53 protein-coding genes, 1 tRNA gene and 1 pseudogene (2 of these 55 cut by a window edge) are annotated in these 55,634 nt (G+C 69.3%); 24 read left to right on the forward strand and 31 right to left on the reverse strand.

The features are described from left to right. The 3 genes in view from MVG78_RS05895 to MVG78_RS05905 are tightly spaced (at most 13 nt apart) and all read left to right on the forward strand, a layout consistent with a single transcriptional unit that may run on beyond the window. A protein-coding gene (locus tag MVG78_RS05895; protein WP_247559032.1) for an HpcH/HpaI aldolase family protein crosses the window boundary here: on the forward strand, positions 1–799 show its 3' portion. It extends 62 nt beyond the left edge of the window; 799 of the gene's 861 nt are visible here — the last part of the coding sequence; its start codon lies off the left edge, out of view; its stop codon occupies positions 797–799. Further along, positions 799–2,346, forward strand: coding sequence for an acetolactate synthase large subunit (locus MVG78_RS05900; RefSeq protein ID WP_247559034.1), 1,548 nt, complete (start codon positions 799–801; stop codon positions 2,344–2,346). Before MVG78_RS05895 ends, MVG78_RS05900 begins: the two co-directional genes overlap by 1 nt. Positions 2,347–2,359: 13 nt before the next feature. Continuing rightward, positions 2,360–3,253, forward strand: coding sequence for a substrate-binding domain-containing protein (locus MVG78_RS05905; RefSeq protein WP_247559036.1), 894 nt, complete (start codon positions 2,360–2,362; stop codon positions 3,251–3,253). 91 nt (positions 3,254–3,344) lie between these two features. Here the strand turns inward: MVG78_RS05905 and MVG78_RS05910 are convergent, their stop codons facing one another. From MVG78_RS05910 to MVG78_RS05945, 9 genes are all read right to left on the reverse strand, one after another. Beyond that, positions 3,345–4,238 (reverse strand): LysR family transcriptional regulator, encoded by an 894-nt coding sequence (locus tag MVG78_RS05910; RefSeq protein ID WP_247559038.1) that lies wholly within the window; start codon positions 4,236–4,238, stop codon positions 3,345–3,347. Positions 4,239–4,458: 220 nt separating this feature from the next. After that, entirely contained in the window at positions 4,459–5,454 is a 996-nt protein-coding gene (locus tag MVG78_RS05915) for an aldo/keto reductase (protein WP_247559040.1), read from the reverse strand. A gap of 200 nt (positions 5,455–5,654) precedes the next feature. Then, entirely contained in the window at positions 5,655–6,842 is a 1,188-nt protein-coding gene (gene lldD, locus MVG78_RS05920) for an FMN-dependent L-lactate dehydrogenase LldD (protein WP_247559042.1), read from the reverse strand. Next, positions 6,839–7,702 (reverse strand): FCD domain-containing protein, encoded by an 864-nt coding sequence (locus tag MVG78_RS05925; protein ID WP_282615055.1) that lies wholly within the window; start codon positions 7,700–7,702, stop codon positions 6,839–6,841. Before MVG78_RS05925 ends, lldD begins: the two co-directional genes overlap by 4 nt. Then, a complete protein-coding gene (locus MVG78_RS21700) occupies positions 7,702–8,424 on the reverse strand; it encodes an L-lactate permease (RefSeq protein ID WP_345892861.1) in 723 nt (240 codons plus the stop codon). The genes MVG78_RS05925 and MVG78_RS21700 overlap by 1 nt, the downstream gene beginning before the upstream one ends. A gap of 11 nt (positions 8,425–8,435) precedes the next feature. Then, positions 8,436–9,407 carry a lactate permease LctP family transporter gene (locus MVG78_RS21705; RefSeq protein WP_345892862.1) on the reverse strand — a complete coding sequence of 324 codons (972 nt, stop codon included), beginning with the start codon at positions 9,405–9,407 and terminating at the stop codon, positions 8,436–8,438. 356 nt (positions 9,408–9,763) lie between these two features. Further along, positions 9,764–10,615, reverse strand: a complete 852-nt coding sequence (locus MVG78_RS05935; protein ID WP_247559043.1) for an amidohydrolase family protein — start codon at positions 10,613–10,615, stop codon at positions 9,764–9,766. 121 nt (positions 10,616–10,736) lie between these two features. Further along, positions 10,737–11,759, reverse strand: a complete 1,023-nt coding sequence (locus MVG78_RS05940; protein WP_247559045.1) for an amidohydrolase family protein — start codon at positions 11,757–11,759, stop codon at positions 10,737–10,739. Positions 11,760–11,809: 50 nt separating this feature from the next. Continuing rightward, positions 11,810–12,796 (reverse strand): ABC transporter substrate-binding protein, encoded by a 987-nt coding sequence (locus MVG78_RS05945; RefSeq protein WP_247559047.1) that lies wholly within the window; start codon positions 12,794–12,796, stop codon positions 11,810–11,812. 455 nt (positions 12,797–13,251) lie between these two features. Between MVG78_RS05945 and MVG78_RS05950 the strand changes: the two genes are divergently transcribed. The 3 genes from MVG78_RS05950 to MVG78_RS05960 all read left to right on the forward strand — a co-directional run bounded on the left by MVG78_RS05950 (position 13,252) and on the right by MVG78_RS05960 (position 16,901). After that, the gene (locus MVG78_RS05950; RefSeq protein ID WP_247559049.1) at positions 13,252–14,490 is read left to right on the forward strand and encodes a LysR family transcriptional regulator; all 1,239 of its coding nucleotides are present in this window, start codon (positions 13,252–13,254) and stop codon (positions 14,488–14,490) included. A 224-nt stretch (positions 14,491–14,714) separates the two neighbouring features. Next, positions 14,715–15,704 carry a VOC family protein gene (locus MVG78_RS05955; protein ID WP_247559051.1) on the forward strand — a complete coding sequence of 330 codons (990 nt, stop codon included), beginning with the start codon at positions 14,715–14,717 and terminating at the stop codon, positions 15,702–15,704. Between the two features lie 30 nt (positions 15,705–15,734). After that, entirely contained in the window at positions 15,735–16,901 is a 1,167-nt protein-coding gene (locus tag MVG78_RS05960; protein ID WP_247559053.1) for a lactonase family protein, read from the forward strand. 12 nt (positions 16,902–16,913) lie between these two features. Here MVG78_RS05960 and MVG78_RS05965 read toward each other — a convergent pair whose 3' ends face one another. The 4 genes from MVG78_RS05965 to pobA all read right to left on the reverse strand — a co-directional run bounded on the left by MVG78_RS05965 (position 16,914) and on the right by pobA (position 21,174). Further along, positions 16,914–17,540, reverse strand: a complete 627-nt coding sequence (locus MVG78_RS05965) for a non-canonical purine NTP pyrophosphatase (protein WP_247559055.1) — start codon at positions 17,538–17,540, stop codon at positions 16,914–16,916. Beyond that, positions 17,537–18,280, reverse strand: a complete 744-nt coding sequence (gene rph, locus MVG78_RS05970; RefSeq protein ID WP_247559057.1) for a ribonuclease PH — start codon at positions 18,278–18,280, stop codon at positions 17,537–17,539. The genes MVG78_RS05965 and rph overlap by 4 nt, the downstream gene beginning before the upstream one ends. Positions 18,281–18,458: 178 nt before the next feature. Continuing rightward, the gene (locus MVG78_RS05975; RefSeq protein ID WP_247559059.1) at positions 18,459–19,544 is read right to left on the reverse strand and encodes an MFS transporter; all 1,086 of its coding nucleotides are present in this window, start codon (positions 19,542–19,544) and stop codon (positions 18,459–18,461) included. Positions 19,545–19,962: 418 nt separating this feature from the next. Further along, positions 19,963–21,174, reverse strand: a complete 1,212-nt coding sequence (pobA, locus tag MVG78_RS05980; RefSeq protein WP_247559061.1) for a 4-hydroxybenzoate 3-monooxygenase — start codon at positions 21,172–21,174, stop codon at positions 19,963–19,965. Between the two features lie 117 nt (positions 21,175–21,291). Between pobA and MVG78_RS05985 the strand changes: the two genes are divergently transcribed. The 3 genes from MVG78_RS05985 (at position 21,292) to MVG78_RS05995 (ending at position 23,317) form a co-directional block, all read left to right on the forward strand. Further along, on the forward strand, positions 21,292–22,212 hold the full coding sequence (locus MVG78_RS05985; RefSeq protein WP_247559063.1) for a helix-turn-helix domain-containing protein: 921 nt from the start codon (positions 21,292–21,294) through the stop codon (positions 22,210–22,212). 133 nt (positions 22,213–22,345) lie between these two features. After that, entirely contained in the window at positions 22,346–22,708 is a 363-nt protein-coding gene (locus MVG78_RS05990) for a hypothetical protein (protein WP_247559065.1), read from the forward strand. Positions 22,709–22,879: 171 nt separating this feature from the next. Further along, a complete protein-coding gene (locus MVG78_RS05995) occupies positions 22,880–23,317 on the forward strand; it encodes an HNH endonuclease (protein WP_247559067.1) in 438 nt (145 codons plus the stop codon). 131 nt (positions 23,318–23,448) lie between these two features. On the opposite strand, the gene MVG78_RS06000 is transcribed toward MVG78_RS05995, so the two are convergent. The 8 genes from MVG78_RS06000 to MVG78_RS06030 form a co-directional block, all read right to left on the reverse strand. Then, the gene (locus tag MVG78_RS06000; protein ID WP_247559069.1) at positions 23,449–24,810 is read right to left on the reverse strand and encodes an FAD/NAD(P)-binding protein; all 1,362 of its coding nucleotides are present in this window, start codon (positions 24,808–24,810) and stop codon (positions 23,449–23,451) included. 128 nt (positions 24,811–24,938) lie between these two features. Then, positions 24,939–25,640, reverse strand: coding sequence for an ABC transporter ATP-binding protein (locus tag MVG78_RS06005; RefSeq protein WP_247559071.1), 702 nt, complete (start codon positions 25,638–25,640; stop codon positions 24,939–24,941). Further along, positions 25,640–26,158, reverse strand: coding sequence for an ABC transporter ATP-binding protein (locus MVG78_RS06010; RefSeq protein ID WP_428480759.1), 519 nt, complete (start codon positions 26,156–26,158; stop codon positions 25,640–25,642). Before MVG78_RS06010 ends, MVG78_RS06005 begins: the two co-directional genes overlap by 1 nt. Then, positions 26,116–26,394: an ATP-binding cassette domain-containing protein gene (locus tag MVG78_RS21945; protein WP_428480760.1), complete on the reverse strand. Its 279-nt coding sequence runs from the start codon at positions 26,392–26,394 to the stop codon at positions 26,116–26,118. Before MVG78_RS21945 ends, MVG78_RS06010 begins: the two co-directional genes overlap by 43 nt. Positions 26,395–26,740: 346 nt before the next feature. Beyond that, positions 26,741–28,585 (reverse strand): ABC transporter permease, encoded by a 1,845-nt coding sequence (locus MVG78_RS06015; RefSeq protein WP_247559073.1) that lies wholly within the window; start codon positions 28,583–28,585, stop codon positions 26,741–26,743. A gap of 205 nt (positions 28,586–28,790) precedes the next feature. Beyond that, entirely contained in the window at positions 28,791–29,633 is an 843-nt protein-coding gene (locus tag MVG78_RS06020) for an IclR family transcriptional regulator (RefSeq protein ID WP_247559075.1), read from the reverse strand. Positions 29,634–29,716: 83 nt separating this feature from the next. After that, positions 29,717–30,775, reverse strand: coding sequence for a Bug family tripartite tricarboxylate transporter substrate binding protein (locus MVG78_RS06025; protein WP_247559076.1), 1,059 nt, complete (start codon positions 30,773–30,775; stop codon positions 29,717–29,719). A 133-nt stretch (positions 30,776–30,908) separates the two neighbouring features. Then, complete coding sequence (locus MVG78_RS06030) at positions 30,909–31,823, reverse strand: dihydrodipicolinate synthase family protein (protein WP_247559078.1); 915 nt, start codon at positions 31,821–31,823, stop codon at positions 30,909–30,911. 204 nt (positions 31,824–32,027) lie between these two features. Between MVG78_RS06030 and MVG78_RS06035 the strand changes: the two are divergent. The 9 genes and pseudogenes from MVG78_RS06035 (at position 32,028) to MVG78_RS06075 (ending at position 40,786) form a co-directional block, all read left to right on the forward strand. Next, positions 32,028–33,439: pseudogene (locus MVG78_RS06035) on the forward strand (FAD-binding oxidoreductase). Positions 33,440–33,464: 25 nt separating this feature from the next. Further along, entirely contained in the window at positions 33,465–35,153 is a 1,689-nt protein-coding gene (locus MVG78_RS06040) for a dihydroxyacetone kinase family protein (protein ID WP_247559080.1), read from the forward strand. Positions 35,154–35,341: 188 nt separating this feature from the next. Further along, positions 35,342–35,758, forward strand: a complete 417-nt coding sequence (locus tag MVG78_RS06045) for a type II toxin-antitoxin system HigB family toxin (RefSeq protein ID WP_247559082.1) — start codon at positions 35,342–35,344, stop codon at positions 35,756–35,758. Between the two features lie 385 nt (positions 35,759–36,143). Next, complete coding sequence (locus tag MVG78_RS06050) at positions 36,144–37,757, forward strand: HsdM family class I SAM-dependent methyltransferase (RefSeq protein ID WP_247559083.1); 1,614 nt, start codon at positions 36,144–36,146, stop codon at positions 37,755–37,757. Next, positions 37,754–38,077 carry a hypothetical protein gene (locus MVG78_RS06055; RefSeq protein WP_282615056.1) on the forward strand — a complete coding sequence of 108 codons (324 nt, stop codon included), beginning with the start codon at positions 37,754–37,756 and terminating at the stop codon, positions 38,075–38,077. The genes MVG78_RS06050 and MVG78_RS06055 overlap by 4 nt, the downstream gene beginning before the upstream one ends. Continuing rightward, positions 38,062–38,847: a BsuBI/PstI family type II restriction endonuclease gene (locus MVG78_RS06060; RefSeq protein WP_282615057.1), complete on the forward strand. Its 786-nt coding sequence runs from the start codon at positions 38,062–38,064 to the stop codon at positions 38,845–38,847. Before MVG78_RS06055 ends, MVG78_RS06060 begins: the two co-directional genes overlap by 16 nt. Before the next feature lie 10 nt (positions 38,848–38,857). Then, the gene (locus MVG78_RS06065; protein ID WP_247559085.1) at positions 38,858–39,973 is read left to right on the forward strand and encodes a hypothetical protein; all 1,116 of its coding nucleotides are present in this window, start codon (positions 38,858–38,860) and stop codon (positions 39,971–39,973) included. Then, positions 39,970–40,338, forward strand: a complete 369-nt coding sequence (locus MVG78_RS06070) for a Rap1a/Tai family immunity protein (RefSeq protein ID WP_247559087.1) — start codon at positions 39,970–39,972, stop codon at positions 40,336–40,338. Before MVG78_RS06065 ends, MVG78_RS06070 begins: the two co-directional genes overlap by 4 nt. Before the next feature lie 67 nt (positions 40,339–40,405). Continuing rightward, entirely contained in the window at positions 40,406–40,786 is a 381-nt protein-coding gene (locus tag MVG78_RS06075; RefSeq protein ID WP_247559089.1) for a hypothetical protein, read from the forward strand. A gap of 362 nt (positions 40,787–41,148) precedes the next feature. Here the strand turns inward: MVG78_RS06075 and MVG78_RS06080 are convergent, their stop codons facing one another. From MVG78_RS06080 to MVG78_RS06120, 9 genes are all read right to left on the reverse strand, one after another. After that, positions 41,149–41,847, reverse strand: a complete 699-nt coding sequence (locus tag MVG78_RS06080; RefSeq protein ID WP_247559091.1) for a hypothetical protein — start codon at positions 41,845–41,847, stop codon at positions 41,149–41,151. Positions 41,848–42,096: 249 nt separating this feature from the next. Continuing rightward, positions 42,097–42,522, reverse strand: a complete 426-nt coding sequence (locus MVG78_RS06085; protein WP_247559093.1) for a hypothetical protein — start codon at positions 42,520–42,522, stop codon at positions 42,097–42,099. 7 nt (positions 42,523–42,529) lie between these two features. Next, a complete protein-coding gene (locus tag MVG78_RS06090) occupies positions 42,530–42,712 on the reverse strand; it encodes a hypothetical protein (protein WP_247559095.1) in 183 nt (60 codons plus the stop codon). A 59-nt stretch (positions 42,713–42,771) separates the two neighbouring features. Continuing rightward, complete coding sequence (locus MVG78_RS06095) at positions 42,772–43,572, reverse strand: hypothetical protein (RefSeq protein ID WP_247559097.1); 801 nt, start codon at positions 43,570–43,572, stop codon at positions 42,772–42,774. 139 nt (positions 43,573–43,711) lie between these two features. After that, a complete protein-coding gene (locus MVG78_RS06100; RefSeq protein WP_247559099.1) occupies positions 43,712–44,146 on the reverse strand; it encodes a hypothetical protein in 435 nt (144 codons plus the stop codon). A 580-nt stretch (positions 44,147–44,726) separates the two neighbouring features. Beyond that, positions 44,727–46,865, reverse strand: a complete 2,139-nt coding sequence (locus tag MVG78_RS06105) for an AAA family ATPase (protein ID WP_247559100.1) — start codon at positions 46,863–46,865, stop codon at positions 44,727–44,729. 567 nt (positions 46,866–47,432) lie between these two features. Continuing rightward, complete coding sequence (locus MVG78_RS06110) at positions 47,433–48,008, reverse strand: hypothetical protein (RefSeq protein ID WP_247559102.1); 576 nt, start codon at positions 48,006–48,008, stop codon at positions 47,433–47,435. After that, a complete protein-coding gene (locus MVG78_RS06115; protein WP_247559104.1) occupies positions 48,008–49,519 on the reverse strand; it encodes a tyrosine-type recombinase/integrase in 1,512 nt (503 codons plus the stop codon). The genes MVG78_RS06110 and MVG78_RS06115 overlap by 1 nt, the downstream gene beginning before the upstream one ends. Before the next feature lie 237 nt (positions 49,520–49,756). Next, positions 49,757–49,846: transfer RNA gene (locus tag MVG78_RS06120), tRNA-Ser, on the reverse strand. A gap of 190 nt (positions 49,847–50,036) precedes the next feature. Here MVG78_RS06120 and rplU point away from each other — a divergent pair. The 4 genes from rplU to proB all read left to right on the forward strand — a co-directional run bounded on the left by rplU (position 50,037) and on the right by proB (position 52,893). Beyond that, a complete protein-coding gene (rplU, locus tag MVG78_RS06125) occupies positions 50,037–50,354 on the forward strand; it encodes a 50S ribosomal protein L21 (RefSeq protein ID WP_027282736.1) in 318 nt (105 codons plus the stop codon). 25 nt (positions 50,355–50,379) lie between these two features. Further along, complete coding sequence (gene rpmA / locus MVG78_RS06130) at positions 50,380–50,661, forward strand: 50S ribosomal protein L27 (RefSeq protein WP_027282735.1); 282 nt, start codon at positions 50,380–50,382, stop codon at positions 50,659–50,661. 112 nt (positions 50,662–50,773) lie between these two features. Further along, a complete protein-coding gene (obgE, locus tag MVG78_RS06135; protein ID WP_027282734.1) occupies positions 50,774–51,784 on the forward strand; it encodes a GTPase ObgE in 1,011 nt (336 codons plus the stop codon). Beyond that, positions 51,781–52,893, forward strand: a complete 1,113-nt coding sequence (gene proB / locus MVG78_RS06140) for a glutamate 5-kinase (protein WP_247559107.1) — start codon at positions 51,781–51,783, stop codon at positions 52,891–52,893. The genes obgE and proB overlap by 4 nt, the downstream gene beginning before the upstream one ends. A gap of 99 nt (positions 52,894–52,992) precedes the next feature. Here proB and MVG78_RS06145 read toward each other — a convergent pair whose 3' ends face one another. Continuing rightward, the gene (locus MVG78_RS06145) at positions 52,993–53,646 is read right to left on the reverse strand and encodes a glutathione S-transferase family protein (RefSeq protein WP_247559109.1); all 654 of its coding nucleotides are present in this window, start codon (positions 53,644–53,646) and stop codon (positions 52,993–52,995) included. A gap of 152 nt (positions 53,647–53,798) precedes the next feature. Between MVG78_RS06145 and MVG78_RS06150 the strand changes: the two genes are divergently transcribed. Continuing rightward, the gene (locus tag MVG78_RS06150) at positions 53,799–55,097 is read left to right on the forward strand and encodes an Hsp70 family protein (RefSeq protein ID WP_247559111.1); all 1,299 of its coding nucleotides are present in this window, start codon (positions 53,799–53,801) and stop codon (positions 55,095–55,097) included. Positions 55,098–55,155: 58 nt separating this feature from the next. After that, positions 55,156–55,634 carry the 5' end (the start) of a M3 family oligoendopeptidase gene (locus tag MVG78_RS06155; protein ID WP_247559112.1) on the forward strand. Its footprint extends 1,207 nt past the window's final position, so the window shows 479 of its 1,686 coding nt (coding positions 1–479); its start codon is at positions 55,156–55,158; its stop codon lies beyond the right edge, outside the window.

The raw sequence follows: 55,634 nt of genomic DNA on the forward strand, positions 1-55,634 counted from the left end.
CACCGCCTTCGCCAAGGTGGACAGGCAGACCGCGGCCGAGATGACCGATGCGCCCTATGACGGCATCGTCTATGAGATGGAGCACAATCCCTATGACGTCGCCGGGCTGGGCGACGCGCTCCAGTACATGCTCAACCGGAAGCAGATCGCCGCGTCCGGTTCGGTCGCGCCATCGGTGACGCCACTCGCGCGCATCCCGGCCAATGGCATCGAGATGAACCAGGCCTTCGCGAAGCAGGTGCTCGACCGCGGCGTCTATGGCGTGGTCTGGCCGCATGTCCACACCGTGGAGCAGGCCTACAACGCCGTTGCCTCCTGCCGCTATGCCCGCCCGAAGAACGCGCCGCTCTATGAGCCCAGGGGCGTCCGTGGCGACGGCCCGGCGGCGGCGGCGCGCTACTGGGGGCTGACCCAGGCGGAATACTACGCCAGGGCGGATGTCTGGCCGCTGGCGCCGCAGGGCGAGCTGCTGGTCGGGCTGATGATCGAGAGCACGGCGGCGATCGAGAATCTGGACGACATGCTGGCGAATGTGCCCGGCATCGGCTTCTGCCTGATCGGCGAGGGCGATCTGAGCCAGGAACTGGGCTATCCGCGCCAGTACGAGCATCCCGTGGTCGCCGATGCGATGCGCAAGGTCGCGGAGATCTGCCACAAGCACAAGGTGGTGGTCGGCAACCCGCATGTGACCGCGAAGAATGTCGAGCGGCTGCTCCAGGAAGGCTACAGGTTCCTGATGTCGGCGCCCAGCCGCAGCTATGGCGTGGTCGGCCAGGGCCGGGAACTGGCGGGCTACTGATGAACGGCGCCGAGAGCCTCGTCGCCACGCTCGCCGGGAAGGGCGTGGATGTCTGCTTCGCCAATCCCGGAACCTCGGAGATGCATTTCCTCTCGGCGCTCGACAATCCGCGGATGAAGAGCGTGCTGTGCCTGTTCGAGGGGGTCTGCACCGGCGCGGCCGATGGCTGGTACCGGATGACCGGCCGTCCCGCCTCCACGCTGCTCCATCTCGGGCCGGGCCTGGCCAATGGCCTCGCCAACATCCACAACGCCCGGCGCGCGTCGTCGGGGATGGTCAACATCGTTGGCGAGCATTCGGCGGCGCATCTCAGATACGACCCGCCGCTGACCTCGGATATCGAGGGGCTGGCGCGGCCGCTCAGCCACTGGGTGCGGCGCGCCACCTCATCGGCGACGATCGCCTGGGACGCCGCGACCGCGGTCGCCATGGCTTCCGGGCATCCGGGGCAGATCGCCACGCTGATCCTACCGGGCGACACGGCCTGGCAGGATGCAGGCGATGCGCGCATGCCGGCCCCGGAGCCGGCGATGCGCAAGGTGCCGGATGCGGCGCGGGTCGAGGCGATCGCGAAGGTGCTGCGCTCGGGCGAGCCGGTGCTCCTCATCCTCGCCAACACGGCCACGCGCGGCCGTGCGCTCGAACTGGCGGGCAAGGTCGCCGCCGGCACGGGCTGCCGGCTCGGCTCGCAGTTCTTCACCGCGCGGATGGAACGCGGGGCGGGGCGCGTGCCGCTGGAGCGCATCCCCTACGCGGTGGCGCAGGGTGCGGCCTTCCTCGCCGGCTTCCGGCATCTCGTGACGATCGAGACGAAGGAGCCGGTCGCCTTCTTCAGCTATCCGGACAAGCCGAGCCTGCTCAAGGCGCCGGGAACGCTGGTGCATGGCCTGGTGGAGCCCGGCGAGGACAGCGTGGTGGGGCTGGAGATGCTGGTCGATGCGCTGGGCCTCGGCGCCACCGCGCCGCGCCGGCAGGAACGCATCGAGACGCCCGTGCCCCAGGGGGCGCTCACCCCCGTCAGCATCGCGCATGCCCTGGCGGCGGCCCTGCCGGAGGATTGCATCCTCGTGGACGAGTCCCTGACCACCGGACGCGAGACGATGGGCCATACCGCCGCATCGCGGCCGCACGACCTGATCAACAATCTCGGCGGCTCCATCGGCTATGGCACGCCGGTCGCGACCGGTGCCGCGCTGGCCTGCCCCGGGCGCCGGACCTTCTGCATGGTCGGTGACGGCAGCGCCATGTACACGATCCAGTCGCTCTGGACGCAGGCGCGCGAAGCCCTGCCGGTGACGACGATCATCTTCGCCAACAACAGCTACGCCATCCTGAAGGCCGAGTACGCCAATATGGGCGCCGGCACGCCGGGGCCGCAGGCGCTGGCGATGATCGACATCGACCGGCCGGTGATCGACTGGGTGGCGATGGCGCGCAGCATGGGCGTGCCGGGCGTGCGCGTCGACAATGCGGGCGATTTCCACCGGGAGATGGTGCGCTCCACCGAGGCGGACGGCCCGGTGCTGATCGAAGTCAAGCTGTACTGAAGGAGAGGGACGCATGGTGACCACGGCGGTGATGGCACTGAAGACCAACCTGGCCGACTATCCGCAGACCAGGGCGATGAAGGACGGCCGCGTGACGTCCGATATCGTGGATCTGCAATATTGCGGTCCGGAGCAGGCGCATGACGGCTTCAAGCCGATGCTGCGCGAGAACAGGTTCGATGCGGGTGAGCTGGCGATCGTCACCTATCTGCAGGCGAAAGCCTACGGAAAGCCCTTCCTCGCGCTGCCGGCGCCCATCTCGGGGCGCTTCCAGCACCATTGCGCCGGCTTCAACCGCGAACTCGGCCACCTGGACCCGAAGGATATCGAGGGCAAGCGCGTCGGCGTGCGCACCTATGCACAGACGACCGGCCTCTGGGTCCGCGGCGTGCTCAAGCATGAATACGGCGTCGATCTCGACAAGGTGACCTGGTGCACGGTCGGCGAGGGGCATCTCGCCGAGTATTCCGATCCGCCCAACTGCGAACGGCTGCCCAAGGGATCGGATATCGGCCGGATGATGCTGGACGGGGAACTCGCGGCGACGCTCCAGGGCGTGGACCTGCCCAAGGACCCTCGTGTCGAGCGCCTGATCCCTAACGCGCAGGCCGCCGCGCGCGACTGGTACGCGCGGGAGGGCGTGGTGCCGATCAACCACCTGTTCGTCGTGCACGAGGATATCGTGCGCAAGCGGCCGGATATCGTCCGCGAGATCTACCGCATGATCGGCGAAAGCCGCCGTCTGACCGAGGGTGGACTGCCCGATCCCTTCCCGCCCATGGGCTTCGAGGCCAACCGCAAGGGCATCCAGCTCGCCATCGACTGGGCCCATGAGCAGCAGATCATCCCCCGGAAGCTCTCGATGGACGAGCTGTTCGACGACGTGACGGGCAGCCTGGAGGGGTAGCGCGCCGGGGGTCTCGCGCCGCGTCGATGGCCACCGCTGGACGGCACGGCCCTGCCCGCCGTCCAGCCTCGCGGCCCCGGAGCGCGGGAGATCAGCCGCGATACCTGAGGCTTTCGACCAGAAGCGCGAAGGCTGCCGAGGGTTGGCGCCGGCTCGGATAGTAGAGGTGGTAGCCAGCGAAAGGAGGGCACCAGTCTTCCAGCACCCGGACCAGGCTGCCTTCCACGAGATGGGTGCGGACATGGTCTTCCATCACGCAGGCCAGCCCGAGGCCAGCCAGGGCCGCGCGCAGGACGAGGGAAACGGAGTTGAAGACCAACTGCCCATCGACCCGGACCCGCAGCTCGCGCCCATCCTTTCCGAACTCCCAGGCATAGAGGCCCCCGGCTGTCGGCAGGCGCAGGTTGATGCAGCGGTGCCCGTTGAGATCCTGAGGTGTCACGGGGCGGGGGTGTTCCGCCCAGTAGGCGGGAGAGCCGACCACCGCCATCCGCAGATCCGGCCCGATCCGGACCGCGACCATATCCTTGTCGATGGATTCGCCGAGGCGCACGCCCGCATCGAAACGCTCCGCCACGATATCCGTCAGGCTGCCGCTGACCGAGAGTTCGACCTGTATGTCGGGATATTCCGGCAGAAGGCGCTCCAGGACAGGCCAGAGCACGTCATGCGCCGCATGCTCGGATGTCGTGATCCGGACCATGCCGGCGGGCCGGTCGCGCAACTGGCCCAGGGAGACGAGTTCGGCGGCGATGGTGTCCAGGGCCGGGCCCAGGACACGCAGCAGCCTCTCGCCGGCCTGGGTCGGTGCCACCCGCCGTGTGGTACGGGTCAGTAGTCGGACGCCCAGCCGTGCTTCCAGCCGCCGTATGGTGTGGCTGAGAGCCGATTGCGACGTGCCGAGCCTGGCTGCGGCCTTCGTGAAGCTCTGCTCCTCCGCGACCGTGGCGAAGGCGGCCAGATCGACAAGGTCCTCGCGTTGCATTCATGAATTCCGAATAGGGATGCATTCCGGAAACAGAAGCTGGTCGTCGCCAGTCCCGGCTTCCATCCCACCTGCATTCGGCCTGCCTGCATTCGGAAGGTACAGGCGGTCATGGAGATCGGGCACGCGGCCCCCGGCCAGGCATGGGGGGATGTCTTGAGCACGAGGCGCGGCCGGCCCGGAATGCGAGCCGGCGCACGGTCATGGACGCGGCAGCCTCTCAGCGCCCGGTCGTGGCCAGGAGCTGCGCCGGATAGCGTTCGCCCTCGACCTGGATTCCGGCGGCGGCCTGCCGGATCTCCTCGAGATCGGCTGCCTCCAGCACGACCTCGTCCGCACCGAGATTCTCCTCCAGCCGGTGCAGCCTGGTGGTGCCGGGGATGGGCACGATCCAGGGCTTCTGCGCCAGCAGCCAGGCGAGCGCGATCTGGGCCGGCGTCCTCTTCTTCGTGGCGGCGATGCGCTTCAGCAGATCGACCAGCGCCTGGTTCTTCTCCATGGCCTCCGGCGTGAAGCGCGGCAGGAGGTTGCGGAAATCGCCTTCGCCGAGTTTCGTGTCCCTGCTCATCGCTCCGGTCAGGAAGCCTTTGCCGAGCGGGCTGTAAGGCACAAAGCCGATGCCCAGCTCCTCGCAGGTCTCCAGGATGCCGTTCGTTTCCGGACCGCGTGTCCAGAGCGAGTACTCGTTCTGCAAGGCGGTGACCGGCTGAACCGCATGGGCGCGGCGCACGGTCTGCGCGCCGGGTTCCGAGAGGCCGAAATGCCGTACCTTGCCCGCCTGGATCAGCTCCTTGACCGCGCCGGCGACCTCCTCGATCGGGACGGCCGGATCGACGCGATGCTGGTAGAAGAGGTCGATCGCCTCGACGCCCAGGCGCTTGAGCGAGGCGTCGCAGACCGCGCGGATGCGTTCGGGGTGGCTGTCCAGCCCGGTCTGGCTGCCCGTGGCGGGGTCGATCGCGAAGCCGAACTTGGTGGCGATGACGACCTGCTCCCGCACGGGCGCGAGGGCTTCGCCGACCATCTCCTCATTGGTGAAGGGGCCATAGACCTCGGCCGTGTCGAAGAAGGTGACGCCGCGTTCCACCGCCGCGCGGATCAGCGCGATCCCCTCCTGCTTGCCGACCTTGTTCGCGTAGCCGAAGTTCAGCCCCATGCAGCCGAAGCCGATGGCCGAGACCTTGAGGCCACTCTTGCCGAGAAGGCGTTGCCGCATCGATGCTCTCCGATCCCATGGGCGCCGTGGGCCGGCGCCGGGGTGGAGATAGCCCGGCCCATGTCGGGGAATTAGGCCGGATAATCCGCATGAACCTATATCTGTGGTTCATGAATGGCGCCATGCGGCCGGTCCGGGCACCGGATGCGGGGCTCGCACCGCGAGCGATACGAGCCCTGTGAGGACGCCGTGGCGCCAGGCTACGAAAGCGCGCCCTGCCGTTCCCCCGCGGTCGTCACGGGGCCGCGCTCCAGGAAGCTCTCGTTCAGATCGGTGACGCGTGCCGCGCCGGTCAGGGTCATGGCCACCCGCATCTCCTTGTCGATCAGGTTCAGCAGGTTCAGCACCGCCGCCTCGCCCCCCGTGGCCAGGGCATAGACGAAGGCCCGGCCGAGCATCACCGCATCGGCCCCCATGGCCAGCGCCCGGACCACGTCCAGCCCGTTGCGGAAGCCGGAATCCGCCAGGATGGAGAGCTTCCCCTTCACCGCCGCGGCGATGGCGGGCAGGGCCCGTGCGCTGGAGAGCACGCCGTCGAGCTGCCGGCCGCCATGGTTCGACACGACGATGCCATCCGCGCCGAAGCTTACCGCGTCACGCGCATCCTCGGGGTCGAGGATGCCCTTGATGACCATCGGCCCCTCCCAGAAGTCGCGGATCCATTCCAGGTCCTTCCAGGAGATCGACGGATCGAAATTGGCGCCGAGCCAGCCGATATAGTCCGCGAGCCCGGTCGCCTGGCCGCGATAGCGGGACACGTTGCCCAGGTCGTGCGGCTTGCCCTTCAACCCGACATCCCAGGCCCAGAGGGGGTGTGTCATCGCCTGGATCATGCGGCGGAAGGGGGCGTTCGGCCCGCTCATGCCCGAATGGGCGTCGCGGTAGCGCGCGCCGGGGGTCGGCATGTCCACGGTGAAGACCAGGGTCGTGATCCCGGCCGCCTTGGCCCGCTCCAGCGCGTTGCGCATGAAGCCGCGGTCGCGCAGCACGTAGAGCTGGAACCAGATCGGCTTCGTGACCGCCGCGCTCACCTCCTCGATGTCGCAGACCGAGACGGTGGAGAGGGTGAAGGGGATGCCCTTGGCCTCGGCCGCGCGCGCCGCCTGCACCTCGCCGCGCCGGGCGAACATGCCGGTCAGCCCGACCGGCGCCAGCACCACGGGCATCGACAGGTCCTGCCCCAGCACGCGCGTTTCCAGGCTCAGGTCGGACATGTTCTGCAGCACGCGCTGCCGCAGCGCGATCTCGGCTAGATCCTCGACATTGCGGCGCAACGTGCGCTCCGCATAGGCGCCGCCGTCGGCGTAGTGGAACAGGAAGGGCGGCAGGCGGCGCCGGGCGGCCTCGCGGTAATCGGAGGGGGAGGAGATGATGGGGGAAAGGATCACGGGTCTGTCTTCCGGTCAGCGCCGCTTCGCCCGGACAGGGTGGAACGGGGCGGGTTGGAACGGGCGAGGCGGGCCTCGTCCTCGTCGATCGCCTTCAGGGTGAGGCGCACGAAGTCGATATGGGCATCCGAGGCGGCGCGCGCCCTGTCGGGATCGCCGTCGAGCACCGCCTGCATCAGCAGCCGGTGCTGCCCCGCCAGGGCCTCGGAGACCCGTGGCACGAGATAGAGCTTCTCCAGGCTCTGCGAGGTGCTGGCCGCCAGCAGGTCGAACATGCCGCGGATGACCTGCTGCAGCACGAGGTTGTGCGACGCCTCGGCGATGGCGAGGTGGAAGGCGGCGTCCACCCGTGCCAGCACGGCCGGCGTCGCCTCCGCATCGTCCCGCAGCGTGGCCTCGAAGCACTCGCGCAGCCGCCCGCGATCCTCCTCCGTGGCCCGGCGCGCGGCATGGGCGGCGGCCGCGCCTTCCAGCGAGAGGCGGATCTCCAGCACGTCGTAGCGGTAGTCAGGGTTGTCGCGGAACAGCTGCTCCAGCGGCTCCACGATGGCCTGCCGGCCCCAGGAGCCTCCCAGGGGGTTCCCCGCAGGGTCCCTCTGGGAGTCCTTCTGGGCACCCGGCAGCGCCCGGACAAAGGTGCCGCCGCCCTGCCGGCTCGACAGCAGGCCCTGGCTGGCGAGCATCTGGATCGCTTCCCGCACCGAGGAGCGGGAGACGCCGAACGCGCCGGCCAGCGCGCGTTCGGCCGGCAGGCGGTCGCCGACCCCGAAATCCCCCGCCACGATCCGCTTCCGCAGCATCGTGGCGAGCTGCGAGGCGAGCCGTTCGCCGCCGGCGGGGGATGTCGTGGCCTGGTCCATCAGGGGATCATCCCGGTGAGCCAATAGGCCTGTGCCAGGGTCAGCAGGCCGACCATCGCGGCGAAGGCCAGGCTGTGCCGCACCGTGAAGCGGAAGAGGTCGGATTCACGTCCCACCAGCCCCACCGCGGCGCAGGCGATGGCGATCGACTGCGGCGAGATCATCTTGCCCGTCACGCCGCCGGTGGTGTTCGCCGCCACCATCAGGATGTCGGACACCCCGATCTGCTGCGCCGTCGTCGCCTGCAAGGCGCCGAAGAGCGCGTTCGAGGAGGTGTCCGAGCCGGTCAGGAAGACGCCGACCCAGCCCAGGAAGGGCGAGAAGAAGGGGAAGGCCGCCCCGGTATGCGCCAGGGCGAGCGCCAGGGTCGCCGAGAGGCCGGAATAATTGGCGATGAAGGCGAAGGCCAGCACCATGCCGATGGAATAGATCGGCGTGCGCAGCTCGGCCAGCGTTTCCCCGAAGGTCCGCACCGTCTCCAGCGGCCGCTGGCGCAGCAGCAGGGCCGAGAGCAGGGCGGCCAGGAAGATCGCCGTGCCGGTCGCGGAGAACCAGTCGAGGCGGTAGATCGCGTCATAGGGCGCCGGTGCGGCGGCGATCGGCGGCATCTTCTCGACCAGCCGGTGCAGCCAGGGCACGGGGATGGCGAGGACCCAGCCGCTGAGCGCCCCGCCCGCGGCGAAGAGGCTCTTGAAGGGCTTGATGCTCCACAGCGTCACCATCGCCGTGAGGATCAGGAAGGGCGACCAGGCCAGGGCGATCTCGCCCGCCGTATAGCGGCGCGCGGGGGCGTTGCCGCAGCGCCGATCGCCGTGACCTGCGCCCCGGCGGGCTGCGCCCGGACCAGGCCCGACATCTCCGCCTCCGCCGTCTCGAAGCGGAAGATCCGCGCCGGCTTCCAGACGCGCAGGAAGAGGGTGAGGCAGAGCAGGGAGGCCAGGGAGGAGGTGATGTCCGGCAGCTCTGGGCCGATGAGGTTCGAGGTCAGGAACTGCACGATGGCGAAGGAGCCACCCGCGACCACGACGGCCGGCCAGGTCTCCCGGACGCCGCGCCAGCCATCCATGATGGCCATGACCCAGAACAGCACGATGAGCGTCATGAAGGGAAGCTGGCGGCCCGCCATCTGGCCGATGACGAAGGGGTCCAGCCCCGTCACCTGCCCCGCCACGATGATGGGGATGCCCATGGCCCCGAAGGCCACCGGCGCCGTGTTCACGATCAGGCAGAGCCCCGCCGCGTAGAGCGGGCGGAAACCCAGGCCGACCAGCAGCGCGGCGGTGATCGCGACCGGCGCGCCGAAGCCCGCCGCGCCTTCCAGGAAGGCGCCGAAGGAGAAGCCGACGATCAGCAGTTGCAGCCGCTGGTCCTCCGTGATCGAGAGGATCGAGGCGCGCACGACCTCGAACTGTCCTGTCCGGACCGAGATCTTGTAGAGGAACACCGCCCCGATGATGATCCAGGCGATCGGCCAGAGCCCGTAGACGAAGCCGTAGGCCCCGGAGGCCAGGGCCTGCCCCGCCGGCATGCCGTAGAGCAGCATGGCGACCGCGAGGGCGAGCGCCACCGTGATCGTGCTGGCGACATAGCCTTTCAGCCGCAGCACCGTCAGCGCGACGAAGAAGAAGGCGATCGGCACGAAGGCGATCAGGCTCGACAGCCAGATATTGCCCAATGGGTCGTAGTTCTGCGGCCAAGCCGACATGGGTCGTCCTCCACATGCATGGACAGGAGGCTCTTCTTGGCGCGTTATTGGTATGACCAATTTGAGCCGACGCTGCTGTGGAGTGCTTCTATCGGTGGAGAATTCGGCTGGTCAACTATCTTTTATGAGTCTTTCTGGTGCTATTGGTAAGACCAATCATGCCGTCGAGCCGGGCTGGCGCGGGAGCATTGCGCCGGGGAGCCATGTCCGCGATCCGGCGGTCATGAGGACCGCGGCTCACCGGGGCCAGGGTGTGCGGCATCCTGGCGGATAAGGGACGGGGGAAAGGCAGCGCCTTTCCCCCGGGGAAGCACGATAGGGACGCGAAGCGGGCAGCCAGACCGGGCTGCCCCCTGTCAGTCGGTCAAAGCAGGGTAGAGCCGCTGCGCCGTCCGCCCGAAGATCGTCGCGCGGTCGGCTTCGCTCAGCGACGACAGGCGCTCCTCGGCGGTCTTCCTGATCTCGGCCAGCGTGCCCGGCGATGTCGGGAAGTTCGATCCCCAGGCCAGCCGGTCCGCGCCGAATTCCTGGACCAGCTTCGGAAAGAAGGTTTCCGGCGTCGCCGCGCCCTTGCGGGAATCCCCCATGATCCGCGGCGTCAGCTTGAGATGGATCGACGGGATCGCCGCCAGGTCGAACAGGCTCTGCGCGGCCGCATAGGGCGGCCCGTCGGTCACGTCGGGGCGGGCGAGGTGGTCGAGGATGATCGGCACGTCCGGGAACCGCCGGGCGAGGGCGGTCACCTGCGGCAGCCCGATCGCACCGGTCTGGATGCACATCGGCAGGCCGAGTTCGCCGCACAGCTCCCAGGCCGGGAAGGCGCGAGGGTCGTCGAGCTCGCTGGGATCGAACTCCTTGGTGCTGCCGCCCGTGAAAAGGCGCAGCCCCTTGAGGCCCTTGTCCACCCAGCGCCGGATGGTGTCCACGGCATCCGGCTCCAGCACATCCACCGAGCCGACGGCCACGAGGCGGCCTGGATACCGGCTGCAGGCTTCGACGACATAGCTGTTGTCGAAGCCGTAGGTGGTCGAGGAATGCACGACGGCCGCCTTGTCCACCCCGGCATCGTCCATCGCCGCGACCAGCGTCTCGACCGTGCAGGGACGCTCCTGGGACCAGTCCGACCGCTTGCCGAACAGGGGCGCTGGCGGATATCGCCCCTCATCGTCCGAAATGACGTGCGGATGGATATCGATGATCGATGACATCTGGGCCTCTCAAACCGGGTCGGCGTGGTCAATGGGGGCGATGCATTAGGAGCCGCGCCGGTGGCCCCCGGAAGTTGATCTTCCGTCGCGGGCCATAACTTTCCTGCGCGGCTCCTGCCCGTCAGCGGCCCTGTGCCTTGAGCAGGGCGTCGAGCCGCGGATAGACACGGCGCGCATTGCCCTCGAAGATCTTCCGCTTGTCCTCTTCGCTCAGCGCCAGCCCGTCGACATAGCGCTTGGTGTCGTCGAAATGGTGGCCGGTGCAGGGGTCCTTGCCGCGCACCGCGCCGATCATCTCCGAACCGAACAGGACGTTGTCGGCCGGGATGACCTCGGTCAGCAGGGCGACGCCCGGCTTGTGGTACACGCAGGTGTCGAAGAAGATGTTGTCGAGCAGCCCTTCGAGCGGACGCTCCATCATCTCCAGCGACATGCCGCGATACCGCCCCCAGTGATAGGGCACGGCGCCGCCGCCATGCGGGATGACCAGCCGCAGCGTCGGGAAGTCCTTGAACAGGTTGGACTGCAGGATCTGCATGAACACGGAGGTGTCGGCATTGAGGTAATGCGCGCCGGTGCCATGGAAGTTCGGGTTGCAGGAGGCGGCGACATGCACCATCCCGGGCACGTCGAGCTCGCACATCGCCTCGAACAGCGGGTACCATTCGCGGTCGGTGAAGGGCTTGCCGGTCCAGTAGCCGCCGGTCGGGTCCGGATTGATGTTGCAGCCGACGAAGCCCATCTCCTCGACGCAGCGGCGCAACTCGGGCACGCTGTTGGCGGGCGGCGCGCCGGGGGACTGCGGCAACTGGCAGACCGGCGCGAAGTTTTCCGGAAACAGCTCGGTCACCCGCTTCACGTTGTTGTTGGACACCTCCGCCCATTCCAGGCTGGTGCGCTCGTTGCCCAGGTGGTGGCTCATCAGTCCCGCGATCGGCGAGAAGAGCGTCAGGTCGCTGCCGCGCTCCTTCTGCAGCCTGAGCTGACCGCCCTCGATCGCCTCCCGGATCTGGTCGTCCGAGAGGATGGCGTCGCGCCTGTCCGGCGCGTTCAGCGGGTCGTCGGCGGTTTCCACCTGCCGGGCGCGCCAGTCGCGGAAGGACTTGGGCACGGTGGTGAAATGGCCGTGGCAATCGATGATCATATCCGTATCCAGTGCGCGGACGGTGTTGGCCGGTGGCAGGCGGGGGCGGCTCAGGTCCGCTCGGGAACGCGGGCGGGATCGACGAAGAGCTCGTCGATGCGCATCCGGCGCGGGGTGAGGCCCTGCCTGAAGGCGGTCTCCTCCAGCGCCTTGATCGTCGCCAGATTCTCCTCGATGCCATAGGGCAGGGGGTCGGGGCCGACGATCTCGGTCAGCTTCATGTACTTCTTCTCGGTGGCGTTCTTCGGCCCCTCGGTGCGCACCCGCTCCAGCCATTCGCGCTTGGCACGGTCGAAGGCGTCGTAGAGGGACTTCGCGACCCAGGGATGCCCGGCGAGGACGGAATCCTTGACCACGATGGTGCCGTGCATCGGATAGACGCCGGTGCGGCGGTGGTAGTCCGCCTCGAGCTCCGCCGCGTTGGGCAGAAGGTCCGGATAGTCGGCCTCGACCTCCTGCCAACCACCGGTCGGCGCGCCGGTGCGCCCGATCCCGGCCGCGCCCTCGACCCCGGCGGAAAGCTCGCCCGCGGCCATCATGTCAGCGAGGCTGCGCCCCTCCGGCGCGTGGATGACATTGGGTGGGAGCCTGAGCTGGGTGACATGCTCCTCGTCATCGACCACCCAGGTGACCTTCGACGCATCCAACCCGCAGTCGTCCATCAGCGCCTGCCGCAGCCACACGCCCGTCGTCACCGAATAGGCGCGGACGCCGACCTTCTTTCCTTCCAGATCCTTGGGCGTGGCGATGCCCGCATCGGGGCGGACCAGCATGCCCGAATGGTGGAAGCGCCGGACCACGAAGATCGGCAGGGCCACGAAGGGCGCGCCATGGGCCCGCGCGATGATGTAGGTCGTCGGCGCCAGCTCGCAGACATCGAACTCGACGTCGCGGACCATGCGGCGGAACGCGCCGATCTGCGGCTTCACGGTGATGATCTCGGCATCGACGCCTTCGATCGGGATCGATCCGTCGCGGATCGCGGAGGTGTGCGGATGCTCGGCGATCGCCAGCGTCAGGCGGAGTTTGTTGGCCATGTCGTTCTCCCTCGGGGCAGCCTGGGCCGGCCTGCTGCACGGCCCCGATATCGGCATGAGGGAAGCGAGCGGGCCTGGCGGCTGTCAACGCGACCTCGATCAAACGAACCGGCCGCGACGCAGAACTTATAGAGATCCCGTCCGGTCACGCCGGGCGATAGAAGCGGTGCTCTCCATTCGCCGGATTGCACGATTGATCTTGCGCTGCGGCGATATAAGATTCGGCGCCCGGGTGATAGATTCCGCACGTGACCGGAAGGCGCATGTTTCCCTTTGCATGCATTCCACCATTTCGATCAGCATGCTGATTTCAAGGCAATGATTGAATGACTTTGTGGTAATGCCCTGGCGCGCTAAGCCCAATCATGACCGATTGGCGGGCTGCCGAAATGCTTGGCCGCGCGCATCCTCCCCGATAGGATTTCCGGAAAAGAGATATCGGGGAGGATATAAGAATGCCGGGCCAGCCTGCCGAAACACCCGCTGCCGCGCTTAGCTTCCGCCAGTTGCGCCTGTTCGAGGCCATCGGCGATTTCAGGAGCGTCCGCCGCGCCTCGGAGGGATGCGGCCTGTCACAGCCCGCCGTGACCCAGGCGCTCGCGAAGCTCGAGGAACAGATCGGCGCGGTGCTGGTCGATCGCCGGGCGAGTGGCAGCTACCTCAACGAACTCGGTGAGATCTTCCACGCCCGCGTGAAGCGCTTCTTCGATCAGACGGAGCGCGCCGTCATCGCCACCGGCGCGGCGGCGGCGGCCTCTGCGCGGCCGATCGTCAACCGCCTGACCCGGTCGCAGGTGCGGACGCTGATCGGGGCGATCGAGCATGGCTCCTTCGAGGCGGCGGCCAGGGGGCTCGGCATTTCCTCCGCCTCGGTCCAGCGTGCCGCGCGGGACCTGGAGGGGAGCCTCCGCGTCTCCCTGTTCTACCGCACCGCGGCGGGCATGCTCGTCAGCCCGGTCGGCGCCCGCTTCGGCCAGCAGATGAAGCTGGCCATGCAGGAGATCGAGATGGGCATCGACGAGCTGGAGGCGGCCCGGGGCGGCGTCAGCCGCCAGATCGTGATCGGCGCGATGCCGTTCGGCGGAAGCGTCCTCCTCGCCTCCGCGCTCGACGATTTCCTGCGGGCGCATCCGCAGGCGGATATCAAGATCGTCAGCGACAGCACGGCGGAGATGGCGAAGAACCTGCGCGCCGGCGATGTCGATCTCGTGGTCGGCCTGCTGCCTGAGATGCATAACGAGGAGCTGACGAGCGAGGCCTTCGCCGAGACGCCCTATCTGGTCGTGGTCCGGCAAGGCCATCCGCTGACGGCGAAGGACCGCATCACGATCGAGGATCTGGTCGCCTGCGACTGGATCATCGGCACCCCCGGATCGAGCCGCAGGCGCTGCTTCGAGCGGATGTTCGCCGGCCGCCAGGGCCCGCAGGCGCAGATCGCCACCTGCGCGACGCCCGTGATCCGGCGGCTGCTGGAGCGCAGCGACCGCGTGACGCTGATGACGACCTACGAGCTGCAATACGCCGATAGCCGCCTGCGGGCCTTGCCTTTCGAGCCGGCCGGGCAGGCGCCGTCGATCGGCATCACCATGCGCTCGAACTGGCTGCCCACCCGGCTGCATGCCGATTTCATCGCGCTCGTCCGCAGCCATGTCCACACGGTGAACGGGCGCCGTCACCTGCGGGTGGTGGGATGAGCCGCCCGGCCATGCGGTTGTAGGGCCGTGTGACAACCGATCGCGCCGGCCCGAAAATCAATCGGGCCGCCGCTTTTTGCCGATGGTAGTTTGCGGCAGCGGCACAAACCGGCCCGGTCGGCCATGGACGACGCGATGCGAGAGGACGTCACGCCTCTCGGCCACCGTCTCCGTGACATGGTGCCCGGCGGCGTGCCGATAGAAGAGCGTGTCAGGAGGATCGGGTGTCCATTCCGAAGGTAGAGCTTTCACCGCCCTTCAACATCACGCGGTCCAGCCATGTGAGGTACCGCGTCAGGGACCTGGATAAGAGCCTCCGCTTCTACACCGAGGTGCTCGGCCTGGTGGTCAGCGACCAGGAAGGCAACGTCGCCTATCTGCGGGGCATCGAGGAAAGCTGTCATCACAGCGTCGTCCTCGCCGCGTCGGAGGATGGCCCCTCCGCCGAATGCCTGGGGATGCGCGTCGCCTCCGAGGCGGACCTGCACCGCGCGCGCGACCATTTCATCGCCGCCGGCGGCACCGCCGGGTTCGTGGAGCGCGCCCATCAGGGGCCGACGCTGCTCACCTCCTTCGGGCCGGGCACGCCGCCGATCGAACTGTGCTCCGGCATGCCGGTCCTGCCCCGGACGCTCAACAACTTCCCGGCGCAGAAAGGCGGGCGGGCGCTCCGGCTCGATCACTACCAGTGCGTCGTGCCGGACGTGCCGGGCACCGTGGCGAAGTTCATGGGGCTGGGCTTCCGCCCGTCCAAGTACACGACCCATGCCGAGACCGGCAAACTGCTGAGTATCTTCCTCACGCGCAAGAACAACCCGCACGACATCGTCCTGGCGCAGGCCGCCGGGCCGCGCCTGCATCACGTGGCCTTCGTCGTGTCCGATCTGCAGACGATGCTGCGGGCGGCTGATATCGCCGGCAATCTCGGCTATGGCCGCGATGTCGAGCATGGGCCGGGCCGGCATGGGCCGCCCAACGGGATCTTCCTCTATTTCCGCGACCCGGACGGGCACAGGATCGAGTTCATCCTGCCGCCCATGCAGTTCATGGACCCGGAGGACGTGCCGAATGCCTGGGATTCGACCCAGGGCATCTCGCTGGTGCCCTGGGGCAGTGGCCCGCCGCAGCAGTGGCGGGAGCAGATGACGCACTTCACCGGCATCGAGCCGGCGGGGGGCACGCTCGCCCGATGGACATCCCTCAGCGGCACGTGAGCCGCCCGCGCGGAAGGAGGATGCCGTCCCATGATGCGCCGGCTGCTGCACATCGCCTTGCTCCCGGCCGTGCTCCTGAACGCCGCACCGTCTCCGGTGCGCGCGGAGGAGGCCGGGGCCCTGGTCTATATCGGCACGCATGGCGGGCCGGGCCCCGGCGAGGGCCTCTTCATGGCCCGCCTCGACCAGGGCACGGGGGCCCTGACGGGGCCTTCCTTCGCCGCGCGGATCGAGCGCCCGACCTGGCAGGCCAGCGATCCCGGGCGCGCGGTCCTCTATTCGGTCAGCGAGATGGGCAATGACGGCAAGACCCAGGCCGTCATCCACAGCTTCCTGATCGACCCTTCGACAGGAGGGCTCACCCCGCTGGGCCATGCGGATTCGGGGGGCGGCGGTGCGACGCATCTGGCCTATGAGGCCCGGTCGCAAACCCTGTTCGTGGCGAATTACGGCGGCGGGCAGGTGAGCGCGATCCCCGTGCTGGCAGATGGATTGCTGGCGGGCGTGCGGTCGGTTCAGGTCGATGCCGGTTCCGGCCCGCACCGCCGGCAGAAGGGGCCGCATGCCCATGCCGTCGTGGTCGATCCCGGGGGGAACTTCCTGCTCGTGCCGGATCTGGGCGCGGACCGCGTCTTCCTCTACCGCTTCGATGCGGCGACACGGTTGCTGTCACCGGCCAGCCCCGCGTCGGAGGCCCTGCCGCCCGGTTCCGGGCCGCGGCATCTCGTCTTCTCGCCGGATGGCCAGTTCGCCTTCCTCAACACCGAGCTGAGCGGCGAGATCCACACCTATCGCTGGGACGCGCGGGAGGGCCGGCTGACCCCGCTGTCCCACACCGCGATCGATCCCCCCGATAGCGGCGCCGACAGGAACTCGTCCGAGGTCGCCGTCTCGGGCGACGGGCGCTTCCTCTACGCCTCCAGCCGTGCCTCCGACAGCCTGGTGGTCTATGCGATCGACCGGCCATCGGGGGCGCTGCGGGAGGTGCAGCGCGTGCCGGCCGGCGGCCATTCCCCATGGAGCTTCGCGATCGATCCATCGGGGCGGTGGATGCTGGTGGCCAACGAGGCGTCCGACACCGTCGTCCAGTTCGCGGTGGACGCGGCGTCCGGCCGGCTCACCGGCACAGGGAATGCCCTGACGGTGCCGAAGCCCGTGAGCTTCGCCTTCTACCCGCCGCGGGATGCGGCGCGGTAGGAGGCATCCGCGTCAGGGCAGCGGCGGCAGGCAGGCCCCGGCCAGCAGGGCGAAGGCACGGGCGCGGTGGCTGATCGCGTTCTTCCGCGCCGGCTCCATCTCGGCGAAGCTCAGCACCTCCCCCGCGGGCACGAAGATCGGGTCGTAACCATGGCCTTGGTTGCCCCGGCCCGGCCAGATCCAGGTGCCATGCGCCTCGCCCAGGAAGCCTTCCGTATGCCCGTCCGGCCAGGCGAGGACCAGGGCGCAGGAGAACCAGGCGCCACGGTTCTTGCCCTCCGGATCGGCCTCGGTGGCCTTGCGGGCGACCTCGGCCATGGCCTTGGCATAGTCGCGCGTGCCGTCGGGCTGCTTCGCCCAGTCGGCGGTCCAGACCCCCGGCATCCCGTCCAGCGCGGCGACCGAGAAGCCGGAATCATCGGCCAGCGCCACCTGCCCCGTGGCCGTGGCAGCGGCGAGCGCCTTGATCCGGGCATTGCCGAGGAAGCTGGTCTCCGTCTCCTCCGGCTCCGGCAGGCCGAGATCGCCGACCCCCGTCACCTCCAGCCCCCAGGGGGCCAGCAGGGCCGCGACCTCGCGCACCTTACCGGCATTGTGGGTGGCCAGGATCAGGCGCTTCTCCATCAGGCGGCGGGTCATGCGGTGGCTCCCTCGGCGATGGCCTGTCGCTGCGCGGCGAAAAGCGCCTCCGTGCCGCGCCGGGCCAGGGCGAGCAGGCCGTCGAACTGCGACGGGGTGAAGGGTTCGGCCTCCGCCGTGGCCTGGATCTCGACGATCCCGCCGACATCGGTCAGCACGAAATTGGCATCCGCCCCGGCGGCACTGTCCTCGGCATAGTCGAGGTCGAGCACCGTCTCGCCCTGCCACAGCCCGGCCGAGACGGCGGCCACCTGCCCGGTCAGCGGATTGCGCGACAGGATGCGCATCCGCCGGCAATGCTCGAAGGCCAGGTGCAGCGCCACCCAGGCGCCGGTGATGGCGGCGCAGCGGGTGCCGCCATCGGCGGTCAGCACGTCGCAGTCCAGCACCACGCTCATCTCGCCCATGGCGGCGCGGTCGGTCACGGCGCGCAGGGAACGGCCGATCAGGCGCTGGATCTCCTGCGTGCGGCCGGACTGCTTGCCCTTCGCCGCCTCGCGGTCGCCGCGCTGATGCGTGGCGCGGGGCAGCATGCCGTATTCCGCCGTCACCCAGCCCTGGCCCTTGCCACGCAGGAAGCCGGGCACCCGGCCCTCCACGCTGGCGGTGCAGAGCACCTCGGTCAGGCCCATGCGGATGCGGCAGGACCCTTCGGCATGGCGGGCCACGCCGGGCTCGATGGAAACGGGGCGCAGAGCGTCGGGGGCGCGGCCGGAGGGGCGCGACGTGGGGGATGGCATGGGGCAACTCCGTCGTCCGGTCGGGATGGTCCTGGTAAGGGCCATCCTGTCCGGGCGGAGGCATCGGCGCGACGGGGCCGGGTGTCAACCGCCGATCCACCCGCCACCCCGGGGCGCGGGCGGAAGGAGGGGGGCCGGAGCCGGTCCCCGTGAGGAATGACTCCGGTCAGGGGCCTTGTCAGTGGCCGAGCACGACGCCCTCGCCCGCCGGCAGGGTCGCGGGATGTGCCAGCCGCTTCACCACCAGCGCCGCGGCGGCGATCAGGCCCGGCACGGCGAGCACCAGGAACAGGCTGCCCAGGGTGAGCTGATGGCGCGACAACTCGGCCACCAGGAAGGAGCCGGCGATGCCGCCGAAGCGCCCGAGGCCCAGCATCCAGGCGACCCCCGTGGCGCGCCCCTGGGTCGGGTAGAAGCCCGCCGCCAGGGCCGGCAGCGAGGACTGCGCCGTGTTCATCAGCGTGCCCGCCACCAGCACCGCCAGGATCAGCAGCGGCGGGTTGCCCGTCACCTGCCCGATCGCGGCGATGGACAGCGCAGTCAGCAGGAAGCCGGCGGCGATGATGGAATTGCCGTTGAAGCGGTCCATCAGCCAGCCGAAGAAGATCGCCCCGATGCCGCCGAGCGGGAAGAGCGCCGAGATCATCGCCGCCGTGGCCGGGCGCATGCCGGCATCGCCGAACAGCACTGGCATCCAGTTCACCAGGGCGTAGAAGATCACCAGCCCCATGAAATAGGCGATCCACAGCATCACCGTGCCGACCACGAAGCGCGGCGACAGGATGGTGGCGATACCGCCCTTGCCGGCCGCCACCTGCTGCGTCTCCAGGTTCACGAAGCGGCCCACCTGGTCGGCCGAGGCGGAGATGCGGCGCAGCACGGCGCGCACGCGTTCCGCCGGGGCGCCCTTGGCCAGCATGTAGCGCACCGATTCCGGCAGCAGCAGGAGCAGCAGCACCGCCAGCAGCAGCGGCACCACGCCGCCCAGGTGCAGCACGCTGCGCCAGCCCCAGAGCGGGATCATCCAGGCGGCCAGGAAGCCGCCGAAGGCCGCGCCCAGCGGGAAGCCGCAGAACATGGCGTTGACGATGGTGGCGCGCCGCCCGCGCGGGCAGAACTCGCTCATCAGCGTCACCGCGTTCGGCATGGCGGCGCCCAGGCCGAGGCCGGTGAGGAAGCGCCAGACCACCAGTTGGTCCAGGCTGCCGGCATAGCCCGACATCAGGCAGGCGATGCCGAAGACCAGCACCGAGCCGGTGAGCACCGCCTTCCGCCCGAAGCGGTCGGCGAGCGTCCAGCGGCCCGGCGGCCAGCGCGCCGGCGGCCAGGCCGAAGAGCGCGGCGCTCAGCACCGGCGCCAGGGCCGGGCGGGAGACGCCCCATTCCGCGATCAGCGAGGGGGCGATGTAGCCGATGGCGGCCGTGTCGAAGCCATCCAGCAGCACGATGGTGAAGCAGAGGGCGAAGATGATCCGCTGGAACGGGGAGAAGGGTTGTGAGTCCAGGAAGTCCTGGATGTCGGTCTCGCGGCCTGGCTGCATGGTGTTCTTTCCGGGTTCCTCGAAAGGCTTCCGTTGTTGCACGTCGGGAGTGGCCCGGCCGCATATGCTTTCGGCCCGGAGCCGTATAGCCCCCAGGGGGAGGCACGGCTCCGGACCGTCAGGCCGGCTGCGGGACGGGGATCAGGCGGCGAGCGGCGTCTTGTGCAGGACAGGCATCTCCATCGGCAGGCCGACATAGTTCTCGGCCATCACCGTCTGGGCGGCCTGCGAGCCACGGATATAGTCCAGTTCCGCGATCTGCATGCGCCGCGCGAAGCCGTCCATGTCGGGGAAGCGGTGCGTCAGGCTGGTGAACCACCAGGAGAAGCGCTCCGCCTTCCAGACCCGCGACAGGGCGCGGGCGGAATAGGTCTCCAGCGGTGCGGCCAACCCGTCGCGGTGCTTCGCGATCAGCGCCGCGGCCAGCAGCCCGACATCCGAGGCCGCGAGGTTCAGCCCCTTGGCGCCGGTGGGCGGCACGATATGCGCGGCGTCGCCGGCCAGGAACAGGCGGCCGTAGCGCATCGGCTCGCTCACGAAGGAGCGCAGCGGCGCGATGCTCTTCTCGATCGAGGGGCCGCGCGCCATGGTCCGCGCCGCTTCGTCGCCCAGGCGGATCACCAGCTCGTCCCAGATGCGCTCGTCCGGCCAGTCCTCCAGCTTCTCGTCGAGCGAAACCTGGACGTAGTAGCGGCTGCGCGTCGCCGAGCGCATGCTGGCCAGCGCGAAGCCGCGCTCGTGGTTGGAATAGATCAGCTCGTGGTCGCAGGGCGGCACGTCGGCCAGGATGCCGAGCCAGCCGAAGGGGTAGACGCGCTCGAAATGCGTGCGCAGTGCCTCGGGGATGCTGGCGCGCGACACGCCGTGGAAGCCGTCGCAGCCGGCGACATGGTCGCAGTCGATCCGGTGCTCCTCCCCGCCATGGCGGTAGGTGACATGGGGTGCCTCGCTGTCGAGGCCGTGCAGCGCGACATCGGTGGCCTCGAAGACCAGGGCCGCGCCGCGCGCCACATGCGCCTCGATCAGGTCGTGCGTGACCTCGGTCTGGCCATAGATCGTCACCGCCTTGCCGGTGAGCTGGCGCATGTCCACACGGAAGGTCTCGCCGTCCAGCGCGACGCGGAAGCCGTCATGCACCAGCCCCTCCTGCCGGAGCCGCGCATCGACGCCCGCTTGCGCCAGCAGGTCGACCGTGCCCTGTTCCAGCACGCCGGCCCGGATGCGGCTCTCCACATAGGCGCGGTCCCGCCGCTCCAGCACGATGCAGTCGATCCCGGCGCAGTGCAGGAGCTGGGACAGCAGCAGTCCGGCCGGTCCGGCCCCGATGATCGCGACCTGTGTGCGCTGGCGCATGGATGCCTCCCTGATCCTCAATCTTATAGAAGAGATGGCGCAGGCCGGCGGTGCGGAACAAGGCAATTTTATCGCATTGAATTGGACTTTTCAGGCAAAGCGCCGGAGAAGGCCGCCATGCCTCCAACCGCATCCGCCCCGTCCGGACCGCCCGCCGTCCCCACCTACGACCTTTACGGGGAAGCGCAGCCGCGGCCGGTGCTGGACCCGGTGCATCTGGAAACACTGATGGTCCGGAGCCACCCGCATGATTGGAATATCCGGCCACACCGGCACCGTGCCCTGGGACAGGTCTTCTGGCTCTCGGCGGGCGGTGGCCTGATCCTGCGCGAAGGCCAGGCCCAGGCTTTCGAGGCGCCCTTCCTGATCTACATGCCGCCCGGCGCGGTGCATGGCTTCCGCTTCGCTCCCTGGAGTGCCGGGCATGTGCTGACGCTGACGGATTCCCTGCTGGGCTCGGCGTTGCAACTGATGCCGGAGCCCTGGCCGGTGGGCCCCTTCAGCTTCGGCCTGGCCGGGCATGAGCCTCTGATCGAGGCGCTGAACGGCGCCTTCCAGGCGCTGGAGGCGGAATTCCGCCGCACCGGCCCGGGACGCAACACGGCGATGGCAGGGTGGGTGCTGCTGATCCTGTCGCTGTTGCGGCGCAGCTTCGCGGAAGAGGCGTCCGCCCGCCAGCGGCCCTCGCCGCAATCGGTGCTGGTGGACCGTTTCCGGGCTCATCTGGAAGCGCATTTCGCCGAGCACCTGACCCTGCCGGAACATTGCCGCCGGCTGGGGGTCACACCCAGCACGCTGACCCGCGCCTGCCGTGCCGTGACCGGACAATCGCCTCTGCAACTGATCCAGGAGCGGCTGATGCTGGAGGCGCGCCGCCTGCTGGCCTACACGGCCTTCAGCGTGTCGGAGATCGCCTTCCAGCTCGGCTTCGACCCCGCCTATTTCTCGCGGGCCTTCACCCGGCAGGAGGGAATGTCGCCCGCTGCCTTCCGGCGCCGGGCCTCCTGGAGCGAGCCGGCCGGAGCGGAAGGTTCTTGAGGTGGACAGCAGAATCGTCAATTTATGTGATGATAATCCTCAAAATTTGGCCCATGGAAAAGATAATTAGGATGCTCCATATCCCTGTCACCGGTCGGGCAATAGGGCTCGCCGGGCAGACAGGAACGATACCATGTTCAGGATTTCCAGCCGCCTTGCCGCCGCCGCCCTGGCCCTCTCGCTGGGTGCCTTCGCCCCGCTGGCCCATGCCGAAGTGACCGACTTCTCCAATTCCGGGTCCTCCAGCGTGAACGGCACCCCTTCCTACGAGGCCACCACCCGTGCCATCGCCGGCGCCACGCCGCTCAATGTCAGCAACTCCGGCTCCTCGGCCGTCGGCATCGGCTCGCCCTACGTCGCCGAGCGGGTGATGGTGACGCAGAACAGCGTGGGTGCCTCGCCCACCGACTTCTCGGGCTCGGGCTCCAGCGCGGTGGGCGGCGGCTTCGGCACCGGCCCTCATGTGCCGCAGCACTCCATGCTCGCCAACCGCTAAGGGCGGTGGGCGGAGGGGGCGCGCCACGGGGAAGGACCCCAAGCCCTTCCTGGCGGCCGTATCCCGGGCGGAACACCCACAGCCGGGTTGTCCGCCTGAGACCGGCGGCCGGGGATTCTTCCCCATGGCCATCCCCTTCCTGACAGGGAGGCGTCACCACGCGCAGACAGCATGAACAGGATCGCCCAAGCCGCCAGCCGTTCCGCTGGCGCCCGGGACGCCGAGCCTGATCCGTTTGCCCGGGAGCGCGACCTGGCCTGGGCGCGGCACCGGGGGCAATGCTATCCGACCAGCAGCGCGGTGAACGACTGGGAAGCCTATCACCGGGCGCTGCTGTCGGAGGAGGCGCGGCTGCACGGCTTCGTGGAGTGGAACTCGCCACGGCTGCGCGAAAGGCTCTCGGCGGAGCAGAACCACCGCTGCTGCCATTGCGGCAAGCGGATGTATGCGGATGCGCCGGACCCGGACGACCGGCCGAGCTTCGAGCACATCCTGCCGCGCAAGCAGGGCGGCGGGAACCGTCCCTGCAACCTCGCCGTCGCCTGCCGCCGCTGCAACGTGGACCGGGCGGACAGGCTCGGCTGGTGCCGCGGCAAAAGGCCGCGTTGAACCTTGCGGGAGAGGCGTTCAGGCCTCTCCCGCTTCCGTTGGGCGGCACCTTTTCCATGGGAGGGGAGGCGGCCCGTCGCCGAAGCGCTACGACTCTCCGCGGGTTGCCGCGCCCGCCCATGACGGCGAAGTCAGGGGGGCTGGCGCCAGGCTTTCGGCCAGATCGGCCACTTGCCGCCGGATCTCTGCCACGGCGGTGATTTCCCAGAGGCCGCCCGGGGCACAGGGGCCGATGGCATGGAGGCCGGGTACGGCCCGGCCGTCCCGGTCCAGGACGGCGGCGCTGCCGGGCGCCGTATCGAGGCCCAGTTCCAGCGGATCGAGCCGCGCCAGCCCCGCCGCGAGGAGTTCCGCCGTCGCCGGGTGCCGGAGCCAGTGGCGCCCCCGGCGGGGCCGGTGCAGAGCAGCAGCCGCGTCACGGACAGGACCTCGCGCCGGCCGTCCCGGTGGCGCAGCATCGCGCGGAGCCTGCCATCCGGTGTGGTGGTGCAACCGCGCAGCCGGGCGGCATGGACCGTCACCTGACCGCTCTCCACCATCTCTCGCAGGATGGTGGAGATCTCCGGCGCGATGCGGTGCCGGTGCAGGTTCCAGGCGGTGCGGGCATGGCGCAGGAAGCGCTGCCGCTCCATCATGTCCAGGCCCTGCCACAACGCCTGGACCCGCGGGCGGACGGCATCCATCACCGCCTGCCAGGGCCAGCCCTCGGCCCGGGCCCGCGCGGCCTCCCGCCGCAGCCAGCGCGACAGGCCCCGCACGGTCGGGGGATTCGGCGGCTCCGCCAGATCCCAGATGGTGCCGGGCGGTGCGGCGCTGTGGGGCAGAGGTAGCCAGCCATGGCGCGAGACCACATGCACCGCGCCGCGATGCCCCTGCGCGCGCAGGGCCAGCAGGTGATCCGCCATGGTCAGGCCACTGCCCAACAGCAGCACCGCGCCATCCGGCGGCAGGTCGCGTAGTTCGGACAGGCCCTGGCAGGCCCCCTCGACCGGTGCGGCGGGCGGGTTGCCGAGAGCGAGCACGCAGGCATGGGCCTGGCAGGCCATCGCCCCGGCCTCGATGTGCCAGAGCCCTTCCGCGCCGCGCCGGATCGCGGTGACGGCCCATGGCACATGGGTGAGTTCCGCCCCCGTGCCGCGCTGTGCCTCCCCCAGCAGCGAGAGCATGTAGCGCCCGTAGAGCTGGCGCGGCACGAAGCGGCGCGCCACCGGCTTGTCGCGGGCCTCCGCCGGACAGAAGGCATCCGGCGGCTGCGGCAGCAGCCAGCGGGCGAAATGGTCGGGCTCCCCGGCCAGGGCACTCATGCCCCCGGCCGGAGCATTGAGGACATGCCAGCGCCCCGCTTCCTCATAGGCCGGGCCCCGGCCGGGCTCGGAACGCGGCTCGAAGAGCAGGACCCGCCGCCCGGCCGGGAGCCTCGCGCGCAGGAGAATGGCCAGCAGGGTCCCGGTGAAGCCCCCGCCGACGATGGCAATATCGACCGGCTGATCCATGAGCGCAGCCTAGCGGAGCCGGTCAGGGCCGGGCAAACAAACCATTCTCTGTTCCGACCCAGAAAAGGATGCATCTTTTGCGCAAAGGCGAGAATAGGGATGAAAATTCCCCATTCTCATAACGGGGCCTAAACGGCGAGGTAGCGGCGCCGCGCCGCCTCGTCCGCCGCCAGCGCCTCCGGCGTCCCGCTCCAGACGGCGCGGCCCTTCTCGAGCACCACCGCGCGGTCCGCCACGCCCCGGGCGAAATGCGGGCTCTGCTCGGCCAGCAGGATGGTCAGCCCCTCGGCCTTCAGCCGCAGCACCGCCTGCGCCATCTGTTCCACGATCACCGGCGCCAGGCCCTCGCCCGGCTCGTCCAGCAGCAGCAGGCGCGGATTGCCCATCAGGGTGCGCGCGATGGCCAGCATCTGCTGCTCTCCCCCGCTCATCCGTCCTCCCGGCCGGTCGCGCATGTGGCCGAGATTGGGGAAGAGCGTGAAGAGCCGTTCCGGCGTCCAGGGCGGCAGCCCCTCGCGTGGCGCCTGCCGGCCGACCTCCAGATTCTCCATCACGGTGAGATCGGTGAAGATCCGCCGCTCCTCCGGCACATAGCCGAGGCCGGCGCGGGCGATGCGGTGCGGCTCCCAGCCCGTGATCTCCCGCCCGGCGAAGCGGATGCCGCCGCCCTCGGCCCGCAGCAGCCCCATGATGGTCTTGAGCGTGGTGCTCTTGCCCGCGCCGTTGCGGCCCAGCAGCATCACCAACTCGCCCGCCCCGACCTGGAGGGAGAGTCCCCGCAGGATGCGGGCGCGGCCATAGCCGCCGATCAGATCCACCAGTTCCAGCATCAGCCGGCCACCCCGCCACCGGTTCCCAGATAGATTTCCCGCACCGCCGGATCGGCGCGGATGGAGGCTGCGTCCCCTTCCGCGATCAGCCTGCCATGGTCCAGCACCAGGATGCGGTCGGACACACCGAAGACCACGTCCATGTCATGCTCGGTGAAGAGCACGGCGATGCCCCCTTCCGTGGCGATCCGCCGCACCAGCCGCATCAGCGCCTCGCGCTCCGCCGGGGCCATGCCGGCGGTGGGCTCGTCCATCAGCAGCAGGCGCGGCTTTCCGGCCAGGGCGACGGCCAGCTCCAGCCGTTTCAGGTCGCCATAGGCCAGTACCCCGGCTGCGCGCTCCGCCTGTTCCGCTAGCCCGACCTGTTCCAGCAGTGCCCCGGCTTCCGCCCGGTGGCGACCGGCCAGGGGGCGCCAGAAGCGCCAGATCTCCCCCTCCCGTGCCAGGAGGGCGAGCTGCACATTCTCCCGCAGTGTCATGGAGCCGAAGGTGGCGGTGACCTGGAAGGTCCGCCCCACCCCCGCCGCGCGACGGCGCGGGGCGAGAGGCCGGTGATGTCCCGCCCTTCCAGGATCAAGCACCCGGTATCCGGCCGCAACTGCCCGCCCACCATGTTGAAGCAGGTGGACTTCCCGGCCCCGTTCGGCCCGATCAGCGCCAGCATCTCCCCCGCTTCCAGCGCGAAGGAGACGTCCGAGACCGCCGCCACCCCGCCGAAGGATTTCCGCAGGCCCTGCGCCACGAGCAGGCTCATGCGCCGGTCCGGTGTTGTGTGTGTGGTTGGCCCCGGGGGCGGCTCCGCCTGCCCCCGGACCCTGCCCTGAGTGGGCGCCGGGTGGCACCGCCGGCCTCCGGCCCGATCCGGCAGGGCAGGCGGGGCGGAGGGGCTCCCGAAGAAGAAACATGGTGTCCGCATGGGCCGCCCGGGCAGTCGCCGGAGAGCCATGATCTCCAGTGCGATCCGGCCGACAGCAAAGAACCAGCAAACCGGGGCCAGGGCCCCCAATGGGAGCTTGAGGGGCCCGGCGGATCAGGAGGTACGGGGGGTCGACGCACTGCGTCGACGGCGGAGCCTTTCCCCCGGTGTGCGACGGCACCGCTCACGCTTCCCGCCCCCGCAGCCAGAGGCGCCGCGCCGCGCCGGCGATGCCTTCGGGGAAGGCCACCACGACCAGCAGGATCACGGCCCCCAGCACGAGGCGCCAGAGATCGGTGCTGCGGACCAGGAGATCGGCGAGGCCGGTATAGGCGAGGGCGCCGACCACCGGGCCACTCATCGTCTGGAGCCCGCCCAGCAGCACCATCAGCAGGGCCTCCACCGAATGCGGGATGGCGATATAGGTCGGGAAGACGCCGCCCTTGGCATAGGTGAAGATCGCCCCGGCCAGGCCCGCCGCCGCCCCGGCCAGGGCCAGGGCCAGGATGCGCAGCCGCGCCACGTCGAGCCCGATCGCCTCCGCCCGCAGCGCCGAATCCCGGCCCGCGCGCAGCGCGTAGCCATAGGGGGCGTAGAGCATCCGGCGCAGCAGCAGCACCGTCCCCACGCCCAGCGCCAGCGCCAGGAGGTAGAAGGCGCGCGGGTCGCGCGCCCAGCCCTCCGGCCAGATTCCGAGCAGCCCGTTGTCGCCGCCGGTCACCCCGACCCACTGGAAGGCGATGGCCCAGGTGATCTGCGCGAAGGCCAGGGTGAGCATCGCGAGATAGATGCCCGAGAGCCGCACCACGAACCAGCCGAAGGCCGCCGCCACCAGCCCGGCGGCGAGCGGCGCGGCCAGGAGCGCCAGCGGCATGGGGGCGGACAGGGTCTGGGCCAGCAGCCCGGCGGCATAGGCGCCGATGCCGAACCAGGCGGCATGGCCGAAGCTGGCCAGCCCCCCCGGACCCATCATGAAGTGCAGGCTGGCCGCGAAGACCAGCGCCACGCAGGCCTCGGTCAGCACGCTGAGCGCGTAGTCACCGAGCCAGACGGGCGCGGAGGCGGCCAGCAGCAGTGCCACGAGGCCCAGCGCGCGCAGGGCGGGCGGGGCGGGGCGGATCACCGGCGCTGCGGCCACCGCCTCCCGCGTCTCGGCCTGCGGGCGGCCCAGGAGGCCGTTCGGGCGCAGCACCAGCACCACCGCCATCACCAGGAAGACCAGCACCAGCGTGCTCTGCGGCAGCAGCGCCACGCCGAAGGCCTGGAGCACGCCGATCAGCAGGCTGGCCAGGAAGGCGCCCCCCAGGCTGCCCAGCCCGCCCACCACCACGACCACGAAGGCCTCGGTGATCACCGACAGGTCGATCTGCAGGTTGGCCGAGGCATTGGGCAGGGACAGCACGCCGCCCAGCCCCGCCAGCCCGGCGCCGAGGGCGAAGACCGAGGTGAAGAGCAGGCGCTGGTTCACGCCCAGCGCCGCCGCCATCTCGCGGTCCAGCGTCGCGGCGCGCAGCAGCGTGCCCCAGCGCGTCCGGTGCAGTAGCAGCCAGAGCAGGCCCAGCACCACCGGCCCGGCGCCGATCAGCAGCAGGTCGTAGAAGGGGAAGCGGCTGCCGGCGATCTCCACGAAGCCGCGCATCCAGCGCGGGCGGGGCAGGGAAAGCTCCGCCGGCCCCCAGAGCCGGAGCGTGACATCCTGCAGGATCAGCACCACGCCGAAGGTGGCCAGGAGCTGGAACAGTTCAGGCGCGCGGTACACCCGCCGCATCACCGCCAGTTCCAGCACCATGCCGATCAGCGCCGTGGCGAGCATGGTGAGCAGCACGCCGAGCACGAACCATTCCGGATCGCGAGGCAGGCGCGTCAGGATGCTCCAGCCGATATAGGCGCCGAGCATGGTCAGGCTGCCATGCGAGAAGTTCACGATCCGCGTGACGCCGAAGAGGATCGTCAGGCCGGAGGCCACCAGGAAGAGCGAGGAGGCGCCGGCCAGCCCCGTGAGCAGGGTGGGCAGGAAGGTTTCGGTCACGGGCCGTGCGCGCCTTTCCCGGGTGCTCCGGAGGCGGCCGATCCTCCAGAATTCTCCGGCAGGTCATGGGTGATTGCCATGCCCGCGTCGATAGCGGATCGCTTCCGCAGCGTCGCCGGGGAATCTGCCGCGAATCCGTCGGGATGCAGCGGCAAGGGTATGGCATTCATGCCGGGCGCGGAAAGGTCCGGCTGTTCCCTCCTGTTCAGGATCCGGTGGCGAGACGCGTTGGCTCCTCGGCGCGGTAGCCGAGCCGGGCGGAAATGGCCTCCGCATGCGCGATCACGGTGGCGGCCAGTTCGGGCACCCTGGCCTGCGTGACGCGCCGAGCCGGGCCGCTGGCGCTGATCGCGGCGAGGACCCGGCCGGCCATGTTGCGGATCGGCGCGCCGACGCAACGCAGATCGGGCTCGTGCTCGCCATCGTCGATGGAATAGCCACGCATCCGGATGGCCTGGAGCTCCTGCCGCAGCGCGGTGCCATCCACGATCGTGCGGTTGGTGAAGGGCGGCAGGCCGAGGCGGATGATCCGGTCGATCACGGCATCGGGCTGGAAGGCCAGGGCCGCCTTGCCGACGCCGGTGCTGTGGCAGGGCGTCGCCTCCATCCGCGTGACCGTGTTGTTCGGCCGCCCGTCACCACGTTCCAAACGCTCGATGAAGACCATCTGCATGCCGTCGAAGACACAGAGATGCACATCCTCGCCGCTCAGCCTCGCCAGGGCATCCACATAGGGTCGGGCTTCGCGGAACAGAGGGAGATTGGCCAGGGCGGTGTTGCCCAGTTCGAAAAGCTTGAAGCCGAGCCGGTAGCGCTCGCGGCTCGCCTCCTGCTCCAGGAAGCCGAGGGCGCGCAGGCTGTCCACGATCCGGTGCACGGTGGTGCGCGGCAGCCCTGTGCGCCGCGCGATCTCCAGCACGGAGAGTTCCCGGTCGATGAGCGAGAAGCACTCCAGCACATCAAGCATCTTGGACATCGACTTCAGGTTCTGCCGGCCGCTCTCCTGCTCCGGTGCCAGGTCCTGCACTCGTCTCGTCGTCTTCAGCATCGGGCCCTTTGTCTGGACGTTGCGCGAAAGGGCCCCGGACGGACCGGGGCCCCTTGGCATGGGAAACGGTACCGCGTGGCTTTCTACTCCAGGCGGATGTTGGCCTTCTGGATCACCTCGGTCCAGCTTTTCGTTTCCGACTCCATGTTGGCCCGGACCACTTCCGGCGGATTGTAGGTCGGCACGAAGCCGCGCTCGGCATAGAGCTTCTGCAGATCCGGCCTGCTCAGCGCCTCGCGCAGCGCGGCGCTCAGCTTCGCCACGATCGCGGGATCGGTGCGCGCCGGAACCATCAGCGCCTGCCAACTGTTCACCTCGGCGCCCGGGACGCCGGCCTCCGCGGCCGTCGGCACGTCCGGCAGTGCGGCGAAACGCTGCGGCATGGCCACGGCGAGGAGGCGGATGCTGCCCGTGCCCTGATGCGACTGCACGAGGCCCAGCGTGTCGAACATCAGCTGGATGCGCCCCGCGATCAGGTCGGTGAGCGCCGGGGCGGAGCCGCGATAGGGAACATGGATCAGGTTGACGCCCGAGCGGATGGCGAAAAGCTCGCCCACCAGATGCGTGACGCCGCCCGCGCCACCGGAGGCGAAGCTGACCTCGCCCTGGCGGGCCTTCGCGTAGTCCACGAATTCCTTCAGGTTCTTCACCGGCAGGCTGGCCGGGACGATGTAGAGGAGCGGATCGGTGGTGACCTGTCCGACCGGCGCCAGGTCGCGCTGTGGTTTGAAGCGCGTGTTGGTGTAGAGGATGGGGTTGGTGACCAGCACGCCGGAATTGGCATGCAGCAGCGTGTAGCCATCCGGCGCCGACTCCGCGACATGCTCCATGCCGATATTGCCGGCGGCGCCTGCCCGGTTGTCCACCACCACCGGCTGGCCCAGGATGCCGCTCAGCACCTGTGCCAGGGGGCGGGAAACGGTGTCGATGCCGCCGCCGGCGCCGAAGGGCACCACGATGCGGATCGGCCGGTTGGGGAAGGAGGTGGCCGCGTTGCCGTTCTGCGCCCTGGCATCCGGCGATGCGAGGAGCGCCGCGGCGGCAAGGGCGAGGCCTGCGAGCGCGCGACGCCCCGTGAGGGCGGGTTTCCCGTTCCGGGCATGGCGGCGGGGAGCCTGTCCGCCCTTTGCTTCCTGGACCATTCTTCGTTTCCTCCGTCCGCTCCGGGACGGCCGCGCGCCGTTCCGGGCGGCGGAGAGGCCGGGCGGACCTTGTTTTTGCGTAAGATCTTCCCCGATGGCGCGGAAGGGCGCCATCGGGCATGGCGAGCCGGCGTTACTCGGCGGCGATGCGGACGCCCTGGCCTTCCATCTCCAGCACATGGCGCAGCGCCGGGGCGATGGCGGCCTTCTGCGCCTCGGAGGCAACCGGCATGGGCGCGCGCGGCAGGCCGACGGGACAGCCCTGCAGTTCCAGCGCATACTTGACGCAGGCGGGCAGGTTGTCGCCGACGATGGTGTTCCAGAAGCGCAGCATGCGTGTGTGGATTTCCATCGCCGTGGCATGGTCGCCGCGCTGCACGGCATCCCAGAGCGCCACGCAGACGCCCGGCACGGCGGCGGGATTGGCCGCGATGGTGCCCGGCGAGCCCAGCGCGAAGGAGGGGTAGAGCAGGGCATCCACCGCGGAGAAGACGAGCTTGCCCTCGGGAACATCCAGCAGCAAGTCGGCCATCAGCTTCATGTCGCCCTGGCTCTGCTTCACGCCGATCACGCCCGGGATCTCGCGCATGATGCGGATCAGTTGCGCCGGGCTCAGGTAGTTCCAGGGAATGACATTGTAGATGATGACTGGCTGCTTCACCGATTCCGCGAGCGTCCTGAAGTGCTGATAGGTTGCTTCCTCGCTCGGCTTGAACAGGTAGTGCACCGGCGTGATCTGGAGTGCGTCGACGTTCAGGTCGTCGATGTCGCGGGCGCGCAGGATGGCCTCGCGCGTGCTGTTGGCGATGATGCCAGCCACCACCGGGACCTTGCCACCGACTTCCTCGACGGTCGCAGCCATCAACTGCCGGAACTCGTCCCGTGTCAGCGTGTGCCCTTCGCCGGTGCTGCCGCCGACGCAGATGCCATGCACGCCCTTGTCCAGGAAAAAGCGGACCTGCGCGCGGAAGGCTTTCTCGTCGATCTCACCCTCCGCGTTGAAGGGCGTGGTCATTGGCGGGATGATCCCGTGAAGCTTGCCGGTCATGTTTCCTCCAATCGGTTGTTGTCCGATATACGGACATTATTTTTGCGGAAGGATGACGGTCAAGTCATTTTTGGTGGGCCTGCCCAGAAATTTTTCGTGAAAGAAGTGGGCTACGGATGGGTGCGGTGCGCCGGGCAGACTTGATCCCAGCAGGCAGTTACTTGATGATGTCTGCATAATGGACAAACAGAGAGGTCGGAGACGATGCTGCTGAACCTTGCCCCGGCGGCGGCAGGCGTCGCCCTCATCCTTCCCGCCCTGCAGGCTGCATTGCGGAAGCCGGTGCTGACCAGCGCCGCCGCCCGCGCGCATTACGGCCATGGCGAGGCCCTGCCCGACGATGTCCCGCCCGATGCGGTGGTGCGCCCGCGCGACAACGCGGAGGTCGCCGCCGTGGCACGCCTTTGCCACGAGGCGCGGGTGCCGCTGATCCCCTTCGGGGCCGGGACCTCGGTGGAGGGGCAGGTGGTCGCGATCCATGGCGGCGTGACCATGGACCTGTCGCTGATGGACACGATCCTCGACGTCTCCCCCGCCGCGCTGGACTGCCGCGTGCAGGCGGGCGTGCGGCGGCTGCAACTCAACGAGGCGCTGCGTGGCGACGGGCTGTTCTTCCCGGTCGATCCCGGGGCCGATGCCACGCTGGGCGGCATGGCGGCCACCCGCGCCTCCGGCACCGGCGCGGTGCGCTACGGCACGATGCGGGAGAATGTGCTCGGCCTGACGGTGGTGACGGCGGATGGCCGCATCCTGCGCACTGGCACCCGGGCGCGGAAATCGGCCAGCGGCTACGACCTGACGCGGCTCTTCCTCGGCAGCGAGGGCACGCTGGGCATCATCACCGAAGTGCAGCTCCGCCTTCAGGGGCTGCCCGAGGCGGTCTCCGCCGCCACCTGCCAGTTCCCTTCCGTCGAGGCGGCGCTGGAGGTCGCGGTGGGGGTGCTGCAATCCGGCATCCCGGTGGCGCGGATGGAATTCGCCAACGCGCCGCAGATGCGCTGCTGCATCGCCTTCTCCCGCCTGGAGGGGCTGGAGGCGCTGCCGACCCTGTTCCTCGAATTCCATGGCAGCCCCGCCGCGGTGGAGGAACAGGCGCTGGCGGTGGAGGCCCTGGCGGCGGAGGCCGGGGTGGCGGCTTCGCCTGGGCGCGGCGGCCGGAGGATCGTTCCCGGCTCTGGAAAGCCCGGCACGACGCCCTGCCGGCCAACCTGGCCCATGGCCGGGGCCGTGCCCTGATGGGCACGGATGCCTGCGTGCCCATCTCCGCGCTCGCCGACTGCATCCTGGAGACGGAGGCGGATATCGCGGCAACGGGGCTGGAGGCGCCGCTGATCGGCCATGTCGGCGATGGCAACTTCCACCTGGGCATCCTCTTCGACGCCGCCCTGCCGGGGGAGCGCGAGCGCGCCGAGGCCCTGGCGCACCGCACCGGGGAGCGTGCCATCCGGCTGGGCGGCACCTGTTCCGGCGAGCACGGGATCGGGCTGCACAAGCTGGACCTGATGGCCCTGGAGCATGGTGGGGCGCTGGACCTGATGTGGGCCGTCAAGCGGGCCTTCGATCCGCACGGGATCATGAACCCCGGCAAGCTGCTGCCGCCGCGTGACAGCGACTGAGCAGAGAGACGAGGGAGGAGGACGCATGAAGAAGCTGGTGAACGACCCCCGCCATGTGGTGCAGGAGATGCTGGAAGGGCTGGTGGCGCTGAACCCGGCCCAGGCCCTGCTGGAGGATGAGGATGTCGTCATCCGCGCCGGGCTGCCGGAACCGGCGCGGCGCAAGGTGGCGGTGATCTCCGGCGGCGGGGCGGGGCATGAGCCGGCCCATGCGGGCTATGTCGGGGAGGGGATGCTCTCGGCGGCGGTGACGGGCGATGTCTTCACCTCTCCCAGCACCGATGGGGTGCTGGCGGGAATCCGGGCGGTGGCGGGGCCGGCCGGGGCGCTGCTGGTGGTCAAGAACTACACGGGCGACCGGCTGAACTTCGGCCTCGCCGCCGAACTGGCACGGGCGGAGGGCATTCCGGTCGAGATCGTGGTGGTGGCCGACGACGTGGCCCTGCGCGCCACGGTGGAGCCGGAGCGCCGGCGCGGCATCGCCGGCACCGTGCTGGTGCACAAGCTGGCCGGCGCCGCGGCGGAGGGAGGCCAGTCCCTGTCCGAGGTGGCGCGCCTGGCGCGCGCGGCCGCGGCGGAGATCGGCAGCATGGGCGTGGCGCTGGGCGCCTGCACCGTGCCCGCCGCCGGGCAGCCCGGCTTCACGCTGGGCGAGGAAGAGGTGGAACTCGGCCTCGGCATCCATGGCGAGCAGGGCGTGGAGCGCGGTGCGCTGCGGCCGGCGGATGGGCTGGTGGAAACGCTGCTCGCCGCCATCCTGGAGGATCGCGGCCTGCGGGCGGGGGAGCGCCTCGCGCTGCTGGTCAACGGGCTGGGCGGCACGCCGCCGATGGAACTGGCCATCGTCGCCCGCCGCGCCCTGGCCCTGCTGCGGGAGCGGGGGCTGGTGGTGGAACGGGCCTGGGCGGGGAACTTCCTGACCGCGCTGGAAATGCCGGGCTGCTCGCTGTCCCTGCTGCGGCTGGACGAGGCGCGGCGGGATCTCCTGGACGCGCCGGCCCGCGCCCCGGCTTGGCCCGGCGGCGGGCATGTCCCGTCCCACCCCGCCCTGGTCCCGGCCCCGGCCGGCAAGGATGCCGCGGCGGAACGCCAGCCCGGCCCGCTCTCCGGCCGGCTGAAGCAGGCCGCCCTGGCCGCGGCCGAGGCGGTGGAGGCCGCCGAGGCGGAGCTGACCGCGCTCGACAGCCGGGCCGGGGATGGCGATCTGGGGATCAGCCTGGCACGCGGCGCGGCCGCCATCCGGGCCTTGCCGCCCGCTGCCTTCGCCGATGCGCCGGAAGCCCTGGCGCGGATCGGCGGCGCGCTGCGCCGGGCCATCGCGGGCAGTTCCGGCCCCTTCTATGCCACGGCTTTGCTGCGCGCGGCGCGCGACCTGCCACCGGAGCCTGGGCCGGCCGATTGGGCCGCAGCCTTCCGGCGTGGCGTGGCGGCCATCGCGGAACTCGGGGGCGCGAAACCCGGCGACCGGACCATGCTGGATGCGCTGCATCCGGCGGCGGAAGCCTTCCTCGCGGAACTCGAAGCGGGCCGGCCGGCGCCCATGGCCTGGGCCGCCGCCGTCCGGGCCGCCGAGGCCGGCGCCGAGCAGACCACCCGGATGCGGCCCCGGTTGGGCCGGGCCAGCTATCTCGGCGAGCGTGCACTCGGCGTGCCCGATGCAGGCGCCGCCGCGGCCGTGGTCTGGCTGCGTGCGCTGGCCGCCGCACCGGGCTGAGACGGCATGGCGGCCGCAGGGAATGCCCGGTGGAAGGTCATCTCCGGCCGGCCACCTCGCCCAGCCGCACCGAGGTCAGGGCCAGGAAGCACAGGGCGGGCAACGTCGCGGGATGGGCCGGGATCTCCCCAGCCCTTTTCGGATGAGCAGGGCGCTGGGAGGCCGGTGGTGGCGGGCTTGCGGACGCGATGGTCAGCAACGCCGAGTGGGATGACCCGGCCGATGTGAAGGCGATGTTCCGCTCGGCGGATTTCGTGGGCGACAGCCGGGTGGTCTTCGACATCGGCGGCAACAAGTTCCGCCTGATCGTTCGCATCGCCTATCGCTATCGCCGGGTGCTGGTGAAGTTCATCAGCACTCGCGCCGAGTGCGGCAGATCAACCTGGAAGGTCTTCCAGGTTTGGTGGGAAGCCCGCGATGCCATGCTTGCGCTGTGCGCCAATGTGGGTTCTGCGGCCGCCGGACAGGCCGCAAAACATGAGCTCCCATCTCCCGGTGTCCCAACGGATTCTTGGGAACAAGGACCGGTTGTGGCCCAGAATTGTAATAAATATCAGTTAGTTATCGCGCTTCGCTGGCGGAGAGGGTGTCCGCCCGGACGATAGGTTCTAGGCCGCCTTAGGGCGACACGGGAAGTTGCGTCCCCTAATCGGTTCCCCAATGGACCGTTTGTCCAGTTGATGGCCCGTTCTGTCCAGGCCAGCCCGCGCGCCGCTCGCCATTCTGTCCAAGGCCGGCCGCCTGCATGGCAGCGTCGCACTACATCAGCCGTTAAGCCGCATGGCTTCTCTGTCACGCGAGGCTATTACGCGGCATTATTGCACACGAATCGCAGGTAGGACGGATGGCACGGACAGGGGCAGCTAGGCAAGGGAGGGCAGAGACGGCGGGCGCTGCCCTGCTGCACCGTCAACGCGCCCTGTCAGCCGTGGCCGATGCGGCCAGCGTAGAGGCGGCCCGCGCCGTCGCCCACGCCGCCGCAGTGGCGTGGTGGCAGGCGAGTGCCAAGGCGCATGGCGCCAGCCGGCTGGCGCCCGTCACTCCCCCGCCGGGCTGGCGCTCGCCGAACTCTCGCCCTTCACCGTCGCCGATGCGCGCGCGTTCGGGCATGACCTTGCCCGGCTGCCGGTGCCGGAAGCCGTCGCCGCGCTCGGCCGCCTCTACACGCAAGCCCTGCCGCCAGCGCACCGGACCCAGCACGGCATCTTCTACACCCCGCCCGCCTTGGTCCGGCGCCTGTTGGACAAGGCGGAGGCCGCTGGCCATGGCTGGCGCGGCGGGCGGGCGATTGATCCCTCATGCGGGGGCGGCGCCTTCCTTGTGGAAGCCGCCGGCAGGATGCTCGCCGCGATGGACGGCGCCGAGCCTGCCATTGCCCTCGCCGCGCTCGGCTCCCGGCTGCGCGGATGGGATTTGGACGGCTTCGCCGCATGGCTGGCCAATCTCGCGGTTGAGGCCGTGGCACTGCCCTTGGTCGCCGCGTCCGGCCGCCGGCTGGGGAATGTCGCGGAGATGCGCGACGCGCTGTCCGATTTCGAGGATGCGGCCGGGCTGCACGATTTGGTCATGGGCAACCCGCCGTTCGGCAAGGTGAAGGACACGCCCGAGACGCGCGCCCGCTTCGGCCGCAGCCTGCACGGGCATCCGAACCTCTACGGGCTGTTCACCGATCTTGCCGTGCATCTGGCGAAGCCGGGCGGCGGGATCGTCGCCTATCTGACACCCGCGAGCTTCCTGGCCGGACACTACTTCAAGGCGCTGCGCCGGCTGTTGCACGAGCACGCGGCGCCCGTGTCGATTGACCTACTCGAAAGCCGCAAGGATGCCTTCGCGGACGTGCTGCAAGAGGTAGCCCTTTCGACGTTCCGGCGCGGCCGTGCCGAGCGCAGCGCGACATGCGCCGTTGTGCTCGCCGAGCGCGGCGCGCTCACGGTGCAGCCGACAGGCGCCTTGATCCTGCCGGACGATCCCGAAGCGCCGTGGACCCTGCCGCGCAGCGCCGATGATGCGGCCTTTGTGCAGCGCATGCGCGAGATGCCGGCGCGCCTCGCCGATTGGGGCTATGCGGTGTCAACCGGCCCGCTTGTGTGGAACCGCCACAAGCCCCGGCTGCACACCAAGCCGGGAAAGAACCGCGTCCCCATCGTATGGGCGGAAGCAATCACGCAGGATGGACGCTTCGTCCTCAAAGCGACGAAGCGGAACCACGCGCCGTGGTTCGAGCCTAGCAGTCCCAATGACCCGAACATCGTCACGCGCCCTTGCGTGTTGGTGCAGCGGACCACGGCGAAGGAACAGCACCGCCGGCTTATCTCGGCGGAGATGCCGGCCGAAGTGATCGCGCAGCACGGCCGCATCACGGTTGAGAACCATCTCAACATGGTGTTGCCCATCGTCGCCAAGCCGAAGGTGCCGGTGTCCGCCGTCGCCGCCTTCCTCGCCACCATGACAGCGGATCGCGTGCTTCGCTGCATCAACGCATCTGTTGCCGTGAGCGCATCCGAACTCGAAGCCATGCCCCTACCCGCCGCCGATAAGTTGTTAACCGCGCTCGCGTCGCCCGATCCAGAGAAGGCGGTCGCCCGCCTCTATGGTGCCGAATGAGCCTGCCGCCGCTGATACCCTGGCAGGACGTTCGCGAACGGCTGTTGACGATCTTCCCCGAAGGCACACCGGATCGCGGATACCTGATACGCGAGATGACGGCGCGAACGGTGTTCACCGCGCTCTATGTCGGCGCCGTCGCGGGTGCCGATTTATGGATTGCACCCCGCCATGTCGTGCGCATGAGCGATGCCCAGGCCGCGCAGCAAGACGACGCGGCACGCGGTGCCTACTACGTCGCGATGACAGCGGCGAAGGCGCCTTCCCGGAAGGCCGCTGGTATGCCGAGAACACGCGCGAGCCGTTGCGGGATGAAGTGATCCGGCAAGGCTTGGTGCGCGTCAATGCGATGGTGGAGCGCAGCGGGCTTGCCACCACGTCGCCGCTCGGCCGCTACGCCCTGCAAGCCGACTTCGCTGCGCTGTTCCTCCCCGGCATGGATGCGCCACAGATCGAAGCGGCGGCAGCGGAATGGCGACGGCGGAACCTCTCGGCCGCTGCCCTCGCGCGCGCCGCCTTGGTGCGGAACAGTGCCAGCACCGCAAGCGCCAACATCACCGTGCAATGCCCCGGCGGGCCGTCCATCATCCTGCCGCCCGGTCCAAGCCCCCTGATTACCAAGGCGGTTGTGGAAGTCTTCGCGCCGGCCTTCCTCGGCAATCCGCGCGTGGCGTGGATCAGTGATAGCGCCAACAAGATGCCTTTCCGTGACGCGCCGCTTGAGCGTGCGCTTGGCATCACCTTGGACGCCGCGACGATGCTGCCGGACGTGGTGCTTGTGGACCTCGATCCGCCCGGCCGCGCTGGCGAAGTGCTGTTGGTGTTCGTGGAAGTCGTGGCGTCCGATGGCCCGGTGACTGAACAGCGGCAGCGTCAGATTTTGGAAATGATTGCGTCCGCGCCTCGTGCCTACCAACCGGAGCATGCAGCCTTCGTCACCGCGTATATGGATCGCGGTGCCGATCCCGCGCGGCGCGCCATGCCGGCGCTGGCGTGGCGTTCCTTCGCGTGGTTCGTGTCGGAGCCTGACAAGCTGGTGCAGATGCACGATGGCAGCACGGCCGCGCGCAAGCTGTCCGCGTTGCTTTGAGGGGCAGCGGATGGCGGGACACCGTGACCTTCGCCAAGTCAAGAGCTTCGTCCGCGCCGCCCTCGAATGCAGCGTGTATGTTGCGCCAGCCGCTCCGGGACTGACGCACTCCGAACTGTTGGAAGTCGGGCAAAGGCTTGGCTACCAGCCCGGCGAGATCAACGACGCGCTTTCAGACATCAACACGTATGAGAACGAAGGACCGCGCGGGCATCTCATGCCGGACTTCGCTGCCCTCGCGTTCTGCCTCGATTTTCACACTCCGCAAGAGCCGGATTTCCGCAACCGGCAGGCGGTTGATTTCGTCATCACGCAGATGAGTGATTGCGCGCGCACTGCCGGCAGGGACCGGGCTGCGATTGAACGAAGCGTGCTTGCTGAACGCGCCGTTCAGGAAGGCATTCCCCGACACGATATCGACGTGGCGATTACGTTGATGGTGCTCAGAAACATCGTGCAGTTGAAGGCTGGCCTTGTCAGCTACCCGCCGGGCGGGAGCCGCTATGCGTCGCCGAGTGAGCAACGGCGCCAGGGCGGAGGGCCGCGCGACGTGATGCGTCGCACGGACAGCGCGAGGGCACATCCCGTGGTCAAGGATGTCATTGCGCGACGGGGAGACGGCCGCCCGTCATCGTCAGAGCCATTAGACGCATTCGCCGACGAACTTGAGCGTCTTGGCTACGGTGCATTCCGCCTTTGGTGGACGCAGATTGTCGCGGAGCTTCGGCAGTGCAGCGCGCAGACTTCGCCATTGGCCGCGACGGCGCTAGCCGCCGCGTTGGTAGAGGGCGCACTAACCTTCATCGTGAAGCATGCGCGCGGGCAGAGCGGCGGCGGCCCGATGGGATCGAAGACTTTTGACGAGCCGCCCCACCGATGGCGCATTGACGATCTTGTTGCCAGCGCCGCAGCCGGCAGGGATGCGGCGATCTTGGATCAACTGACGCGCACGCGCGCAGATAGTCTCATCCGCTTCCGTCAGCGCATTCATGCAGGGCGCATGCTCGCCGACTTTCCAAGCGGGCCGCCGGACCTTCGGCCGGAGGAAGCACGTGATGCGAAGGCGACGGCAGACGTGGTAGTGCGGCAAATCCTAGATTGGCTAAGGCGGCACGCTGCGACATGAGCAGCCCCGCCGCCAGATCGCCGCTTGCAAGTGCGTGGCTGTTCTGCGCTTCGGCGTTCGGCATCTTCGCGCCGCACGTGTCCTTCGCGCAGAGCGGTAGCACGCCCGCGTTCTTCCGGGCCGATAGGCTATATGAAGCATGCCGGCAAGACAGCCCAACTTGCACCACCTACATCATGGCTGTCACGGACGCTGCCGCAGTGGCCGGCGTCTCGGGTGTCTGCATTCCGGCAGGCATATCGGCTCGGCAGGCAATCCTGTCGTTCCAGGGCTACGCAGCGCAGAACCCAGCCAGCCTCAGCGGGCCAGCGGCGCAAGTCGTGCTCTTGTCGCTCGCCGTAACCTTCCCGTGCCGCGCGAACTGAGCGCAGGCAGTAATGATGCGCTATATCGGCCGTATCCACGTCCGAAATCGACCAGCGAGGATTACTCATGGCTCAATACGCAATCGCCTTTGACCTTGACACAAAAGGTATGCGGGCTTCCGGCATGACCGCGAGCCAAATCACTGCCGTCTATCAGACGGAGATACCGAAAGCCTTGGCCACCTGCGGCTTTACCGCGCATCCTCAAGGATCGCTCTACCACACCGAAGCCGAGCAAAATCCAATCACTGCAATCATGAAGTTGCAGGGCTCTTTGAAAGCCGGTGCGCCAACCTTCTGCCGGTGGGTGCGTCGCGTCCATGTCTTCCGCATGGAGGAGTGGAGCGACGTTACTTCCTTGATCGCGCAGCGTGAAGCGGCCGAGGGACCGCCTGAGGCCGAGGAAGAATTGGAGGAACAAGAAGCGGCAGATGCCGCGCAGAACTGAGAGATAGCTCGCCCGGTGAAGCGGCCAGAATATGCGCCACGCGCACCACGCCATTTTGTGTAATCGGACTGTGCGATGGCGGGAGACGGGCCGCGCATTTCGTCCACTGTGGACGTGGTGTCGTGGTGGGCCAGGGAATGAGCGTGGAAGGCGCTCCCCATAGGCGCGTGGGGTCTGTGGGACGAGGCGAGCGGGTATCGGCGAACCCCCTCCCCCGGCCCTCGCGCCATTCGAGGGGGAGGGTGGTCAGGCGCCAAGCACGCGCCGCCCGCCAGCCCGCCGCCGGCCAGGGCAAGGCGGCGGCTGCGGCGCACCACCCGGAGCGGACGCGCGCCGCAGCACCACGACGAAGCAGGAAGCAGCTACCGCCCGCGCCGCCGCGTCGCGGCCTTCGCCAACGCGATGATGAACGCCGGGGAGCGGTCCAAGCCATTCGCGGTCACGTGGCGCTTGATGGCAGGGGATCGCGCGACGATGCCTTGATAGAACTCGCGAGCCGCCGCCATCTGGTCCTCGTAGCGGTCCCCGAAGTGCTGGCGCAGGGCGGCATCTGCGGCTTCGATGCTCGGCGCCTGCCATGACGGATGCGCCGCCCTGACAGCGTGCTTCCACGCAAGGTCAACCTCCGCCCTGGACAGTCCGGCCGCGTGCAGCGCCGTGGCGGCTTCCTGACGCTCGGCGCGGGCTTCGGGTGTCACATCGAAGCCGGCGGCTTCCACGGCGGCCGGATCGTCCGGCAACGCCATGATGGCTTGCACATCCTGAACCGATCCGGGCGGCGCGTCATACATCAACGCCGCGCCGTTCAGGGGTTCGGGCGCATCGGGCACGCCCTTGGGCTGCACGGGCAGCGCGGGCGGGCGCTCGCCCCACTGCGAACGCGGGTGCGGCGCGGGCGCCTGTGCCGCCTGCGCAGGATCGGCGGGCGCTTGCGCGGGTGCGGGCGCAGCGGGTGCGGCCGGAGCCGTCGCGGCGGGTTGCCGCTCCGCAGCCGCCGCCGGGGCAGCGGGCGACGCGGAAGGATACATGCGCTGCGCCGCCGAAATGCTGCCGTCAGACATGTTGTGCAACCTCCATCGAATGAGACGACTTCCGGGGACGGCCGCGTGTCGTGCTGCGCAGGAAGCGCGGCGGCGCAGTGCCGGCAGCTATCGCGGCACGGAACGCGGCTTCCGTCTTCGGGCCGGCCGGCGGCAGGCGCATCGCGTCAAGCAGCCCGTGGTGGTGCAGCCATAGGCGGATGCGCCAGCCGATGGACGCGGCATTTCGGCCGGTGCGGGGGCGGCCCGTCGCGCGGTGCGGGCGGCGCGTCACGCGAGCATCGCCGACATGTCGAGTTCGCCCGGCATCGTCTCCGGCCTGGACGCTTCGTCCACGCTGGCAAGCAGCCGCGCAATGGTCGCTTCGGCATCCGCGACGGCGAGTGTGGCGAGCCTGTCGATTGCGGCGCGGGCGCCGCGTTCACCGCGCCGGCATCGCGCCACGTCAGCCTTGAGGCGCATAGCCTTCCCGCGCAGATCGGCGATGATGGCATCATGATCGCGCAGCGCACCGGCCACCCTCTCGCCACCACGAACACGGGCGATCAACGGCAGGGATGCCGCCTCCGCGTCTTCCAGCGCCGCGATAAGGTCAAGCGCGGCGTCAATATGCGCGCTCGGGCCAATGGTGGTCCGGGACGCATAGACCGCCCGTGCCAGATCGGGGCGCGACAGGTTGTCCAGGGCGGCACTCATGGCGCGCTCAGTTCGTATTGTCGGCGGGCTGGCGGCCGGCCGCGTGCTCGCGCGTCGCTTCGGCAACCGCTCGCGCGATGGACATGGACGCGGTGGCGATGGCGTCGGCAATGCCGGCCGCCGTGCCTTCGGGGATGCCCATGGCGCCGAGTTGCCGGGACACATGGGCCGTGAGAAGCGGATTGGACACTGTGCATACCTCCTAGGCGAAATCACTTCGGGACAGCGTGGCCGGCATGCCGGCCGGGTTCATCGCGCGCGGTGTTCGGTCGGGGGCGGCGCGGGCAGGCGCGTCACGGGCTGTGCGAGCATCGCGGCTTCGGCCGCGCTGCGCGCGTCGCGGGCCGCAGCCTCGTGGGCCAGATCGTCCGGGCTGCGCGGAGGCGTGGCCGCGATGGCGTCCCGCATCTCGCGCAGGGCGCGCGTGGCGCTGTCCGCCGTCGCGAGGGCCACGGGCGAGCCGATCCCGTGCAACCCGAGTTCCGGCACGTGCGGGCCGCCGTCCATGTAGCGGCTGGGCATGTAGCCGCTATCCGCGTCCAGAAGGCCGGCCACGCACAGCTTGCCAAGCAGGACATCAATGAAGCGGCCCGCATTCGGAACCGGCTGGTGCAGATGCCACGGCATCGGCGCGATGCCGGCCCGCGCCGCCGCCCGCTCCGCATTGCGCGTGAGGGTGGCAATGGCGCTCACGAGGAACGCCATGGCGTCGTCCACGCGCCCGGCCTGCGCCAGCAACGTCCCGTCGATATCCGCCAGTGCGGCGGCATGCTGGGCATACTGCCGCTGGTAGGCGCCTTCCGCGCGCTCGGCTTCCAGGCGCGGCGCGAGGGCCGCGCGGGCTTCCTTGGCATCCTCGATTGCCGCCGCGGCTTCCGCGAGGCGCGTGCGGACGTGCTTCCGTTGCGTGTCGTTCACCGGCATGTCCGCCAGCTTGCGGCGGAGCCGCGACACGTCCTCCGCGTGCGTGTCGATCCACGCGGCAATCTCGGCGTCTTCTTCCTCCGCCTTGCGCGCGGCCGTGGCGAAGGTGGGGGCGGGAGTGGTCATGCGGGCTTCCTTTGTAAGAACGGATTAGGGGACGCGCGCGAAATCGCGGCGTAAGCGGCCTGTTTGTCATCCATCCCGGCGGAGGACCTATCCGCTATGCACGGCCGCAGGCACGTGGCGGGGTGGTTCGCCGCGCGGATCACGACAGGAGTTCCCGGAGCCATGCCGCATCGGCGGCGGCTTGGGCTTCGTCCGGGGCGGGCGCTTCTTCGTCGCGCGGCCGGCCAATCCGCCTGAACGCCGCGTCCAGTTTCGCGGCCAGCCCTTCCGCGCCTTTCGGCGGCGGCGGGGTGGTTCCCGGTCGCGGGGTTTCCAGCGGTGCCGCCAGCGCAGCCGCCTTCATCCTCAGTTCGATGGGAAGGCGTGCGTCCTGATACAGCGTCCGAAGCAGCGTCAGGGCCGTTGCGCTGGCCGGGCCGCCATCGGGTGTGATGCCGTCCAGGGCAGCCCGCGCAGCCGCCTCCGCGATCTTGGTGGCCACGTTCTTCGCGCCCGGCGGGCGCCCGCGCTTCCGGGGCGCCGAAGGGATCGGCGCAGCGTCGGGTGTGGGCAGCGGCGGGGGCGGATAGGTCACGGCGCTACCTCCCGCCGGGCGCAACGCCCCGGCTGTTGGCCCTTCGCGGCACGGCGCGCCGGCAGCCCCGGATGCCGCGAGGGCACGGGAACCGCCGGGGGTGAACGCCGCGAATGTTGATCCGATGTAGTCATGAAGTCGATGAGATACGAATAAACAAAGCGCCGTCAAGCAATAATCGGCTGTCGGTAGGAAGTATTATTGAGACATTTTGTCGCGTTGCACGTCAAACTATCTGTTCTAAAGTAACGTCATCCATTGTTATCCAAACTGATGCGCTATCTACAATCTGTCCAATCTGTCCCTTTGGATTTTATACGAACCACCACCCTTGGCTTACATACTTGGCATTCTGTCCAAAATGCCCGCCTCAACAGAATGCGGGTTCCCCCGCGAAGTGCCCGATTTGACCAAGCTGCATCGGAAGGGGCTCGGGTGCAGCGCAGCGCAATCGGGGTGCAATGCACCGGACTGCACCACGCGGGGTTAGGGTGCAGCAGGTGCAGGGGGGCTATGCCCTGCGCTTGCTGCGCCCCGCCTGCGCCCCCAGCCTCCACACTCTGGACAGAAGGTAGAGATTTCAGTGAGGCGCGCTCGGGGGCGTCGGAATGGACACAATGCCGAAGTCCGCCTTCCTCAATGTCGGGCCGCCGCGCATGCTCCCGACAATGGCGGATGCATGCGCCTGCGACACAACGGCGGCTCCGGGGTTCTCCATGGCAAGCCGAGCGTCGCGCACATCGGGCCGGCTGTTGAACTCGACAGGATCGCCGTCGCCCCAGCCATACACGATGAAGCGTTCCGTGCCCGGCTCGCGGTAGAGCCTGCCCTTGGCTTCCAGCGTCGCGACGGCCGTTCGATATGCGCGGCTGCGCCCCTTATCCGTCTCGGCGTCCAGAACGCCCCGCGCCGCCGTGCATGCCTCTTTCAGCGTGTCGCACGGAATGGAGGGCAGCGGGTCGCCAGGGGCGGCGTTCGGCGCGCGAAGCGACATGGCGATGCGCACCGCCTCGCCGTGGACCTTGGCAGGGTTGCCCTTGATTTGCGCGTCGCGCTCAGCGCGCATCTCCGCCGCCGTCATCTCCCAGCATACAACCGTGGTGATGCGCTCGCCGTCGCGATCCTTGCCCAGCGGCACAACCTCATTGCGGAACTGAACAGCGGCTCCCGCGCCATCGCGGATTTTGCCGCCGGAACCGCCGCCCCACCATTTGGCGCTGACGGTGCCCGTCTCGGCGTCCGGTTCCACGAGCACGCCCCAATCAAGGGCACCGAGAAGCGAGCCGTGACCGCGCGGCGTGCCGCCATGGTCCTTCGCGACGTGATGCACGAGGATCACGGCCGCGCCCGTGGCGGCCCACATCTTCGCAACCTGCACGACGCGGCCCATGCCGGTGTTGCTGTTTTCGTCCATGCCGGGAAAGGCATCGGCGAGCACGTCAAGCACGACAAGGCCGATGCGTTCATCCTGCACGATTTGCCTGATGGCTTCGGCGTCGCCGCTGGCATTGAAAAGGTCGGGCGTCGCGCCGATCAACAGAAGGTCGGGCGTGTCGCCGTGCTGTTGCCGCAGCGCGCGCAGCCGTCGCCGGATACTCCGGGGATTTTCGGACGCGATGTAGAGGGTGCGCGTAGCCGTCACCTTCCGCCCGAAGAACTCGCGGCCCTGCGCAACGCACATCGCGAGATGCGACGCGAAGACGCTCTTGCCGCTGTTGGGCGGGCCATAGACGCAGTTCACGCTACCCGGCGCCAGCGCACCCTTGACGATGTAGGCGCCATCTTCCTCCGCCTCGCAATCGGCCAGCGTTTCCAGCTTGAACCGCGAGCGCGCGGACGCCACGCGCTCCGCCGCCAGGGCATCGGGCGAGATCAGGGGCGGCGGCTCCGGCACGGTGATCCCACTGAACAGAACGTCCGGGTGCTTCGCGCCACTGGCATTCTGCGCATAGGCGTAGGCGTTGCCGATCCGCATGTGCAGATCGTCGCCGGCCACGTTCGAGGCGGCGCCCCAGGCGGCCATGAGGCTGCGGCACATGACTTCCGAAATGCCGAAGTCGCGCACCTTGCACGCCAGCTTATAGGCCACTTCGCTGCGCTCCCCGTCGATGGCCGGAGGCGTCGCCGCGATGGCTTGGACCGCGAGCGCGATCCCGCGCGCGTTATCCTCATCAACCAACATCTCTTGCGCATTGGTAGCGCGCCCGCCCGGCGGCTTGCACCGCGACACGACTTCGCGTGGCGCCTGCGCCATCGGCTGGTCAATCTCGAAACGGTAGGGCACGCCACCAATCGTGCTGCCCGGCGCGAGCACGTAGCCATGATGGCTGCGGATATCGAGGCCGGCGCCAAGCGCGCCTTGGTTCAGCGCGACATTCGCGCCCGTGTAGTAGAGATGCAGCCCGCCCGAGGGCGAGCGCACCGCGAGGGTATCGAAGCCGCCATACAGTGCGAACCACAACGCCATGCCGTCGCGGTCGTGCTTCATGTCGATATCGACAACCACCAGATCGGTTGTCAGTACACCGATGTTGAACTCTTGCGAGCCCCACCACGAACGGATCGTGGCTTCATCCGAAGATGCCCATTCGGTCCATCCCTCCCACATCGGCTTCTTCGCCCGGCGCGCATTGCCCTCGCGGCCGGGTTCGTCAGCATGGCAAGGGAAGACCCGGTAGCCCCGCCGCGCCCATGCAACGGCTGCTTCAACTTTCGACACGGCCGCAGCCCTCACAGTTCGGGCCAGCACGCACCGTCGCGGCACCAGTGACGCGCGCCTATCGTCTCGGGTTCCGGGCGAGAGACAGGAAGCAGCGCCGCCGATCCTCGCCACGCGGCGGGAGCCGGCGGTTTCGTCAGGCGGCGTGCTCTTGCTCGCTCGCCTTCTTCGGCAGCGTGCGCTTGACGGTGTGCGTCGGCTGGTTCGCGTGTGTGTGTGTGTGTGTGTGTGTGTGTGTGTGTGTGTGTGTGTGTGTGTGTGTGTGTGTGTGTGTGTGTGTGTGTGTGTTGTGTGTGTGTGTGTGTGTGTGTGCAGCCATTGCGCCGCATGCTCGGCATCGAGCCGCACGGAACGTCCGATCTTGATAAGGCGAAGCTCGCCTTCGGCGGCCTTGTTGTAGATGCTGGCGCGGCACAGGCCCGTCACGGGGCACTTCTGGCCGTTTCCGGGGAGCGGGATGAACCTGCCGGCATGGGGCGTGATAACCACTGGTCCTTCTCCATCGTCTCGGGTTGGTGCCGATGGACGGCAGTTGGACCACAGGCGAACCGGCCGCACGATGGTGTTTTAAGCTTCTCGGCGAAGATCGAATGCGAGGCCGCGCACCATCTGCTTTACCTGCGCTCCGTCCACGCTGGCGCCGAGCGTGATTGCCGCGAGGGTGGCAACCACGCCATGCAGCGGCGTGCCGAAAATCAGGCAAGCGCAACCCGACATGGTGACGATGAAGCCGCGCAGATCGGCGGCAGTGCGATGCCGCTCAACCCGAAGAAGGCATCCGGCATCGGCCTTCATGCCGCTGGCCTGCATCTCCGCATCATCGGTTGCCGTGGGCCATCCTTGCAGCGCCGTCCAGGCGGCTTGCTCGGCGAGATAGCACACGCCGGCCGCCTGCCGTTCGGCCGCCGTCGCGTTCGCCCTGCGAAGCCATTGCCCCGCCCGTGCCGGGAAGTGGAACACGGCAGGTTCGGCGCGGCTCATGCGGTGCAGTTCGCGCCATACGTCTTCCATGCGCGCATCGGTCCATATCGCTTTCACGATGCGCACCGCGTCCAATGCGTTGCCCCGCCCGGTCACTGCCTCGTTGCCGAGCATTGCACGTGCCGTGGGCGCGAAAGCCTCGCGGAAGGCGGAGGGCTGCATCACGCCCCCGCCTCCGCCGTCGCAGCGTCAGCATGAAGCCGATGCACGGTAGCCGGCGCCTTCTCGCAATACGCGGCCCAATCCGCCATCAACGTGCGGCGCTTCTCGAATAGGTCGCCACGCGCATACGCAGCTTCCGTCTTGTCGGCGACCACGTGCGCAAGCGCCATCTCGGCGACATGGACGGGATGCGATGATGCCTCGCCAGCCCAATCGCGAAACGTGCTTCGCGCCGTGCCATGCGCCGTCAGGTCCGCATGCCCCATGCGCTTCAATACCGCGCCAAGCGACATGTCAGAAAGCGGCGTGCCCTTCCGCATGCCAGGGAAGATCAGCGCATCTGGATCGGGCTTGCCGTCCGCCGGCAAAAGGCCGCGCAGCAATGCCACGGCGGCGGGCGCCAGCGGGACGCGGTGTTCACGCTTCCCCTTCATGCGGGCGGCCGGGATTTTCCAGTCGGCTGCGTCAAGGTCAATCTCGCGCCACGTCGCAAGGCGCACTTCGCTGGATCGCGACGCGCACAGAATGGCGAACTCCAAGGCGCGGGCGGACGTGCCTTCGCGCTCGCGCAACGCCTTCATGAACTCGGGGATGCGGCGCCAGTCCAGGGCGGCATGATGTTCAACTTTGGCGATTTGGCTACGCGCCTTGAGCACGAAGGCAAGATTGCCCTTCCACATCGCGGGGTTCGGACCCTCGCGCCATTTGCGGACGGTCGCGTAGTCCAACACGGCTTCGATGCGCCCCCGGAGCCGGCTCGCGGTTTCCGCCTTCGTCGTCCAGATCGGGCGCAGCGCCGCCAGGACGTGCGATGCCTCCACCGCCGCGACCGGCACGTCGCCGAAGTGCGGCAGGGCGTAGGTGGTCAGGGTCATGCGCCATTGCGCGATATGCTTCTCATTGGCGTCCGCCCGGTCTTCCACCTTGTCGGCAAGAAACGCTTCGACCGCCTGCGCGAAGGTGACGGCGCGTAGCTTGGCACGCTCGGCTTCGGCCGCCTCCGCCGCCTTCCGCGCGTCCCGATGCTCCAAGGGGTCTATGCCCTCCCGGACCATGCGAAGCAGCGAAGCCGCCTTCTCACGGGCTTCGGCGAGCGACAGGGGCGCACCCGAGACGGAACCGGGCGCCGAGCCTAGCCCCATCTCGCGCAGCTTCCCGCCCGGCATCGTGTATCGGAACAACCAGAACTTCACCAAGGGCGGCGCCTTGGCGTCCTTGGCCGGCTGGCGCCCGGCGGCAACCGCCCGCGCATCCTGCGGCGTCATGGTCCCCGCCCGCAGTCCTTCCATGGCGTCCCACGCGCGGGCCGCGCTCGCCTGTGCTTCCGCCCGCGTGCGGGGGCGGCCCGTGGTACCGGAGCCGTCCCCGGCCGCGTCTTCCTCCCGCAACACGGCGGGCCGCACCAACAGATAGAGGTTGCCCCCGGCGCCATACCGCTTCGGCTTGCCGCCGGGTCCGGGCTTGGCGTTCTGCACCGCTATCGCGGTCAACCCCTTGGCAATGCGAGGCATGGGCCGGTTCCTTCCACCGGAGGGGGCGACCGATCCGTTCCCCGATGCGTCCCCTAATACACCATCTGATAGCGGGTGCGCAATGGTGACGTGCGATAGACGCGCAGAACGTCGCCCGCACTAGCATATGCAGAACAAAACGTCGCTTTTTCAACAGGATAGAGGGGGATTGGGTAGGTCAAATAGCGACCGTTAGACGCTGGTGGCGCGTCTCGGATCGTCAGAAAATGGGGGCGTTGGCGGAGAGGGTGGGATTCGAACCCACGGTACAGTTGCCCGTACTTCGGTTTTCGAGACCGACCCGTTCGACCACTCCGGCACCTCTCCGCGCCGCCCGAACAGGCTTCGGCGCCGCGTATAGAGGTGGAATGCGCCGAGCGCAACGGGGGCAGGGGCGGTTCTGCGTTGACTCCCCGGGGGAGGGGTCGCTATATCCGGCGCCTCCCGGCGGATCCCCCAGGTGACGCCGCAAAGCCGCTCGCGGCCTCACAATCGACTTGATATAGCAGGCGTAACAATGACCTACGCAGTGATCCGCACGGGCGGCAAGCAGTACCGCGTCACCCCGAACGCCGTGCTGGTCGTCGAGAAGCTCGAGGCCGAAGCCGGCCAGACCGTGACCTTCCAGGACGTCCTCGTCCTCGGTGGCGAGTCCGGGCTGACGATCGGCGCCCCCACCGTGGCCGGCGCCTCGGTCACCGCCACGGTGATCGAGCAGACCCGTGGCGACAAGGTGATCGTCTTCAAGAAGCGTCGCCGCCAGAACAGCCGCCGCAAGAATGGCCACCGCCAGCACATGACCGTGCTGCGCATCGGCGACATCGCCGCGGCCTGATCCAGAAACACAGGAAAACCCCACCATGGCTCATAAGAAGGCTGGCGGTTCCTCCCGCAACGGTCGCGACTCCGCCGGCAAGCGCCTCGGCGTGAAGCTCTATGGCGGCCAGGCGGTGAAGTCCGGCTGCATCATCGTGACCCAGCGCGGCACCAAGATGCTGCCGGGCCGCAACGTGCTCGTCTCCCGCGACCATTCCATCCAGGCCGTGGCCGATGGCGTCGTGAAGTTCGACCGCAAGGCCGAGGGCCGCGTGATGGTCTCCGTGGACCCGCGCCCGGCGGCTGCCCCGGTGGCTGCCGAGTAACCACGCGCCCCCACCAACGGCTCGTCTTACCGGACGGGGGCCCTCGTGGCCCCCGTTCGTCGTTTCAGGGGTCCACTCCGATCCCGCATTCCCTCTCCAGGCTCCCGAACCGATGAAGTTCCTCGACGAAGCGAAGGTCTATCTGAAGGCAGGCGACGGCGGTGACGGCGTCGTGGCCTTCCGCCGCGAGAAATACATCGAGTTCGGCGGCCCGGATGGCGGCAATGGCGGCCGGGGCGGCGATGTGGTGGTCGAGGCGGTGGAGGGGCTGAACACCCTGATCGACTACCGCTACGCCCAGCATTTCCGTGCCCGCAAGGGCGGCAACGGCGCCGGTTCCGACCGCACCGGCGCGGGCAGCGAGGATGTGGTGCTCAAGGTCCCCGTCGGCACGGTGGTGCTGGACGAGGACAAGGAGACTGTCCTGGCCGACCTGACCGAGCCCGGCCAGCGCGCCACGCTCTGCCGCGGCGGCGATGGCGGCCATGGCAACGCGCACTACAAGACTTCGACCAACCGCGCGCCGCGCCGCGCCGACAAGGGCTATCCGGGCGAGGAGCGCTGGGTCTGGCTGCGTCTCAAGCTGATCGCCGATGCCGGGCTGGTCGGCCTGCCCAATGCGGGCAAGAGCACCTTCCTCGCCGCCGTTTCCGCCGCCCGGCCGAAGATCGCCGACTACCCCTTCACCACCCTGCATCCGCAGCTCGGCGTGGTGCGCCTCAACGCCTCCGAGGAATTCGTCCTGGCCGATATCCCTGGGCTGATCGAGGGCGCGGCGGAAGGGGCCGGCCTCGGCACCCGCTTCCTCGGCCATATCGAGCGCTGCGCCGTGCTGCTCCATCTGATCGACGGCACCCAGGCCGATCCGGTCGCCGCCTGGAAGACCGTGCGCGGGGAGCTGGAGGAATATGGCGGCGGGCTGACGGAGAAGCCCGAGATCCTCGCCCTCAACAAGACCGACGCCATGACGCCGCAGGCCCGCGCCTCCCGCGTCAAGGCGCTGGAGCGTGCCACCGGCCGCCCGGTCATGCTGATCAGCGGCGCGAGCGGCGAGGGCGTGCCGGAGGTCCTCCGCGCCCTGGCCGACGCCGTCGCCGCCGACCGGGCGGAGCGTACGGCATGATCGATCTCCGCAACGCCCGCCGCATCGTCGTCAAGGTCGGCTCCGCCCTGGTGGTGGACCCGGAGACCGCCGCGCCGCGCGAGGCCTGGCTGGCCTCCGTCGCCGCCGACCTCGCCGCGCTGCGCGAAAGCGGGGCCGAGGTCATCCTGGTCTCCTCCGGCGCCATCGCCCTGGCCCGCCGCGTCCTCGGCCTGACCCAGCCGCGCCTGAAGCTGGAGGAGAAGCAGGCCGCCGCCGCGGTCGGGCAGATCCGCCTCGCCGGCGCCTGGCAGGGCGTCTTCGCCGCCCATGGCATCGCCGCCGCGCAGCTCCTCCTGACCCTGGAGGACAGCGAGGACCGCCGCCGCTACCTGAACGCCCGCGCCACGCTCTCCACCCTGCTGGGCCTGGGCTGCGTGCCGGTGATCAACGAGAACGACACGGTCGCCACGGCGGAGATCCGCTTCGGCGACAATGACCGCCTCGCCGCCCGGGTGGCGGAGATGGTGCAGGCGGATGCCCTGGTCCTGCTCTCCGACATCGACGGCCTCTACACCGCCGATCCGCGCCGTGATCCGGAGGCGCGGCACCTGCCGGTCATCGAGCGCATCACCGACGAGATCATGGCCATGGGGGGCGAGCCGCCGCCCGGCTATTCCTCCGGCGGCATGCGCACCAAGCTTCTGGCCGCGAAGATCGCGACCGGCGCCGGCTGCGCCATGGCCATCGCGCTCGGCACCCGCCTGAACCCGCTCCGGCACCTGCTCGAAGGCGGCCGTTGCACCTGGTTCCTCCCGGCTCCCGAGGGCCGCAGCGCCCGCAAGGCCTGGATCGCCGGCAGCCTCGCCCCGCATGGCGCCGTCACGGTGGATGCCGGTGCCGTCCGCGCGCTGCGCAACGGCTCCTCCCTCCTCCCCGCCGGGGTGCGGGAGGTCTCGGGCAGCTTCACTCGCGGCGACCCCATCTCCGTCCGCGACGAATCCGGCCGCGAGGTCGCCCGTGGCCTGTCCGCCTATGACGCCGATGCGGCCCAGCGCATCGCCGGCCGCCACACCGACGAGATCGAGGCCATCCTCGGCCTGCGTGGCCGCGACGAGATCATCCACCGGGACGACCTGGTCCTGCTCTGACCACGGGCCCCGGGGGGGCTGCCTTTCCGGGACCCTCTCCGAATGGTTCGGCGTCAGCCGATGCCTGATCCACCCGGTGGCTGCCACCGCCGCGTTGCCTCATGCATAGGCATAGGGTCCGCCCCGCTCCAGCGCCCGCCGGTAGGCCGGCCGGGCGTGGATGCGCTCCAGGAACCGCGCCGGGTTCGGCTGTGCCTCGCCGAAGGGCGCGCGATGCGTCGCCGCCTCGATCGGGAAGCTCATCATGATGTCCGCCACCGTCATCTGCGGCCCGGCGAACCAGCCCGTCTCCGCCAGGGCATCATTCCAGTACTGCTTCATCCGCTCCAGCCCGGGCGCCACGAAGCCGTCGCGGATCTTCGCGAGCGCCGCCCCGGCCTCCGGCGGCACGCGCTCGGCGGCGCGGTTGAGCTGAAGCGTCATCACCAGGGGCGGCATGGCCGAGCCCTCGGCATGGTGCATCCAGTGCCGGCAGGGCCACCAGTGCGGCCCGTCCTTGGCCGGTTGGAGCCGTCCCCCGCCATGCCGGTCCAGGATGTACTCCACGATCGCCCCGGTCTCGGCCAGGACCATCCCGTCCTCCGTGAGGACCGGTGACTTGCCCAGCGGATGCACCGCCCGCAGCTCCGGCGGGGCCAGGATGGTCTGCGGGTCGCGCTCGTAGCGCTTCACCTCATAGGGCACCCCCAGCTCCTCCAGCAGCCAGAGCACCCGCTGGGACCGGGAATTGTTCAGGTGATGGATGGTCAGCATCGTGGCCTCCCTGCTGTGCGGCGCGGGGCAGGATAACGCGCCGGGGCGGCAGCCGTGCGGGCTGTTCCACGGAAAACGCCGCGCCGCCTCTTGTCCGGCCCGCCGGTTTTGGCTCTAAGACGTGCCCCCCTCGCCCCAGCGGAGCCCCGCCCATGTCCTCTCCCCATGCCGCCATGGGCCGTCCTGTCGTGGGCATCGACTTCGGCACCACCAACAGCGTCATCGCCACGCTGCAGCCGGACGGTTCCGTCGCTACCGCCCGCTATGCCGTGGGGCGGGAGGTGCTGGACACCTTCCGCTCCGTCCTATGCTTCTGGACGGAACACGGGGCCGCGGGCCGCGCCGCCACCCGGCATGCCGCTGGCCCCCGCGCCATCGAGGCGTATCTGGAGGACCCGCTCGCCAGCCGCCTGATCATGTCGATCAAGAGCTACCTGGCGCAGAGGAGTCTGATGGAGACACGGGTCTTCGGCCGTTCCTACGCGCTGGACCAGCTCGTCGGCCTGCTCCTCAACGGCCTCTTCGACTCGGCGGGCGGCCTGCCCGCCGGGGCCCATGTCGTCGCCGGCCGCCCGGTGCGCTTCGTGGGCGAGACGGCGGATGACGCGCTCGGCGAGGCCCGGCTGCGCGACGGCTTCCGCGCCGCCGGCCAGGGGCGGATCCAGGTGGCGCTGGAGCCCGAGGCGGCGGGCCACCGCTTCGCCAGCACCCTGGACGGCGCGGCCACCGTGCTGGTGGGCGATTTCGGTGGCGGCACCAGCGACTTCTCCATCCTGCGCTTCGAGCCCGGCCCGCCGCGCCGCGTCGCGCCGCTCGGCCATGCCGGCGTCGGCATCGCGGGCGATGCGCTGGACTACCGCATCATCGACCATGTGGTCTCGCCGCGCCTCGGCAAGGGCACGAGCTATGAGATCATGGGCAAGGACCTGCCCGTGCCGCCCGGCTGGTACGCCAATTTCGCCCGCTGGCACCGCCTCTCCCTGATGCGCGCCCCGCGCACCCTGCGCGAGATCGAGGAGGTCGCCCGCACCGCCGACCATCCCGAGCGCCTGCACCACCTGATCCGCTTCATCGAGGAGGAGGCGGGCTACGCGCTCTACCAGGCCGTCTCCGGCGCCAAGGCCGCACTCTCCCGCGCCCCCACCACCATGCTGCGCTTCGAGCATGAGGGTTTCCGGCTGGAGGAGGAGGTGGCCCGCGCCAATTTCGAGCGCTGGATCGCCCCGGAACTGGCCCAGTTCGAGGCGGCGGTGGACCGCGCCCTGGCCGATGCGGGCCTGCGGGAAGGGGAGGTGGACCGCGTCTTCCTCACCGGCGGCACCTCGCTGGTCCCGGCGGTGCGCCGGCTCTTCGAGCGCCGCTTCGGCCCGGAGCGGGTGGCGGGCGGCAGTGAGTTCGTCTCGGTGGCGGAGGGTCTCGCGCTGATCGGCGCCGAGGCGCAGGATAGATAGCGCCGGGGGAGGCACGCTCCCCCGCCCGAACGAACAGCCCGGAACGGGAAGAACCGCCATGAGCCAGATCCGCTTCGAGGATATCGACGCCGAGACGCCGAGCCGGGAAAGTCTCTCCGCGCGATACGCCGTCATCGAGGCGCTGCTGGGCCGTCCCGGCACCTCCGGCCATGCCGAGGCGCTGGAGGAATGGGACCGGCTGCGGCGCGAATACGAGACCTGGAACTCCCTGGTGCATCTGCGCTTCTCGCAGGACACCACCGATGAGGAGATCAGGGCGGCGCGCGAATATGCCGACGCCCTGGCCCCGGTCGCGACGGAGCATGAGGTTGCCGTCAAGCGCCGCCTCCTGGCCGAGCCCGACCGGCGTGCGCTGGAGCGTCTCGTCGGCGCCCATGCGCTGCGCCTGTGGGAAACCGACATCACCACCTTCGAGCCGGCGATCGCGAAGGATCTGGAAGAGGAGGCAAAGCTCGGTGCCCGCTACACCGCGCTACTCGCCTCCGCCCGCTTCGAGATCGGCGGCAAGTCGGTGAA

Origin of the sequence: Roseomonas gilardii subsp. gilardii (assembly GCF_023078375.1) — a bacterium.
GTDB classification, from domain to species: domain Bacteria; phylum Pseudomonadota; class Alphaproteobacteria; order Acetobacterales; family Acetobacteraceae; genus Roseomonas; species Roseomonas gilardii.

What these genes read in the sequence shown, in the direction of transcription:
- MVG78_RS05900 (WP_247559034.1), top strand. Translation starts at nt 799, where the DNA reads ATGAACGGCGCCGAGAGCCTCGTCGCCACGCTCGCCGGGAAGGGCGTG.
- MVG78_RS05905 (WP_247559036.1), top strand. Translation starts at nt 2,360, where the DNA reads ATGGTGACCACGGCGGTGATGGCACTGAAGACCAACCTGGCCGACTAT.
- MVG78_RS05910 (WP_247559038.1), bottom strand. Translation starts at nt 4,238, where the DNA reads ATGCAACGCGAGGACCTTGTCGATCTGGCCGCCTTCGCCACGGTCGCG.
- MVG78_RS05915 (WP_247559040.1), bottom strand. Translation starts at nt 5,454, where the DNA reads ATGCGGCAACGCCTTCTCGGCAAGAGTGGCCTCAAGGTCTCGGCCATC.
- MVG78_RS05925 (WP_282615055.1), bottom strand. Translation starts at nt 7,702, where the DNA reads ATGGACCAGGCCACGACATCCCCCGCCGGCGGCGAACGGCTCGCCTCG.
- MVG78_RS21700 (WP_345892861.1), bottom strand. Translation starts at nt 8,424, where the DNA reads ATGGTGACGCTGTGGAGCATCAAGCCCTTCAAGAGCCTCTTCGCCGCG.
- MVG78_RS21705 (WP_345892862.1), bottom strand. Translation starts at nt 9,407, where the DNA reads ATGTCGGCTTGGCCGCAGAACTACGACCCATTGGGCAATATCTGGCTG.
- MVG78_RS05935 (WP_247559043.1), bottom strand. Translation starts at nt 10,615, where the DNA reads ATGTCATCGATCATCGATATCCATCCGCACGTCATTTCGGACGATGAG.
- MVG78_RS05940 (WP_247559045.1), bottom strand. Translation starts at nt 11,759, where the DNA reads ATGATCATCGATTGCCACGGCCATTTCACCACCGTGCCCAAGTCCTTC.
- MVG78_RS05945 (WP_247559047.1), bottom strand. Translation starts at nt 12,796, where the DNA reads ATGGCCAACAAACTCCGCCTGACGCTGGCGATCGCCGAGCATCCGCAC.
- MVG78_RS05950 (WP_247559049.1), top strand. Translation starts at nt 13,252, where the DNA reads ATGCCGGGCCAGCCTGCCGAAACACCCGCTGCCGCGCTTAGCTTCCGC.
- MVG78_RS05960 (WP_247559053.1), top strand. Translation starts at nt 15,735, where the DNA reads ATGATGCGCCGGCTGCTGCACATCGCCTTGCTCCCGGCCGTGCTCCTG.
- MVG78_RS05965 (WP_247559055.1), bottom strand. Translation starts at nt 17,540, where the DNA reads ATGACCCGCCGCCTGATGGAGAAGCGCCTGATCCTGGCCACCCACAAT.
- rph (WP_247559057.1), bottom strand. Translation starts at nt 18,280, where the DNA reads ATGCCATCCCCCACGTCGCGCCCCTCCGGCCGCGCCCCCGACGCTCTG.
- pobA (WP_247559061.1), bottom strand. Translation starts at nt 21,174, where the DNA reads ATGCGCCAGCGCACACAGGTCGCGATCATCGGGGCCGGACCGGCCGGA.
- MVG78_RS05985 (WP_247559063.1), top strand. Translation starts at nt 21,292, where the DNA reads ATGCCTCCAACCGCATCCGCCCCGTCCGGACCGCCCGCCGTCCCCACC.
- MVG78_RS05990 (WP_247559065.1), top strand. Translation starts at nt 22,346, where the DNA reads ATGTTCAGGATTTCCAGCCGCCTTGCCGCCGCCGCCCTGGCCCTCTCG.
- MVG78_RS05995 (WP_247559067.1), top strand. Translation starts at nt 22,880, where the DNA reads ATGAACAGGATCGCCCAAGCCGCCAGCCGTTCCGCTGGCGCCCGGGAC.
- MVG78_RS06000 (WP_247559069.1), bottom strand. Translation starts at nt 24,810, where the DNA reads ATGGATCAGCCGGTCGATATTGCCATCGTCGGCGGGGGCTTCACCGGG.
- MVG78_RS06005 (WP_247559071.1), bottom strand. Translation starts at nt 25,640, where the DNA reads ATGCTGGAACTGGTGGATCTGATCGGCGGCTATGGCCGCGCCCGCATC.
- MVG78_RS21945 (WP_428480760.1), bottom strand. Translation starts at nt 26,394, where the DNA reads ATGAGCCTGCTCGTGGCGCAGGGCCTGCGGAAATCCTTCGGCGGGGTG.
- MVG78_RS06020 (WP_247559075.1), bottom strand. Translation starts at nt 29,633, where the DNA reads ATGCTGAAGACGACGAGACGAGTGCAGGACCTGGCACCGGAGCAGGAG.
- MVG78_RS06025 (WP_247559076.1), bottom strand. Translation starts at nt 30,775, where the DNA reads ATGGTCCAGGAAGCAAAGGGCGGACAGGCTCCCCGCCGCCATGCCCGG.
- MVG78_RS06030 (WP_247559078.1), bottom strand. Translation starts at nt 31,823, where the DNA reads ATGACCGGCAAGCTTCACGGGATCATCCCGCCAATGACCACGCCCTTC.
- MVG78_RS06040 (WP_247559080.1), top strand. Translation starts at nt 33,465, where the DNA reads ATGAAGAAGCTGGTGAACGACCCCCGCCATGTGGTGCAGGAGATGCTG.
- MVG78_RS06045 (WP_247559082.1), top strand. Translation starts at nt 35,342, where the DNA reads ATGGTCAGCAACGCCGAGTGGGATGACCCGGCCGATGTGAAGGCGATG.
- MVG78_RS06055 (WP_282615056.1), top strand. Translation starts at nt 37,754, where the DNA reads ATGAGCCTGCCGCCGCTGATACCCTGGCAGGACGTTCGCGAACGGCTG.
- MVG78_RS06065 (WP_247559085.1), top strand. Translation starts at nt 38,858, where the DNA reads ATGGCGGGACACCGTGACCTTCGCCAAGTCAAGAGCTTCGTCCGCGCC.
- MVG78_RS06070 (WP_247559087.1), top strand. Translation starts at nt 39,970, where the DNA reads ATGAGCAGCCCCGCCGCCAGATCGCCGCTTGCAAGTGCGTGGCTGTTC.
- MVG78_RS06075 (WP_247559089.1), top strand. Translation starts at nt 40,406, where the DNA reads ATGGCTCAATACGCAATCGCCTTTGACCTTGACACAAAAGGTATGCGG.
- MVG78_RS06080 (WP_247559091.1), bottom strand. Translation starts at nt 41,847, where the DNA reads ATGTCTGACGGCAGCATTTCGGCGGCGCAGCGCATGTATCCTTCCGCG.
- MVG78_RS06085 (WP_247559093.1), bottom strand. Translation starts at nt 42,522, where the DNA reads ATGAGTGCCGCCCTGGACAACCTGTCGCGCCCCGATCTGGCACGGGCG.
- MVG78_RS06095 (WP_247559097.1), bottom strand. Translation starts at nt 43,572, where the DNA reads ATGACCACTCCCGCCCCCACCTTCGCCACGGCCGCGCGCAAGGCGGAG.
- MVG78_RS06110 (WP_247559102.1), bottom strand. Translation starts at nt 48,008, where the DNA reads ATGCAGCCCTCCGCCTTCCGCGAGGCTTTCGCGCCCACGGCACGTGCA.
- MVG78_RS06115 (WP_247559104.1), bottom strand. Translation starts at nt 49,519, where the DNA reads ATGCCTCGCATTGCCAAGGGGTTGACCGCGATAGCGGTGCAGAACGCC.
- rplU (WP_027282736.1), top strand. Translation starts at nt 50,037, where the DNA reads ATGACCTACGCAGTGATCCGCACGGGCGGCAAGCAGTACCGCGTCACC.
- rpmA (WP_027282735.1), top strand. Translation starts at nt 50,380, where the DNA reads ATGGCTCATAAGAAGGCTGGCGGTTCCTCCCGCAACGGTCGCGACTCC.
- obgE (WP_027282734.1), top strand. Translation starts at nt 50,774, where the DNA reads ATGAAGTTCCTCGACGAAGCGAAGGTCTATCTGAAGGCAGGCGACGGC.
- proB (WP_247559107.1), top strand. Translation starts at nt 51,781, where the DNA reads ATGATCGATCTCCGCAACGCCCGCCGCATCGTCGTCAAGGTCGGCTCC.
- MVG78_RS06145 (WP_247559109.1), bottom strand. Translation starts at nt 53,646, where the DNA reads ATGCTGACCATCCATCACCTGAACAATTCCCGGTCCCAGCGGGTGCTC.
- MVG78_RS06150 (WP_247559111.1), top strand. Translation starts at nt 53,799, where the DNA reads ATGTCCTCTCCCCATGCCGCCATGGGCCGTCCTGTCGTGGGCATCGAC.